This is a genomic window from uncultured Barnesiella sp. (genome assembly GCF_946496565.1).
Taxonomy (GTDB): Bacteria; Bacteroidota; Bacteroidia; order Bacteroidales; family Barnesiellaceae; genus Barnesiella; species Barnesiella merdigallinarum.
The window spans coordinates 57,672-107,144 of record NZ_CAMMHD010000013.1 but is presented as its reverse complement, the minus strand read 5'-3'; the positions used below and the strand labels follow the sequence as shown (position 1 = coordinate 107,144).

The window sequence follows — 49,473 nt, the reverse complement described above, 5'->3', positions numbered from 1 at the left end:
GGGACAGTCTGCCGATTGACTCATAATGACGGAATTAAACGACTGTCCCTAAGTAGATTATTTTATCAATATTTCCCAATGATAAATAGATAATCATAATCTATTTGAGTTTGGTGTAAGTTATAACCTCGAGAGTATAGCAATAGCTTGCCGCTGCATCCCCACCCGTACCGATAAAGCGGGGGTGCGACCCCGTGTGGAGTGCGCACCCCGCTGTTGACTCGAACGAGGGCCCCCGGTAGAATGGGGGGCGTAAACAGGTAGGATAAGTGTAACATCCTCGAGTTCGAGTCGAGGTCCCCTCTGGACTCTTTTTTATGAATAGACGTTGCGTGAGTTGTCGCTCAGTCCCCTTTTTTATAGCCCGTGTGCCGTGCCGGTTGCTGCCGGAGGCGGGTGGCGGGCTTGTTTTCTCAGTCGTTTGTTGATATAGAGGCGTGAGGTGGATGATTTCTATCTACCCCCGGCCGATTTTTATTTACCGGAATAGCGAAGGGGGGCAAAAGCGCAAACGGGGTGGCGCTTTATGCCGGGCCGAATCCTGTCGTCGTGACACAAAGATGATAAAAAGATGACCGATGGAAAAGTCGGTGAAAGGGAAGTGTATGAAATGGCGGCGGGGGTGTATGAAATGGGCCGTCGCCTGGCATTTGATACAAGGGGTGCGGGGTGGTGCGGATTAGCGTTTGCGCCAGAGGATGTAGCTGGTGTTGGCGGGCATGCGGTACGACTTGCGGCCGAAGGTGTGGCGCTGCCCTTGGGCATCGGTGCTCCAGCCGTAGGAGAGGCTGCCTACCAGGTAGATGGCGTGGGTGACGCCGAGGTCCTCGAGGGCTTGGGCGAAGTCGTGGAACGACTCGTTCGAGAGGGTCTCGACGACCATGATTTCGCCGTTGCGGTCGCACAGCGAGCGGCGTATCGATTTGTTTTTGGGCTCGTTGTCGACCAGTTTGCCGTTGTCGACGAGCGGATATTGGCGGAAGAAGTAGCCGCCGGTCTCGGTAGCCCGTTCGAAGAGCGGGGAGTTTTCGGCCACGCCTACGGTGATGGTGTCGTGTATGATGGCACAGTAGCCGATTTTGGCTTTGCCCCAGGCCAAGGGTTCGCCCTTGAGCACGAAGGCGCCCACGATTTTACGGTTGTCGCGACGGATGTCGGCGGCCTGGGCTACGAAGATAATCGACGAATCCCGTTCGTCCAGTGCTCCTACCTGCAGCGAGGGGATGGCCCCGTGGGGGATATGGATGCGCAGCGGGATGTCGTTGATGGTGGTGTCGATTGTCTGGGTATAGGGCGTGGCAAGGGTGTCGGGGCAGGAGCCCAGCCGGTCGACCACCCGGGGCTCGGGCACCGTGGTCGTGGAGGGTTGCTGCTCGAAGTAGGAGATGTTCTCTTCGTCGGTCTCGGGTGCCTCATTCCCGGGCGAGAGCAGCAGAAGCAGCGCAATGACCACCCCGATGAGGATAACGATGGCAATCACCCAGCGCAACCATCGGCTGTCGTTTTGGGGACCGTTGGGGGCCGTGGCTCCCGAGTCACCGATAATCCGTATTTCGTCGTCTCTGATATTGTCTTTGAAGTCTGTCATCTTTTATTCCCTTTCCGATTCAACGAGTTCTTTCAACTGTTTGAGCGCCTCGCGCGAGGGCGTCACCGTATATTTGTTCGAGCTGTTGTCCGACAAGATTAACTGCTGTTTGGGCAGGTTGATGTAGTAGATATACCTGCGGTTGATAATCAGTTGCTTTCCTATTCTGATGAAGGCTTTGCCCGACGAACTGCCCAGTTGTTCGGCAATGAGTTTCTCGATTTGTCCCAACTGATAGGTCACTAATCGGGCCTCCCCGTCGGCCAGAATCAAGGTAGAGTAGTTCCCGTCCGACGAGATATAGATGATGCGGTCTTGTGCGATGCGCACCAGATCGGTCGAAGTCGATATGATGAGGTAATCGGACATCTCTCTTTCGTCGGGAACAAATGTAAAGAAGAAATCTTTTCGGGACAAACGAATCGGTCGCGAATGTATCAACCGCGGGGTGGAGTGTATGAAATGACCCCTCGGGCGGACGAAATGGCCCGGAGCGGTCGCGCTCCCCCCCGATGTCGGGCTACTCGGTGGGGAGTAGCTCTACATCGACGTAGATGGGCAGATGGTCCGATGCCTGGGTGACGTCGCCCGAGTGGAATCGGGTGGCGATTTGCGAGTCGGTCACCCGGCAGGGCACGCCGTTGTTCAGTTGCAATACGTAGTCGATGCACATCTTCGGCTCGCGCGACGAGTAAGTATTGCCTTCGACCGAGAGCACCGTCCAGTGCTGCTTGAGGGTCTGCAGGGTCTGCGAATCGGGTTGTGCGTTCAGGTCGCCCAACAGGAATACCGGCTTGTTGCTCTCGCCGTATCGTTCGGTAAAGATTCGGTTGATGTATTCGGCTTCACGCACCTGGGTCTCGGCCTGCAGGTCGAGGTGGGTCGAGGCTACGATGCAGTCGTCGAGCTCGACCACCGCCACGGTGCGAGGTTCGCCGCCCGGCGGCAAGGCGATGGTGTAGTGGTGGCCGATGCGATTGCGGCACACCACCCCGATACCGTACGAGCCACCCCGGTAGGGCATGGCGGGGGCATAGGCATAGTGCCACCTCATGAGGCGGGCCAGACGGTCTATCTGGAAGATGCCGCCCGTGCGGGTGGTGCAGCTGTCGAGCTCTTGCAAGGCCACGGCGTCGGCATCGAGCTCCAGCATCATCCGGGCTATCGAGGCGTAGCTGCCCGAGGTGTATTTGGTGAAGGCCCCCACGTTGTAGCTGACGAGCCGTATTGTGTTCGGGGCTTTGGGGTAGAGTGCGGTGGCTTGGGGGCTGCCGGGGTTCGCTTTGTGCACTTCTTGGGCCTGGCCCTGCAGCGGGAGAACGAGCAGCAGAGCCAGCAGGAAGGCCATCCGTATATCGGTTGTTTTCATGGTTGTACGGGTAGGGGGTTAATAGTTCGACATGTCGGTGACGGCCGTGGGGCAGAGTATGGCGGCGTGGGCGGCGTGCTGGGCAATGGCGGCCTGTTGCTCGGTAACTCCGTCGGGGCGATAGGCGATGCCAATCGACGATTCGCCGAAGAAGGTCTCGAACCAGGCACAGGCAGCCGTGTAGCGGCCATACTTCAGATTCAGGTGGTAGCCGTCGCGGCAGAGGGTGTCGCCCAGGCTGCTGCTGCGGGCATTCTGTATGGCGGTGCCGGTGGGGATAACGATGGTTATGTGCTGACGCTTGGCCACCTGGTCGTAGGAGAATACCACGTCGTCGTACATGGCCTGCTGGTCTTTACCGTAGCGGAAAAATCCCGGGTGGGTCGAGTTCTTGGCGTAGGCCCAGGTCTGCTGCAGGGCATATTGTACGTGGGGGTTGGTCGCATGGGCACGAACGTAGTCCATGAGTTCGGCCAGGTCGGGGAAGTAGGTGCTGTATTGCCCGGCCAGGGAGCTCACCTGCTGGAATACGATGTAGTCCCACTCCTCGTCTTTTAGGGCTTCGAGTAGGGTTGTGCCACGTTCTTCGGAGTATTGACCGTCGACATTTTTGCGGTAGCGATAGGCGGGGCGGTCGTGGCGGGCGTTGTCGAGGTGGCGCTCGATGGAGCATCCGCCTATGTAGGTGTTGGCCACGATGATGTGTTTCCCGGCCGAGCGGGCTACCTCGTCGAGGTACTCGATGCCGTCATCGGCAAAGCTGTTGCCGATGGCCAGTATCTTTACGGTGTCGTTTTGAGCCTGAAGTGCTGCCGACAGGAGCAGGCACAAGGCGAGCAGAAGGGTGTGTTTGGTTTTCATAAGTGATGAATGTGTTTTATTGGATTTCGGGGAGCCAAATTACACAATTTTTTTGTCACGACGATACAAATGGACCCAATTTTTGAACCGAAAAAAGCGCGGCGTACCGGAGTGAGAGTCGTTGTCTTGCGGGTGCGGGCGAGTGCGATTACGCATTATCCCAGCGTAATCGAATAGCGGCCGTGACGCAGGTCTTTGATAATCTCGAAGACCAGTTGCAGAATCTGGGGAATGGCTCTCCTGATTTCGGGCGAGAGGTGCATGCCCAGGCTGTGGCAGTTGCGCACGCTCACGGCCAGCAGTTCGATTTGCGGAGCCTCACCCAGGAGCAGCATGGCGTCGATCATCTCTTTCAGCCCTATTTCGTGGGCGCTCAGCAGGGGCGGGTAGTCGCGGGAATATCGGGGAGAGAGTCTTCGTATGGTCCCGACCGGACGGTTGTCGAGGGCTGCATCTACGAGAATGATGCGAGGATAGCTTTGCAACGTCTCCAGCAGGGCCAGTCCCCCGGTCCCCCCGTCGAGGACATCGACGCCGTGAGGCATCTCCATTTGGCTGAGGGTATGTACGATGTGTATGCCTATCCCCTCGTCGTTGAGCACGAGGTTTCCTATCCCCAGCACGAGGATAGGTTCGCTGTCGGGGGCCGTTTGGCGGGGCCTATTTTCGTTTCGTTTCATGGCTTATCTCTTCTTTTTGTCGGTGTATCTGTTGTTGCTGGTTTTGCTCGGTTTCATACTCCTCGGCCAAATCTTCCCGGATGAACTTCCACCCGCCGATAATCGATGAGGCGATGCCGTTGCGCTCGATGTAGTCGTGGTAGAAGACCAGATAGATGTGTGCTATGGAGAAGAGGATAAAGGCCCACATGGCCAGGTGGTGAATCTGCCGCACGACGAAGAATCCGCCGCATAGTTGGAGTATCCACAAGAAGAAGGGCTCCATCACGTTGTTGGTCGATACGCAGAACATGGCCAGACCGGTGACAGTCTGGATGATAAACAGCACGAATACCCCGAAGTAGGTAAAGGCGGCCAGGCTGTTGTGTCCGATGTCGTAGAGGGGTTTGGGCGAGAGTAGCAGCACGTCGACCTTGGTCGTGTCGCGTATGCCCCGCCACTGCTTTCGGGTGAGGGGCAGGTAGTTGTTCCAGCGTGCAAACGAGTTGCCGGCAAAGGCCCAGTAGAGGCGTACGAGAAAGTTGAGGATAAAGACAAAGGCGGCTACGAAATGGATAAACCGTACCCAGCCAAACCAGTAGTTGGCCTCGGGGGGCGTGGCGTGCTGGATGGCCGGTGGATTGCCTATGAGGTAACCGGTCACACACAGTACGACAATGGCGACTGCATTGGCCCAGTGGAAGATACGCACGGGTAACTCCCAGACGTATATCTCGCGTAAGGATTTTTGACGGCTTATCATAACAGTTTCTTTTTTTTGAGGTTATCGTTATATCAGTTCACAGCGGTGTATGTGTTCGCCCCGCTCGTCGTAGAGATGTACGGCGCAGGCCATACAAGGGTCGAACGAGTGTATGGTGCGTATGATTTCGAGCGGAGTTTGCGGGTCGGCGACCGGGGTGCCGATGAGCGAAGCCTCGAAGGCCGACCGTTGGCCGCGAGTATCGCGGGGCGAAGCGTTCCAGGTGGTGGGCACAATCATCTGGTAGTTCGACACTTTGCCATCCTTGATGTTTACATAGTGGGCCAGCGAACCGCGGGGAGCCTCGGTGAGGCCTACGCCCTGTGCCGTCTCGGGCCAGGTGCGGGGTTCCCACTTGACCCCGTTGAACATGCGGTAGTCGCCGTTCTTGATATTTTGCAGCAGGGCAGTGTAGAAGTCGGTTTGCCAGTCGGCCAGCAGACTGGCTTCGATGGCTCGGGCCAGGGTGCGACCTGCGGTGGAGTACATGGCTTCGTAGCCGACTCCCAGCTGGTCGAGACATCGGGTGGTGATGGCTCGGTAGGTTTCGTCGCCGCAGGCGTGTGCCACGATATTGCGGGCCAGGGGACCTGTCTCCATGGGCATGCCTTTGTAGCGGGGGGTTTTTATCCAGCTGTAAGGCTGGTCGCGATCGAGGTACTGGTAGGGGGGTGTGGCTCCGGTGTAGTCGAGATGCGTTTCGCCTACCGAGGGGTGCAGGCCCACCTCCTTGCCCTGCGAATAGGAGTACCACGAGTTGTTCACAAACTCGAGCAGACCGTCCATGGCCCAAGGGTCGAACTCGACAACCCGCGACAGGTCACGGTCGACGACGATACCTCGGGGGCTCTTGTAGGTCGACAATTCGCCGTAGTGCCCCATGGGGTAGTCGCCGTAGGCGATGTAGTTGTGCAGGCCTCCACCGATGCGGGTCCACTCGGGATAGTAGGAGAGGATGGCCAGCACGTCGGGCAGGTATACCTGTTGCACGAAGGTCTGAGTGCGTTCGATAATCTGGGCTACGTAGTTGAGCCGCTCCATGTTGAGGGCGTTGGGGTCGTTGATGTTGATGGCACAGGCCATACCTCCCACCAGGAAGTTGGGGTGCGGGTTCTTTCCGCCGAAGATAGTCTGTATCTTCACCATCTCCTTTTGCACGTCGAGAGCCTCGAGATAGTGAGCCAGAGCCACGAGGTTGACCTCGGGCGGCAGTTTGTAGGCGGGGTGTCCCCAGTAGCCGTTGGAGAAGATGCTGAAGCGGCTGGTCTCGATGAACCGCTCGATGCGTTCCTGTATCTCGACAAAGTAACCTATCGAGTTCTTGGGCCAGGGCGAGAGGCTTTGGGCCACCTCGGCCGCTTTGCGGGGATCGGCTTTCAAGGCCGACATCACATCGACCCAGTCGAGAGCCTGTAACTGGTAGAAGTGGGTCACATGGTCCTGTATGGTTACGGCCGACTGCATGAGGTTGCGCACCTGCTCGGCATTGGGGGGTACGACGATGCCGAGGGCATTCTCGACCGCCCGTACCGAACAGAGCGAGTGTATCGAGGTGCATACGCCGCACACGCGCCCTACATAGGCCCACACGTCGCGGGGGTCGCGGTCTTTGACAATAATCTCGATGCCGCGTATCATGGTGCCCGAGCTGAAGGCGTCGGTGATGACGCCCCCTTCGATGTCGGCCTCGATGCGCAGGTGGCCTTCGATTCGGGTGATGGGATCTACAACAATTCGTTTGGTCATGGTTCGGTGTTTTTAGCGGTTAGTCTTTCTCCTGTTCCAGGTGGTACGCCTTCCGTTCGAGAGTTCTCTCCTGTTGCTCGATTTGCCGTTCGTCGGCGGCAAAAGCCTCGCGGTTAGGTTCGTCGTTGTCCATCTGGTTTTTAATGAGTTTACGTTTCTGTATATTGGTTACAACGGCATGAGCCGCCACACCGGCCGCAGCTACGGCGGTGAGCCCCAGTCCTATCTGGTCGGCTGTGGCTTCGATGCCGAATCCGTTGACATCGGGCAGGTGGTGATACAGGGGTTCGGCATCCCAGAATCCGGGTTCGGCACAACCGATGCAGCCGTGTCCCGACTGGATGGGATAGCTTACCCCCTCGTTCCATTTGATGACGGCACACGAGTTGAAGGTGTTGGGGCCCTTGCACCCCATCTTGTAGAGGCAATACCCCTTCTTGGCATTCTCGTCGTCGAAGGCTTCGACAAAGAGTCCGGCATCGAAGGCCGGCCGGCGGTAACAGGTGTCGTGTATGCGGCGTCCGTAGAAGGTGACGGGTCGCCCCATGGCATCGAGTTCGGGTAGTCGGTCGAAGGTGAGGATGTAGGTGATGACCCCGGCCATGACATCGGCGATGGGCGGACAGCCCTGCACGTTGATGACCGGTTTGCCCGATATGATTTTATGCACGGGTTTCGTATCGGTGGGATTGGGATAGGCACCCTGCACGCAGCCCGACGAGGCACAGTTGCCCCAGGCGATGATGGCGCTCGCTCCTTGGGCGGCCTCGTCGAAAATCTCTTTGGCCGAACGGCCGGCAATGGTGCAGTAGCCGGGATTGCCCAAGGGGATGGAACCTTCGACAATCATAATGTATTTGCCCCAGTTGGCTTTCATGGAGCGGTCGCGCACGGCTTCGGCCTGGAAGCCGCTGGCCGCCATGAGGGTGTCGGAGTAGTCGAGCGAAATCATCTCGAGCAGAATTTGCCCCACGAGCGGATGCGACGAGCGCAGAAACGACTCGCTGCAGCAGGTGCACTCTTGAAAGTGAAACCAGAGTACCGGTTTGCGGGGCTTGGACTGCAGGGCATCGACCACCTGGGCCAGACCGCTTTGCTGCAGTCCCAGCATGGCTCCCATGATGCCGCAGAATTTGAGAAACTGGCGGCGGGTATAACCCTTCGCCTTCAGCTCTTGGTAGAATGTTTTTTCTTTTCCCATGACAGATAGGTGTTTGGTCGTTTCAACAAATGCGCGGCAGTTGCTCACCGCTCAGCATATCGAGAACCCGGGTTTGCCCCAGGGCAAGTTGCAGTAGTACTTCGGGCCGACGGTCGTCGGTCACGTGGCCGATGAGGCGGGCCTCCTTCCCGTGCGGGTCGTTGTGGATGAGGCGCAGGGCCTGTTCGCTATACTCGTCGGGCAGGAATACGAGCAGAATGCCTTCGTTGGCCACATAAAGGGGATCGAGCCCCAGCAGGTCGCAGGCCGCCCGTACCGACGGGGCAATGGGCAGAGCCTCTTCGTCGAGGGTGATGGTTACGCCGGCCCCCTCGGCTATCTCGTTGAGGGTGCTCGACAGGCCTCCCCGGGTGGGGTCGCGCAGCATGTGCACGTCGGGGACTCCGGCCAGCAGGTTCGACACGATGTGGGTGAGGGCGGCCGTGTCGCTCTCGATGGTCGTCTCGAATCCCAGATTTTCGCGCGTGGAGAGAATCGACACCCCGTGATTGCCTATCGGGCCGGTCACGATTATGGCATCGCCTTTCTTCACTCGGTGAAGGCCTATTTCGATATTGCCGGGTACGACGCCTATGCCCGAGGTGTTGATGTAGAGTCCGTCGCATTTGCCATGCTCCACCACTTTGGTGTCGCCGGTGACAATCGACACTCCGGCTCGTAAGGCAGCCTGGTGCATGGCTTCCACGACTTTCCGCAGAGTGTCGAGGGGCAATCCCTCTTCCAGGATGAAGGCGGCCGAGAGGTAGAGCGGCGTCGCTCCACAGCAGAGCAGGTCGTTTACCGTGCCGTTTACGGCCAGGTAGCCAATGTTACCTCCGGGGAAAAAGAGGGGCGACACCACAAACGAGTCGGTGGTGAACGCTATGCGAGGTGAGGCGATGGTGAGGGTGGCTCCGTCGTGAGCCTGCTCGAGCCAGCGGTTGGCAAAGGCCGGATAGAAGAGGGTCTCGATGAGCCGGCCGGTCATGCGTCCGCCCCCGCCGTGAGCCAGGGTAATGCAGTCGTTGGGCTGCGTGGGTAGAGGGCAATCGGGTATATTCATATTCTTCTTTTTTTTAAGCGGTTCGGTAGCGGTAAAATGCGGCGCAGGCACCTTCGCTCGATACCATCGAGGGGCCCAGCGGGGAGTCGGGGGTGCAGCCTCGACCGAAGAGCGGACATTCGCAGGGCGAAATCTGTCCCTTCATGATTTCTCCGGCCCGGCAGGGCGAGGTGTCGGCAGAGTTTTGTATCGCACAGTGAAAACGGTTTCGTGCCTCATATTGTTCATAGGCTGGGCGCAGTTTCAACCCGCTGCCGGCAATGGTTCCCAACCCTCGCCAACGGGCATCGCAAGGGGTAAAATAGCGGGTTGTCTCGCGGCGGGCACGCACGTTGCCCTGAGGGGCGACAGCCCGAGGGTAGGCGTTGACGACCCGGGTCTCTCTCCGGGCCCGGAGTTGTACGGCCCGGTAGATGCCGTAGAGCAGATCGGCCGGTTCGAAGCCGGTAACGACGATGGGACGTCCCGTCTGCCGGGCCAGTTGCTGGTACTCTTCGAGGCCGGTAATCGAGCAGACGTGTCCGGCCGCGAGCAGGGCGTCGATACGGCATTCGGGATCGCGGGCCAGCTGTTCGATTGCAGCGGGCAGGGTGAAGAGCGAAGTGAGCAGCGAGAGGTTATCACGTCTGTCGGCGATGGTTTCACTCAGCAGCAGGGTGTAGAGCGGGGTAGTGGTCTCGAAGCCGACAGCCAGAAATACCACTTGTCGGTGCCGGTTCTCGCGGGCAATCTTCAGAGCGTCGAGCGGTGAGTAGACGATGCGGATGTCGTGCCCTTCGGTACGCAGATGTTGCAGGCTGATGCCCTCGGTATCGGGCACACGCATCATGTCGCCGAAGGTGCAGAGTATCGTGTCGGGCATGCGGGCTATGGCCAGCGCCTGAGCTACGGTCTCGGCCGGGGTGACACATACGGGGCAGCCCGGGCCGTGAATCATCCGTACGGTATCGGGCAACAACTCTTCGATGCGGTAGCGCGACAGGGCATAGGTCTGTCCGCCGCACACCTCCATGATGCGGATCGGCTGTACGGCCTCCTGCCGGATGGCCCGAAGCAGGGCAGTGAGGTTGCGGGGATCCCGGAAGGGGCTGTCATACCACATGGCTCTCGGGGTTCAGGTGACGGGCCAGTGTTTCGAAGTCGGCCAAGGTGGCTTCGGCCTCCTCCCGGTCGAGCCGGGCAATGGCCATACCGGCGTGGGCCAGGATGTAGTCGCCTGTCGAGACGTCGGTATATTGAATGCAAATCTCTTTGTACACGCCGCCGAAATCGACGGTTGCCATACGCAGGGTGGGTGAGTTGTCGATGGCGACAATCTTCCCGGGAATAGCCAGACACATGTTCGTTCGTTTTTTCGAGTATGCCCCATGAACAACTTACCGGCCTCGATTGTTTAAGGAGGAGTCTGAAAAAAACATTTGCAGATGAATCAGTATCACATACATGTCAGGGGGCTTGTACAGGGTGTGGGATTCCGCCCCTGCGTCTATCGCCTGGCTACCGAAATGGGTTTACACGGCTATGTAGATAACAGCAACGACGGTGTACTCGTTGTATTGCAGGCGACCGAGGAGCAGAAAGATTGTTTCGTGAGGGCGTTGCCCGAAGCGGCTCCGGCAGTCGCTACCATCGAGCGAATCGATGTCGAGACTCTTCCGGCTACTACGACGTACGATTGCTTCGAGATTGCTCCCAGTCGCAGCGACGGCAACGAGATTACCCGCATTAGCCCCGATATAGCCATCTGTCCCGAGTGTTTGCAAGACCGTCGTCGACAGCCCCACCGTATCGATTACCCCTTTATCAACTGTACTCACTGCGGACCCCGCTTTACTATCATCAAGGCTCTGCCCTACGACCGTGGGGTGACCACCATGAGCGACTTCGAACTGTGCGACACCTGTCGCCGCGAATATGCCGATGTGAACGACCGCCGGTTTCACGCCCAGCCTATTGCCTGCAATCGTTGTGGTCCCGTGTATACGCTGCGCGACTCGAGCGGAGAGCTGGAGCGCGACTACCGTCGTCTGGTAGAGCGTGTGGCATCGACCCTGTCGGGCGGTGGACTGGTTGCCCTGAAGAGCATGGGCGGGTACAACTTGTTGTGCGATGCCGACAATGCGCAGGCGGTGGCCCGCCTGCGCAAGTTGAAGGGGAGGTACGCCAAACCGTTGGCCGTGATGTATCGCGACGAGGCTACCGCCACCGACGACCTGGCCCTCACCGACGAGGAGCGTCGGGCCCTGACTTCGTGGCGCCGTCCCATCGTCGTGTCGCACGAACGGGCTCACCATGCCTCCTGGCTCAACGAGGGGTATCGCTCATTGGGAGCACTTTTGCCCTATATGGCCATTCATTACGACCTGTTCGAGGCGGCCCCCCGGTTGCGGCGTATGGTTGTTACCAGTGCCAACCTGAGCGGAAATCCTATTGTCATTGCCGATGGTGAGGCTCATGACCAGTTCGACTCGCAAGTAGAACTGGTGGTGTCGTACAATCGCGAGATTTACAACCGGATAGACGATTCGGTGGTGTGCGAGTATGACGGCTTGTGCCGTCCCGTGCGTCGGGCCCGGGGGTATACGCCCGAACCGTTGCACAACCTGCAACCCACCGAAGGCATTCTGGCCGTGGGGGCCGAGCAGGTTTCGAGTTTTGCCGTGGGCAAACACGACGATATTCTGCTGGGGCAGTACATTGGCGAGTTGTCTTGTCGCGAGAATCTTGCCTTTTTCGAAGAGTCGTTTTCGCATTTTGCCACGCTGTTTCGTTTCACACCCCACTGTGTGGTGTGCGACCTGCATCCCGACTATGCGGCTACGATGTGGGGCGAACGGTATGCCGCCGAGCAGCATATACCCCTCTATCGGGTACAACACCACCACGCTCATGCCGTGGCCGTGATGGTCGAGTATGACCTCGAGGGCGAGGTGTTGGCCTTGTGTCTCGACGGCACGGGTTATGGCGACGACTGTACGATTTGGGGCGGGGAGCTGTTGCGCTGCTCGCGTACCCGATACCGCCGTCTTTCGCATCAGCCCTATTTGCCTATGCCGGGAGGCGATGTGGCTGCCCGTGAACCGTGGCGCATGGCCGTGTCGCTGCTCTATTCGCTCTACGGCGAGGCGATGCCTTTGCCTCCCGATTTCGTGGAACGGGTAGGAGCCGACCGTATCAAACTGATAAGTCGCCTGATAGCCCGCCGTATCAACACCCCGCTGAGTTCGGGTGCGGGCCGGCTCTTCGATGCCGTGGCTTCGCTTCTGGGGGTAGCCGATTACAACCGCTATCAGGCCGAGGCTCCGCAGAAGCTGGAGCAGTTGGCCGACGAGTCGGTGACGAAGGTCTATCCCTTCGACCATAATAATCCTCTCGATATCTCGTGGCTGGTGGTGGCTATGGTGAACGACCTGCGTAACGGCGTATCCCGGGGTGAGATAGCCATGGCCTTTCACAACACCTACGCCGCCATGTGGTGTGCCGAGGTGGCCCGGCAGGCTGCCCGGCAGAAACTGTCGCGGGTGGTTCTCTCGGGAGGTGTTTTACAAAACAGGCTCTTGACCAATCGGCTGATGGCCCTGTTGCGTCAAGTAGGGTTGCAGCCCTATTTGCCGGCTCTCGTGCCATGCAACGATGCCGGTATTGCCGTGGGGCAGATGGCTGTCGCTGCGGCGTGGCTGGAGCGGAGTGCGATTTTGAAAACCGATTGAAGAGGGTGACGTTATGCACGAATTGTCGTTGGCTTGCAGTGTGGTCGAGTTGATCGGTAGCGAGTTGTGCCGGCATGGCGGCGGTACGCTACGAACCGTCGAGGTGACGGTGGGCGAGCTGTCGGGGGTCGATAGTGAGGCTTTTGCCTATGCCCTGCAGATGGTACTCGATCGCAGTGACTATGCCGGTGCCCGGGTGGCACTCACCCGGGTGTCGCCCCGTTCGCGATGCCGGGCTTGCGGTGCTGTTTTCGCTCCCGCATCGCTCTATGCGCCTTGTCCGCAATGCGGTGGCTACGATACCCGGTTGGAGGCCGGGCAAGAGTTTCGCCTCACGTCGTTGACGGTCGAGTCTGATGAAGATAAACCTTAAAAACAAAACAATAAAACTATGTGTACCACTTGTGGTTGTGGCCATCGGGAGATGAGCCACGAAGAGATGCACCGTCGGGGGTTGCCTCATGGGCACGACACGGCGGTCGATATTGCCGTAGAGCAGGATATATTGAGTGACAACAATCGGGTGGCCCGGCAAAATCGGGCTCGCTGGAGTTCGATGGGGTGTGTGGCCATCAATCTGGTCAGTTCGCCGGGATCGGGCAAGACCGCATTGCTGGAACAGACCCTCGTCCGTCTGGACGAGCGGGGATTCCGGCGAGTGGCAGTTATCGAGGGCGACCAACATACCGACAACGATGCCGGCCGTATCCGTCGACTGGGTGTTCCCGCCGTCCAAATCAATACCCACAACGGTTGTCACCTCGATGCCCGCATGGTGGCCGAGGCGTTCGACGAGCTGCAAGTCTCCGACTCGCTGCTCTTTATCGAGAATGTAGGTAATCTGGTCTGCCCCGCCATGTTCGATTTGGGTGAGCATCTGCGGGTTGTCTTGCTGAGTGTAACCGAGGGCGACGACAAGCCGCTGAAGTATCCCTATATGTTTGCTGGGGCCGACATCTGTGTAATCAACAAGATCGATTTGTTGCCCTATGTCGATAGTCGTATAGACCGGCTGAAAGAGAATGCCTTGAAAATCAACGCAGATATTCGGTTTTTTGAAACATCGGCCACTCGAGGAACGGGGCTCGACGCGTGGTGCGACTACCTTGGCTCGTGTCTCGAGAGAAAGGAGGCAATATGAATTTCTTCGACGAGATGGCCGGCGTGTGGGACCGCACCAGTCGCCCCGATGCCGCAAAAATAGCGTCGTTGCTGTCGCTCTTGAGGCTTTCGCAGGGCGAGACGGTGCTCGATGTAGGTACGGGTACAGGTGTGATGATACCCTATATTCGTGAACGGGTAGGCTCCTATGTGCCGATTGTGGCCGTAGACAGTTCGGCCAAGATGTTGCATGAGGCTTCGTTGCGCTATGCCGGCGAAGGTGTACATTTTATTCAGGCCGATGTGGAGCGTGACCGGTTGGCCGGTCGCTTCGATGCCATTCTGCTCTATTCGGTTTTTCCACATTTTCGTTATCCGGTCGACACGATAGCCCGGTTGGTAACCGACAATCTGCGTTGCGGCGGGCGTCTGCTCATTGCTCATGCGCAAGGGCGTCGACATCTCAACCAGATACACGAGCGACTCGTCTCGCAGGTCTTTTCGCGCAAGCTACTCCCCGTAGCCGAGCAGGTCGAGCAGTTTACCCGGGTGGGACTCACGGTCACCTCGTTCGATGAGACCGACGAGAGCTATCATATCCTGTTGCAACGGGTGGGAGTAGGAGATGAGTTGAGTGTCTCGGTGGCCGAGGCTATTTATGAGTAGGTCCGTTAGGTTTGCTGGCTCGCAATATCTCCCGCTTGCCGTGGGGTGGGCCCGGCAGTCGCTCGACGGTGAAGCCGATGGACTGCAACCGTCGCCTGATTTCGCCCTTGGCGCAGTAGGTGGTGAGTATGCCGCCGGGAGCCAGATGGTCGTAGAGGGTGCGGAATATCGACTCGCTCCACATCTCGGGCTGTTTCTCGGGGGCGAAGGCGTCGAAGTAGACCACGTCGTAGAGCCCATCGACCGGGGTGCGGGTGAGGTCGGCGTGACGTTTGAGCAGGGTGAAGTTCGGAGCAATTTCGACCGGGTGGTCCCACTCGCAGCGGTGCAGCCGGGCAAAGGCCGGGCTCTGTTGCGGGGCGATGCGGGCGGGATAGTCGAGTCGGTCGGCAACCTCGGGGTCGAGCGGATAGAGCTCAAATGCGGTGTAGCGGATGTGCAATCCTCGCTCCTGGGCCTCGAGCAGGGTGAGCCAGGCATTCAGGCCGGTGCCGAATCCCACCTCGAGCAGGTCGATATTGCGTTTGTCCCGGGCCCGCAGAGCCATGTCGATGTAGACGTGGCGCGCCTCGGTCAGGGCCCCTTTGGTCGAGTGGTAGTGCTCGTCCAGCCCGGGCAGGTAGAGGGTAGGCACCCCGTCGTCGGTCGTTTGTATGACTATCGTGTCGCTCATCGGTCGGTTGTGTACAGATGTGGAACAAAAGTAAGACAATCTTTCCGATAAAGCGAGCCGGAGAAAAAAAATTAGGTAGTGTAAAAATTTAAAACAAATGTAATATCCTGTCTATCTTCGACCAGCTATCTTTGTAGCGGACAATCATACAGCGAGTTTTCGCCCTCGCTTTGTCTCGAAGGGTATCGACCGATGCTCTCTTGAACATAGACAGTGTTAAATATCTATACAATACGACGATGAAAAATTCCTTTTTTAGCCGATTCACCCCCAAAGAACCCAAGTTTTTCCCTTTGTTGAAACAGTTGTCCGAGGTGCTGGTTGCCTCGTCGGCCGTACTGGTGGAGAGTATGGACCACGACAGATCCGACGAGCGCGATGCCTACTACAAACGTATCAAAGACCTGGAGCGTGAGGGCGACCGCCTGGCGCATCGTATCTTCGACGAACTGGGTACCACCTTCATTACCCCCTTCGACCGGGAGGACATACAGGCGTTGGCTTCGCACATGGACGATGTAATCGACGGCATAAACAGTTGCGCCAAACGTATCTCGATTTACAATCCGCATGCCATTGGGGCAACCGGCAAGGAGTTGAGCCTGCTGGTACAGCAGGAGGCCGATTGCATCTGCAAGGCGATGGACGAGCTCGAGCGTTTCCGCAAGAACCCCACCCGGTTGCGCGAGTACTGCTCCCGGTTGCACGACATCGAGAACCAGGCCGACGATGTGTATGAACTCTTCATCAAACGGTTGTTCGAGGAGGAGAAAGATTGCATCGAACTGATCAAGGTGAAAGAGATCATGCAGATACTCGAGAAGACCACCGACTCGGCCGAGCATGTGGGCAAGGTGTTGCGGACGTTGATTGTGAAATATGCCTAACGACCGGGTGCCATGGAGTTGCTGATTATTATCATAGTTCTGGCGCTGTTGTTCGACTTTATCAACGGCTTTCACGATGCCGCCAACTCGATAGCGACCATCGTATCGACCAAGGTGCTCACCCCCTTTCAGGCGGTGTTGTGGGCGGCCTTCTTCAACTTTATTGCCTTCTTCATAGCCAAGTACATCATCGGCGGATTCGGTATTGCCAACACCGTGTCCAAGACGGTAGTCGAGGAGTTTATCACCCTGCCTATCATTCTGTCGGGTGTCATTGCCGCCATCATCTGGAACCTCTTCACCTGGTGGAAAGGCATCCCCTCCTCGTCGTCGCATACCCTTATCGGCGGCTTTGCCGGGGCGGCCATCATGGCCAGCGGCTTCGGGGCCATACAGCTCAACATCATTCTCAAGATAGCTGCCTTCATCTTTCTGGCTCCTTTTATCGGTATGGTGGTAGCTTTCGGCTTCACGATACTGGTGTTGCATATTTGCCGCCGGGCCAATCCGCACAAGGCCGAGGTGTGGTTCAAGCGGTTGCAGCTGGTCTCGTCGGCCATGTTCAGCATAGGCCACGGCCTGAACGACTCGCAGAAGGTGATGGGTATTATCGCCGCCGCCCTCATTGCGGCTCACTCGCTGGGGCTGGGTGCGGGTATCGACAGCATAGCCGACCTGCCCAACTGGGTAGCCTTCTCGTGCTTCACGGCCATCTCGCTGGGTACCATGTCGGGCGGTTGGAAGATTGTCAAGACCATGGGTACCAAGATTACCAAGGTGACCCCGCTCGAAGGGGTGGTAGCCGAAACGGCCGGAGCCTTTACCCTCTACCTGACCGAGTTCCTGAAGATTCCGGTGAGCACGACCCATACCATCACGGGTGCCATCATCGGCGTGGGTGCCACCAAGCGGCTCTCGGCCGTGCGTTGGGGTGTGACCAAGGACCTGTGGGTGGCCTGGATTCTCACCATCCCGGTGAGCGCCCTGCTGGCCGCCGGCATCTATTGGGTGGTCTCTCTCTTTGTGTAGTGGCAAATATTGCAGATATTCGAATATAAATTTACAATTTGAATAGAAAGTTGGAAAATAATTTGCATTTTGTTTTTAAAGCGCTATATTTGTCGTGAATTATAATTGAGCATTATGTTGTTTCTATCGTTGCATCATCACCATCATTTGCATATTCCTCGCAGAGGGGTACGGTGAGTCGTGCATGTAGAAATGGCATGGAGAATATTTATATAGGCTTACCGTAGTTGCGGTAAGCCTTTTTTCTTTTAAAAAAGAGTTGAAGCATGTTGCGAATTGCCATTCAGTCGAAGGGGCGCCTCTATGAAGAGTCGATGGCCCTGTTGGAAGAGGCCGGCATCAAGTTGCCGGGCGGAAAGCGAACCCTGTTGGTCTCGGCGCGGAACTTCCCGGTCGAGGTGTTGTTTTTGCGAGACGACGATATACCCGAGTCGGTCGCCTCGGGGGTAGCCGATGTAGGTATCGTGGGTTTGAACGAGGTGTTGGAGAAACGCTGTCCCGTAGGGGTGCTCAAGAAGTTGGGCTTTGGACGATGCCGCCTTTCGCTGGCTATCCCGCAGGACGTGGACTACCCGGGCCTCGGTTGGTTTTCGGGGCGCAAGATAGCCACCTCGTATCCCGGTATCCTCTCCGATTTTCTGCACCGCAACGGCATCGAGGCCGATATTCACGTGATAGCCGGGTCGGTCGAGATTGCCCCCGGCATTCGCCTGGCCGATGCTATTTTCGATATAGTGAGCTCGGGTAGTACGCTAGTGAGCAACCGGCTGAAGGAGGTAGAGCAGGTGGTCGAGTCGGAGGCGGTGCTTATCGGTACCGATTCGCTGTCGGACGAAAAACAGGAGATTCTCGACGAGCTCCTCTTCCGTTTCGAGTCGGTGCAGGCGGCCGATGGCAAGAAGTATATCCTGATGAATGTGCCGCAAACGCGGCTGGCCGACGTGCTTGCCGTGTTGCCGGGCATCAAGAGCCCCACGGTCATGCCTTTGGCCGATCCGGCTTGGTGCTCGGTGCATACGGTACTCGACGAGAAGCGCTTTTGGGAGATAATCAACCGTTTGAAGGGCGCCGGTGCCGAAGGTATCGTGGTGCTCGATATTGAAAAGATGATTTTGTAGTATGGCAGTAAGGATTTATGACAATCCGCCCCGCGAGCAGTGGGCGGAGATTGTGGCCCGGCCGAAGATTGACCTGGCCGACTTGTCGCGTACCGTGGCCGAGGTGTTGGAGGCGGTGCGGGTCGAAGGCGACGAAGCGTTGCGGCGTTACGAGCGCCGGTTCGACGGGGTGGAGTTAGCCGGTTTTCAGGTAACTCCCGACGAAATCGAGGCGGCGTCGGCCGCCGTGTCGCCCGAGCTGAAGGCGGCCATCGGGCAGGCTATCGACAACATTACGAAGTTTCACGCCTCGCAGGCCGTGGCCGTGCACAAGGTCGAGACTACACCCGGGGTATGGTGCTGGCAGAAGGCCGAAGGCATCGAACGGGTGGGCATCTATGTGCCGGGGGGTACGGCGCCCCTCTTCTCGACGGTGCTGATGCTGGCCATTCCCGCCCGGTTGGCCGGTTGCCGCGAGGTGGTGATGTGTACGCCGCCGGGACGCGATGGACGCGTTGCCCCGGCTATCCTCTATGCCGCTCGTGCTACGGGGGTAGACCGCATTTTCAAACTGGGGGGTGTGCAGGCCATCGGGGCCCTGGCTTTCGGTACGGCCAGCGTGCCTGCGGTGAGCAAGATTTTCGGGCCGGGCAACCGCTATGTGATGGCGGCCAAGCAACAGGTGCAGATGCAAGGCGTGGCTATCGACATGCCGGCCGGGCCGTCGGAGGTGATGGTGGTGGCCGATTCCGGGGCCGACCTCCGTTTCGTGGCGGCCGATTTTCTGTCGCAGGCCGAGCACGGGGCCGACAGCCAGTCGGTACTGGTGACGTCGTGTCGCGACCTGGCCGACCGTTTGCCGGACGAAATCGAGCGCCAGGCTTCCCGGCTTCCCCGGTACGAATGGATAGCCAAGTCGCTTGCCCACAGCTCGATTGTGCTGCTCGACGACGACCGGGAGCAGCTCGACCTGGTCAATGCCTATGCCCCCGAGCACCTGATTGTGCACCGGGCCGATGCCGAGGCGTGGGCCGCGGGTGTGGTCAATGCCGGCTCGGTATTTCTGGGCTATTACTCTCCCGAGAGTGCGGGCGATTACGCCTCGGGTACCAACCACACGCTGCCCACGAGCGGATATGCCCGGGCTTACAGCGGGGTCAATCTCGACAGCTTCACCCGCAAGATAACCTTTCAACACATCTCGCCCGAGGGGCTGAAGAATCTCGGCCCCGTCATCGAGACCATGGCTGCCGCCGAAGAGCTGGAGGCTCACTGTCGGGCGGTGACCATACGTTTGCAAAACCTGAATAAAGCGAATGACCATGACAACCTCGAGTAAATCCATAGAGCAGTGGGTGCGCCCCAACATCCGTCGGTTGCAGCCCTACTCGTCGGCCCGAAACGAATTTTCGGGCGAGGCTTCGGTGTGGCTCGATGCCAACGAAAGCCCCTTCAACACTCCCTACAACCGTTATCCCGACCCCTTGCAGTGGGCCGTGAAGCAGCGCCTGGCCCGGCAACGCGGCGTAACGCCTCAGCAGATTTTCCTCGGGGTGGGGAGCGACGAGGCCATCGACCTGCTCTACCGCATCTTCTGCACGCCGGGCAGGCACAATGCCTTGTCGATAACTCCCACCTACGGCATGTATCGGGTGTGTGCCGACATTAACGACGTGGCCTATCGCGAAGTGCCCTTGAATGCCGACTTTTCGCTCCCGGTCGAGGCTATTCTGGCTGCGGCCGATGCCGACAGCCGGCTGTTCTTCGTCTGTTCGCCCAACAACCCCACGGGCAATGCCTTCCCCGAAGAGGAGATTGAAAGGCTCCTGACCGGTTTCGAGGGTATCGTGGTGGTCGACGAGGCGTATATCGACTTCTCGTCGCGCCCTTCGTGGCTCGGCCGGTTGGCCGAGTTTCCCAATCTGGTGGTGCTGCAAACCCTTTCGAAGGCGTGGGGCAGTGCCGGGGTGCGGTTGGGCATGGCCTTTGCCGCGCCGGAGATTATCGACTATTTCAATCGGGTGAAGTATCCCTACAACATCAGCGCGCCGGTGCAGCGCTATGCCCTCGAGATGCTCGACCGGGCCGACGAGGTGAGCCGCTGGGTGGCCGATACGCTGGCGGTGCGCGACCGTTTTGTCGGGCAGTTGGCTGCGTTGCCTCTGGTGCAGCGGGTCTATCCCAGCGATGCCAATTTCGTGCTGGTGCGGGTCGACGAGGCCACGGCCGTGTACCGTTGGCTGCTCGACGAGGGCATTGTGGTGCGCAACCGCTCGTCGGTGCGGCTGTGCAACGATTGTCTGCGCATCACCATCGGCACGGCCGACGAAATGAATCTGTTGTTTCAGGCGCTAAGCCGTTATCCTAAAAGAATGAGTCTATGAAACGAGTGCTTTTTATCAATCGCGACGGCACGCTGGTAGTCGAGCCGCCCGTCGACTTTCAAATCGATTCGCTGGAGAAGCTGGAGTTCTGTCCCCGGGTGTTCCAGAGCCTGGCCTATGTGGCGGCCCGTCTTGATTTCGAGTGGGTGATGGTGACCAATCAGGACGGTATGGGTACCCCTTCGTTCCCGGCCGAGACCTTCTGGCCGGCGCAGCAGAAAATCGTGCAGGCCCTGGCCAACGAGGGTATCTGTTTCGACCGGATCTGTATCGACACCTCGCTGCCCGAGGAGAACCGCCCCACCCGCAAACCGGGCACGGCCATGCTCACCCGCTACACCACGGGCGAATATGACCTGGCCCACTCCTACGTCATTGGCGACCGTCTGACCGATGTGCAACTGGCGGCCAACCTGGGTTGCCGGGCCATCTATTACGCTCCGTCCGAACGGGGCGTGGCCGAGGTCGAGGCAGCCGGTCTGGCCGGGGTGTGCGAGGCGGTGACCGACGACTGGTGGCAGGTGGCTCAAGTGGTGTGTGCCGCTACCCGACGGGTGACGCTCGAACGCCGTACGGCCGAGACCGAGGTGCGGGTCGAGCTCAACCTCGACGGGACGGGCCGCACCGATATTCACACCGGCCTCGGATTCTTCGACCACATGCTCGACCAGTTGGGTCGCCATGCCGGGGTCGACCTCACGGTACACACCCGGGGCGATTTGCAGGTCGACGAGCACCACACCATCGAAGATACGGCCATCGTGCTGGGCGACGCCTTTGCCCGGGCGTTGGGCGACAAGCGGGGGATTGCCCGCTATGGTTTTTCGCTGCCCATGGACGACGCCTTGTGCCGCGTGGCCCTCGACCTGGGCGGGCGTCCGTGGCTGGTGTGGAAGGCCGATTTCCATCGCGAGAAGATAGGCGACATGCCCACCGAGATGTTCCTCCACTTTTTCAAATCGTTCAGCGATGCCGCCCGCATGAATCTGCACATCGAGGCCGAGGGGGTGAACGAGCACCACAAGATCGAAGGCATCTTCAAGGCCTTTGCCCGGGCATTGAAGATGGCCATCCGGCGTGACCCCACCGACGACCGGCTGCCCTCGACCAAGGGCATGCTGTGATGGAGCCTTTGCGTTGCCGGGCGGAAGTGAGGGAAAATATCTTTTTTAACAGGTAAGATTGAGACAGTCAATGTGGTTTATTTGTTACTTTTGCATTATCTTCGCAGCGTGAAGTAAAATCGAAAAAATAGAACAAATCTTTAAAACAACTTATAAAGTCCTATGAGAAAGAATTGGATTTGGGCTTTGTCCCTTTTGTTGATTGGCGGTATGGCTTCGTGTAAGTCGAGCCAAAGCGCCTATCGGGCTGCCTATGAAAAGGCCCAGGAGAAGAAAATCGAAGAGGCTGCACCCGCACCGGCCGAGACCGTGGTAACGACTCCCTCGACAACCACTACGACTACTCCCTCTTATTCTGCACCCGTACGTGAGCAGAGTGAGCGCATCAGCGCTGTCGACGGCAACGATGCTTTGCTCAAAGAGTACAACGTAATCGTGGGCAGTTTCCGTCAACGGCTCAACGCACAGAGCCTTTGCGAGCGTCTGCGCGCAGATGGTTATCCCGCTGTGTTGGCACAGAATGCCGCCGGTTGGTATCGTGTGGTAGCTTGCTCGTTCGACAATCGTCCGGCAGCCGTTCAGGCTCGTGAGGCTTTGCAGGCCCGCTATCCGCAGTTTACCGATGCCTGGTTCCTGATTAACAAGTAAAAAACGTATTGAATCGACTGTTGCAGGGGTGCTGCCCGTTGGGGCGGCTCCCCTGTTTTGTTTTCGGGTCACTCTGCCGTTCTGTCACCCCGCACAACGATGCGGGGTCCAGTGAGGGGAAGGCGTTGTAAACTGTTGCGGGTACTCCTGCTCGGGTATTTCTGGATACCGCGTCGTGGCGCGGAATGACGTGTGTTACCGAAATACCAGATATTTGCGGGCGAAGAAGTTCCACAGGTAGACCATGGCGGCGGCTACGATTTTGGAGAACATGTAGTGGGTGCCGATGCAGTCGGTAAAGAGCCAGATGAGGGTGTCGTTGAGAGCCAGCCCCACCACGCCGATGGCGGCGAAGAAGAGAAACTCGACCAGTCGGTTCTTGAATTTCGAGCCGTTGAATACCCACAGGCAACTGATGATGTAGTTGACCAGCAGACCCGCAATGAACGAGAGGGTGGCCGAGAGCAGGTAGTGCAGCCTGGCATACTCGGTGAGGATATAGAGCAGCCCGAAGTCGACGACAAAGGCAAACCCGCCGACAAAGAAGTAGCGCACGAACTGAACGAGCAGCTTGTCGGTAGAGCCGTAGAAGAGCTTGTGGAACAGGTCGGTTACTTTCATTTGCTTTCGTGATATTCTTCTTCGGTGTTGACCGACCACACGGCACTCTTGTCGGGGTTATCGGCGGCAATGTGGTCGACGGCTACCATGGCGGTCATCATCGAGTGGTCCATGTTGTTGTAGCGGTGCTGTCCGTTACGGCCGATGCACCACAGGTTTTCGATGCCGTCGAGGAACGCCTTCACCCGGTCCAGTTCGTAGTAGCTGCCGAAGTAGGAGGGGTAGGCCTTTTTCACCTTGATACGTACCGAGTCGAGCACGTCGGCCGGGTCGATGATGCCAATTTTGGCCAGTTCGCCCACCGCCATGTCGATAAACTCCTTGTCGCTCATCTGCCAGAAGGCATCGCCTTCGGTACAGAAGTATTCGAGCCCTATCCACACGGTGTTCTCGTAGTCCTTGACCAGGTAGGGCGACCAGTTGTTGAAGACCTGCAGGCGGCCAATGCGCACGTCGCGCTCCTGTATGTAAATCCAGGTGTCGGGTATGCGGTTGGTAAAGGTCTTGATTTTGGTCTGGTTGTCGATGGCGAGTTTTTTCATCAGCAGCCCCACGGTGATGAAGTCGCGGTAGGGCAGCCCCTCGGCGATACGTTTCACCTCGTCGGGTACCTCGATGCCGCGAATCGAGCGGACAAGGTCTTTGAGGGGAAGCGACGAGAGCAGGTAGTCGCAGGGCACGTCGCGACGGCCCCGGGCATCCTCGACGGTCACGTGGGTCACGCGGTTGTCGGCGATATGAATCTCTTTCACCGGGGTTTCGGTAATCACCTCACCCCCGTGCCGGCGCACCTCGTCGGCCACGGTCTCCCACAGTTGGCCCGGTCCCAGTTTGGGGTAGACAAACTGCTCGATGAGCGAGGTCTCCACCTCTTTGATATTCTCTTTCTTGGAGAAACTCTTCTTGAGCATGTCCTTGAGAATGGCAAATACCGACAGCCCCTTTACCCGCTGGGCACCCCAGTCGGCCCCAAGTTTCGAGGGGTGAACGCCCCACACCTTTTCGGTGTAGTCTTCGAAAAACATGCGGTAGAGCGGTTTGCCGAAACGGTTGATATAGAAATTCTCGAGCGAGGTCTCGGGCTTTTTGAAGAATACCGACCACAGGTATCCGCAGCCCGCTTCGATGGTACGCACCAGCCCCATGTTGGTGAAGGTTTGCAGCTTGAGCGAGATGGGATAGTCGAAAAACTTGTGCAGGTAGAAGATGCGCGAGATGCGGTTGCGCACCAGCATCACGCGGTCGGTCGTCTCGGGGTCGGGACCGCCGGGGGCGAAAGGTTTGTCGGTGGTGTGCAGCAGCCGGTCGTCGAGCGAGGGCGAGCCCTGCAGGGGCATAATCTCGTTCCACCAGTCGGTCACCCGCTGGCTCTTGGAGAAGAAGCGATGCCCCCCGATGTCCATGCGGTTGCCGTGGTAGCGCACGGTGCGCGAGATACCCCCGATTTCGTTCGACTCCTCGAATACGACGGGGTGAATATCGGTATGTTTCAGCAGTTCGTATGCGCCGGTAAGTCCCGCAGGACCGGCTCCGGCAATGACTGCCTGTTTGGATTTCTTGTCGGTTGCACTCATGATTTAGGGGTTGGTTTGTGACAGTTTCTTACGGGCCGCCTCTCGGTCGAACTTCAACAGATAGGTGTCGGGGTTGGGTATGTGAGAGGCGACGAAAAAGAGGTCGTCGTTCTTCTGAATAGCCGGGTAGAGGTAACGGTAGGTCGAGCTGTATCCCAGTTGGTCGAGGATGACATACTCCACCCCGTCGTCGAGCATCTTTTGTATCACGGCCCGGTCGTCCTGCGAGAAGGCGTAGCCGGTAACCCGTGTTCCCGAGAACATGTAGAGCAGTTCGCCCTTGCGCGAGGCTACCACCGTCTCGGGCGATACATGCTCCTTCAGCACGGCTCCCATTCTGAAAAAGTTCTGATAGGCCGGCGGGAAAGGCATCCGGTTCATGGCATGCAACTCCTTGATGTTGCCCACGCTCGTGAGCAGCAGCAGGGCGAGAATCCAGGGCGAGAAGGCCAGTTTCGAGCCCATGCGGCGCAAAGCCCAGACGACAACCTCGTAGAGCCCCACGAGCAGACCCATGTTCAGGAAGGGGATGAGGGCGGTGAGGTAACGGTTTTCGCTGGGGGTGCTGAAGATGGAGATGAGGCCGAAGGTGAAGATCGTGTAGCCGATGAGTACCCAGCGGTATTTACCGAACGACCAGAAGCCGCGCACGATGAGGGCCACGAGCACGATGGCGGCGACCCACAGCAGGAATCCGGCCGAGACCTCGGGCGTGTAGTCGACCTTGAAGTAGGGAATCACCGAGTTGGGCAATGCCTTGGATACCAGCATGGCCAGCGTGTCGAAGAAGCGGCCGACGATACCTCCCAGGTCGAGCGAACCGTCTTCGGGTCGCCACGGGTTCACCTGAGCGATAGACTCGAAATAGCGGCTCTGTCCCAGGCCCAGCGCCTTGTTGCGCAACACCCACGGCAGGCAGCCCACAACGAATCCCGCCACCGTACCCGCTGCCTCCTTCCACTTTTTGGAGCAGAGGAAGAAGAGCACCACGGCGGCAAACAGGGCAACTCCCTGGGTACGTATGTGGTAGCAGAGCAGTACCATCACCAGCATGCCGTAGAAGGCCCAATCTTTATAAAAAGGTTTCTCTTCCTTCATCAGCGTCAGCAGATAGATGGCCGCCGCCGAGACAAAGAAGCACGACATCTCGCTCATCATCATGGTCGAGAAGTGGAGCACCCGGTCGCTCAGGATAGCGGCACAGGCCCCCACCAGGGCCAGGCTGTCGGGCAACTTGCGTTTGATCATTAGGAAGAAGAGCAGCAGCGCACCCCCCAGCAGGAACAACCCGTTGAGCACCTTTTGGGCCACGACACTGTCGGTGAAGAAGCGCAGCGGCATCATCAGCAGCGGGTATCCCGGCGGAAATGCGTTGGTGGGGTGGGGCGTAGGAGCCGAGATGTCGGTATACCCTTGACCCGTGGCCAGAGCCGTCGCATAGGTGTAGTAGCGGCAGTTGTCGCCGTTGACGTCGATTTTGGCATTGAAGATGTAGAAGTAGGCAAAGGCCCACACCAAAGCCACCACTCCTATATATATGGCGCGATTTTTAGGCATTTTCATAATTGTCGTAAATAATATTAAAAACAAAAATAAGCTATTTTTCTTACTGTATGAAATTTTTCGATGGAATTATGGGAATGCCTGTTGTAATAGATTGATAAATAGGAGTTTAAATTGTTTTAAATCAATTGTTGTCGTCGTTGTCATTCGGGATAACCGAATCCTTCGGGTCGTTTGTATTCTCTTTGTTCATCCAGATACGGATGGCCGACATGCGCGGCAACAGACGTTTTACCGGCAGACGGGAGTGGAACGAGGGTCACCCCCTGTTCCGCTGTGGCATTCGATATGGCTTCGATGGCACCGATGTATTCGACGCCCGGGATGGCATCGACGGTCAATCTCACTCGGTCGCCTATCTTCATGTTGGCCGTCTGGGTCTCCTTGTAGTTGACCGATAGGTGGGCCGTTCCGTCTGCCACAAGCACGATGCAAAACGAGCCGCACAACATGGGCGTAACCTTGCACTCCTTACGCCTGTCGGCCTTTATCCCGAATACCACCACCTCGTTGCAGGGCACCACGGTCTCATATCCTCCGTTTTTTACCTCTCCAAAAAATGTGTTGTGAACGCTGTCCATCTTGCCGAATGTCTTGTTTAGGGAATACAAAAATACACAATAATTTTGTATATCCCCTTCCCTTGGTATCATACGAGCCTGTCGGAGTCGGGGGGATCATAATATCACACCCTTGTATAAATATCTTTATCTCGGAACTCTAAAAGAATTTTACTAAAAAACTTAGGATACTTGCGGCGAAGTTTTACCAGAGATTCTCGTTCTGTTAATCCTAAAGCCATATTATCATAAAATTCTTGTTTCATCTGAGATGTAAAAAATTTTTCTACAATTAAAAGTTTACCTTCTTTTGACAACAGTTGTTCATTAGATACAATATTTTCTTCTCTATTGAAAGGAGCATTCGATGAACTCTGGAGCAATTGAAGTGCAAGTTTCGTATCCCGTTGATCGATTTCCCTCTTTGCTAATGCAAGAGTTTCTATTATGAAGTCCGAAACTAATTTGCTGGATTTAAAAGTGTTTAGTAAAAATTGGAGTCCATCTATATCAAAAATTTTACTATTGTATCCATCATTATAATACAGTAGTGGTAACAACTTTGGTAAATTCTCATCTTCACAAATAACCTGCGCAACTATAGGATATGCCGTCAATTTTTCATTTTCATCCAAGGATCGATTTATGATTACCAATACAAGACGTCTATCCAGTCTAAGTACAGCTAAATCTCCTATGGTTAGTTTTTTAAAACTGGCCATAGATTGCAGTTGTTTGATCGGCAAATCAGCAATGTGAATTGAGAGATAAAATACATTCATTATTTTCCAAGGCTATGTAGTTTTTCCTCTGATGCTCCCAAGAAATAGTCTTCAATAAAATCCCATCGTTGCTTATCTGTCATATCTGTGAGAAAGAAATAAGTAAAAATCCGTTCAGATAAGTGATGCTTATCATAAATATCAGACAGCATCTGATTACGGTAATTATCATTTTTTACCAGTCTATTTAAATATGCAGGATTATTGATACGAACAAATACCTGAGGATCTGCTCCTCCCACTTTTTGAAACGATGCAATATTCAGACAATTCAAGATTTCAGCCAAAAAGACTGTAACAGCATTTCCTTTACAATAAACTTGATTATGAGTATTAGTTACAATTTGATCATATGCAACTAACAGTTGACTCTTAACTGCTTCATATCCTTGTCGAAGAAGTGTTATTTGATTGTCATCTTCTTCTGCTTTTACCTTAACCTGGCAATAGGCTATTCTTTCACTATCTCCCACAGCCGGAGCAAAAGCAAGAATAAACGACCGTAAAAATTCTTCTTTTTGAATAGGCGAATAATCAACGAGTTCGTTCCTGATTTCTCTGTATTTTACATGCCGAGCTGCTCCTGCCACAGGATTGGCCAATCGGTCAAGAATACGAAACGACTGCGCAAAAAATCTTTCTAAAAGAAGTTTTGCTGACGTCTTAGTTAAATTATTATTCAAAGAAATATCCACACGTACGATAGGCGTTACATGATAATTCTTAAATATTTGTTGTAGCATGAGTTTTCGCTTAAACAGAGGAAAACTTATATTACTTTGCTTGTCTGTCCAAAACTTTTCTGCATGCAAAATAAATCGCCCAGTACCGGCACCCAAAGGAGTGAGATACTGAATGTAATCGTCATAAAAACGCTGCGATTCTTCCTTAGGTAACTCTATGTACGTATCGACAAATAAATTCTTTGCTCTCACAATAATAGCACGAAATTGCAAAGACCGCATTAAATCGTGAGAGATCAATAACAAACAACTTTTAAATCGCTGGTCAAGTTGATCCCCGGCATTGGGAAAGATATACTCAAAATCGGCCGGTGAAATCATCATATTTCGTTTTTCACCTCGCAATCGATACAACTCCATTAGCTTTTTTAGAACCGCTTTTATTTGATACGGTTTAATAGTTGAAAGTCCATGTAACTGTCTTGTATATCGAAAATCCTGCTCATTAAAATCAATTTTAGCAATACCTGTCAATTTTTCATCTCGAGCCAGACGACCTATTTCTTGTACATAATCAGGAAGACATCCGGAAGGGGCATGATGATAAACTTCAGTAATATTTGGAACATCAATCCCCATACCAAAAGCCTTCGAAGCACAAATTATAGGACAAGTTCCATCCCGAAAAAATGCCGAATTTGTCTGTTTTTCTACTGGAGTAAGTTGAGAATGGAATTGTGTGATTTTATTTCGATATGGCTGCAACTCAGGCATGTCTAAAATATCGCCAATATGCTTCACATAGGGGAAATAAAATATACTTTTTCTATTATGTTTTATCGCATCTATAATTCCGTTTACGGTCCTATTTCTCCGTTGTTTTTCATAATCAGGAACCTTCTCTGGATGGCCAATGTTAAAAACAATATTATCTCTTCTTACCACACCAATATATCGAATACACGAATCCATATTGAGAGAATCTATTGTTTCGAAAACCATATCGTTTTTTCTGGAAGGGTCCCAAACAGCAGTTGCAGTCAACGCGAAAATGGGAAATCCATATTTCAAATATGTTTTTGAAGTACGCAAATAGTCTCCTAAAAACCAATAATCTACTCGAAAATCTCGCCCCCATGTGGTTACGGTATGCGCTTCATCTACAACAACAAGACCTATTCTCCGATCTCCTATTATACTATTGAGAGAATGAGAAAGCATTAACTCTGGTGACATGTATAGAATATTTATGTCTCCACTTTGAGTCTTTGTTAGAATTTCGGTTGTCTCATTAGCTGTTTTATTCCCATTAAGAGCTGCCACCTTACTGTATTTGGGTTGCAAATTGCAAACTTGATCTTCCATCAATGCAATCAGTGGAGAAATAACGATGGTTAATAACTGATATTTCTCAGCCAAATATATCGCCGACAACTGGAATAATATGGATTTGCCCGCACCCGTTGGAGATGTCAATAAAACATTATTATATGATTTCCCTCTCAGCGCTTTTTCGGCTTCTGATACAACTGTTTCAATAATCTCCCCTTGAGAAATCAATTTCACGTTTCTATTGACTTCTAAATTTTCATACATCCTCAGATTTCGGAAAGAATCATATCCCCAAATATTTTTTAAAGTGCCAGCCAATTCTCCTCTCACCTGTTTTGTCTCTATCGGAGTACATTGCCAATATATTTCTATTGATTTTCCACTTTGTTTTATTGCAGATAAAAGTATTCCACAATTTTCATTAAGTATCTCGTTCTTAGGAAGTACATAAGCATTATACTCCAGAGGCTCGTCAAAATATATAGCCTCCATGAATTGCTGAAGAGAGCCATTGTCGAGAGACAAAATTGGCAAAGTCGAATCTTTAGGTTGATCCTTTACATTCGCAATAGATTCAGGTTCCATAAAATTGATTTTGCGAATACAGGTCGATTGGGAAAAGTCAGGTTCTATATAACAAACCTGTTGCTTATGTCCACTATGTACGCAATATGAATAATAATTACAATAAATCTCATTATCCTTGACCTCTTGGAACGAGTCTGACTCAAAATCTGGGATGTCATATGTTGTCGGATTATCATACATCTTCAACAAATTATTTCTCAATAGGCAAAACTGCTTCCTCAAAATATCGAGACTTGAGAATGATGAAGATAAAGCGATCATCGATTCCATTGTCATCATACAAGGAGACTTAGATGCCATAACATCCATCATAATCTCTGTGGAATTGATCTTTTCAAGGTCTATCAATCCGCCTTCGGTCAGAATGTTTTTATCTAATAACTCATCTTTCAACAACCAAAGAATAGATGAATCAAAACCTTGTAATACAACTATACAAGACTGTTGATAAAGATGTTTTTTTATAATAGAAATAATTTGTTGTTTATTCATCGTGTTTTTCTTATTGGAAATAATAATCTATCAGACTGTAATCACAATGTACGCCACGCCTTTTAATTTCATCATACGTACCTGTTGATTTACTACAAGAGAGTACCGATTTTTGTGACTCTTCTGCTATCTTATTCAACATAGATAACATTGATCGGCTTAATTTCAAAATAAATTCGATAAGATTATCATCAACAGACTGTCTCTCCCAAAGTTGCATTAAATCAAACTCTTTACCTCTGCTGTTTAGCATGTACGCCATTGTGTATGCTGTTAATGGAGCTCGGCAATTCCCCTGACTTTTCACCTCCGGCATATTATATATGAAATTCCACAGAATGAGCAGCCCAATAGTCTTTTTATAATATTTCTCATCCGGTTGTATATTCTTTTCAACCACATATCTGAGAAACAAATCATAATTTGTACCTTCTCCTTTTACAACATCGTAAGGTGTATCCTGATAGCATTTCCATACTTTGGCCAATAGTTCTTTCCTAAAGAAACGCTCTTTTTTATCAAACATTGATTTGAACAATTGCTGCTCTTCTTTAGAATTTTTACGTGCTAACTCTTGATCATATTGTCCTCTCAATCGTTCGTAATACCAATATACCCCATTTTTACTTACTCTTCTACTCAAATCCTCCATAGCCATATTGTATGGATTACTTGTAGAAAAATCGGCATACTTAACCTTGCTTTGTGAATTTGAATATTTAGTAATATTTGCAGCGACTTCTTTTTTCTTTATATCATCTTCGTTTATCACAATAATTTTAACCGGGACATAAACTCCAAGTAATGATATTGGTTCACCAGTATTCTGTCGCTTGGCATTAAATAATGCAGCTGTCGTTTGACCTCCATTTACAATTTGAAAATCACGAATAGCCGAAATTATACCTGTACTAACGCAATCGTTTCTTATATCTTCAGTATCGACTTTTGTACTCTTTCCTTCACTTACGGTTTCAACATGATTTGCCAAGGCTACAATTCCATTATTATACGCCAAAAACATATGCTTCTCTTCCCGCAATGTTTTCTGAATTCCAATATTGGCATTGTTCTTTTCGCTCCCCTTAAATCCCAAAAAGTAACGGACATTATTCAGCAAAAGATTTGTATTATATTCTTGATATAAGCTATGAAGCAGTTTACCGGGAAACATGGTCAAAAAACACTTGTAACCAACCTGCTGTGCTTCCATTTCTATATATGGGAGTTTATAACCATATTCACCAAATTCCTCCCCAAACACGACATCTATATTCTGATGATCTGATTCGGTATTACATAACTGATAGAGCTTTGCAATATCATATACTTCTACCTGTATTGACCTACCTTTAATCCTCTGCTTCTTGATATTAGCATCACTAATAAAAGAATTTGAAAAAATCAATAGCCGAACTGTAACGAGATTATTGGTTGGTTGAGAACTGGGCCTACCAGGACCTCGTTTTACCGGTTTATCATGAAGCAGTTCCGAGAGTTCAAATAGTGCGCTTTCTTGTGTAATTCTTTCATCCACATTACCATTGAGACACTGTAAATAATATCCTTGGAGTCTATTCGGCGCAATTTGGAACTCAGAATTGGTAATACTTTCAACTCCGTCACAAATACGATCGTTATACAACGAATATATCAAGGTAAGTACTTCTCCATTTCCACTTATTGCATAACCATATATCTCTCCTAATACACGCCCGTCCATGCTTTTTACCATATCATAGGCATTAGTATAATCTTCGATACCGAGTTGGTCTTTCAATCTTTCGATTAAACTGTTCGCAAAAGCGCGAGGACGAGAGTTATCATTTTCTGGCAAATAGAATAGAGCCTCTTCATCAAGTCCTTTTGCAAATTCTTTTAAATCCATATACTTTCCCGATTTAATTACTCCTATATAGTCATCTGACAAATATTACAAAGCTAATTATTTTATCATAAATAGCCTATTTTTTGTTAATAAATTCCTTGTCTATATGCCTATCCATTAAAGAGTAGTAGTAAATAGGAAAAACATAAAATAAAATAGACTGTGACCTAGACTGTTTTTCGGGAGGCCGACATAAGAGAAGGGGGAGGGGTAGATACGAAAAAAGGGTCGCTGTTGCGACCCTTTGTCTTGGTTGCGGGAGCCGGACTCGAACCGACGACCTTTGGGTTATGAGCCCAACGAGCTACCACTGCTCCACCCCGCGGTGTTTGTGAGTGCAAAGGTACGGAGAATAATTGAAAAAGCAAATGTTTGGATATATTTTTTTTGTCTGATTCGATGATTTTGAATTAAAATATTGTGTGTCAGATTGTTATTGTTATGTTAAAGTTTTTAGCACTTCGTGCGGTTTGAAAAACGAAGTGCATACTTTGGTTTTTAATAATAAAAATATGTAATTTCGCACACGTTTTGCACGATTGTGCAACTGAAAAAAAAGAGACAGGTTTATGGTTCGTACGCGTGAATTGCTTATCGATGTGGCTCGCCAGTTGTTTGCCCGCAAAGGGGTGGCAGCTACGACGATGAACGATATAGCCGAAGCGTCGGGGAAAGGGCGTCGCACGATCTATACCTATTTCAAAAACAAGAACGAAATCTATTGGGCCGTGGTCGAGGCCGAGTCGGAGCACCTGTATGCTCGGCTCGAGGGGCTTGCCAACCGCGACTTGCCGCCCGAGGAGAAGTTGCTCCACTACATCAACACCCGGCTGGAGGCGGTCAAGGAGGCGGTGGTGCGCAACGGTACGCTGCGGGCCGAGTTCTTCCGCGACATCTGGAAGGTGGAGAAGGCCCGGCGCAGCATCGACATCCGCGAGGAGGCGCTCTTGCGGAGCATCCTCACCGAAGGGGTAGAGCAGGGGGTGTTTCATATCCCCAATGTGACGGCTACCGCCTCGGTGCTGCACTATGCGTTGCGGGGGCTCGATGTGCCCTACATTCGCGACAACTTTGCCGAGTCGGGCATCGAGCGGTCGCGGCTGAAGGATTACATCCTGGATTTCATCTTGTACGGGATAAAACGATAATTTTATTAACCGAGGGCGGCGAGGCGACTTGCGGCCCTGCATATAAACAAGAAAATTATGAAATTACTGGAAGGAAAAGTTGCTGTCATTACTGGTGCAGCACGGGGTATAGGAAAAGCTATCGCCCTGAAATTCGCTTCGGAAGGAGCTGATATTGCATTTACCGACCTCGCCATCGACGAGAACGGAAAAGCTACCGAGCAAGAGATTGCCGCTCTGGGTGTACGTGCCAAAGGGTATGCTTCGAATGCCGCCAACTTCGAGGAGGCTCACAGCGTGGTTGCCGAAATCGTGAAGGACTTCGGCCGTATCGACATCCTGGTAAACAATGCCGGTATCACTCGCGACGGTCTGATGATGCGTATGACCGAGCAACAATGGGATATGGTTATCAACGTAAACCTCAAGTCGGCTTTCAACTTCATCCACGCCGTTACGCCCATCATGATGAAACAGAAGGGCGGAAGCATCATCAACATGGCTTCGGTGGTAGGTGTATCGGGTAACGCCGGACAGTGCAACTACTCGGCATCGAAGGCCGGTATGATTGGTTTGGCCAAGTCGATTGCCAAAGAGCTGGGCTCGCGTGGTGTACGTGCCAACGCTATCGCTCCGGGCTTCATCATCACCGACATGACGGCCGCTCTCTCCGACGAGGTGAAAGCCGAATGGGCCAAACAGATTCCTCTGCGTCGTGGCGGAACGCCCGAAGATGTGGCCAACGTGGCTACGTTCCTCGCATCTGACCTGTCGTCGTATGTAACGGGTCAGGTTATCCACTGCTGCGGTGGTATGAACATGTAATTCAGAAACCTGCATAAAGAACGGGGCTGTATCGCGCAAACGATACGGCCCCGTTTTGTTTCTGTTGGATGCCAGGCCGGGAACCTGTTGGCCGCGGGGGGGGAGGGGCCGGCCCGACGGACAGGGGTTATTTGCCGGCGGCATTGACACCACCGTCGCCTATCGCGTTGTTGATGCGCTGCTCGCCAGCCTCGTATCGGCGGCCCCAGTTGAGGTTCCAGCTCACGCTGACGACAACCATCTGTTTGACCATGTTCGAGGTCATTGTCTGTTGGTATCCGGCGTAGCGGTTCCAGTTCTCGCTTTTCACTTTGTAGTCGTTGACGAAGGGGTCGAACACCATCACCCCGAAATTCCAGTCCTTGTAGTTGTAGGTGAGTTTGAGGGTGTGTACATTCTCCCCGCCATTGAGTGTTTCGCCCCAGAACCGGTTGAAGTTGGTCTGGAGCATACCCTCGAGCGAGAATCCCCAGTGCGACAGCTCGAAGGTGGCGTAGCAATAGAAGTTGTTGTAGACGTGGGTGTAGTTGTTGCCCCGCATCCAGTAGCGGTGCCAGGCGGGTCCGACACTGAGGGTGAGCCAGTTGGGGATGGCCGTTACCCGGGTATCGAGGTAGAAACGCAGCTCTTCGGCATTTCGCTGGTTGTTGTAGCGGGTGAGAATTTTGTCGCCCACCCACACTTTTTCGGGCATGATGGCTCCCGGGGCATGGGTATAGAAGGCTCCCAGTTTGCCATAGAAGATGCCGCGGTTGTACTGGTATTGCAGGTCGTACTTGTAGGTGGCGTAGGGCTTGACGTCGGGGTTGCCGGTCGATTGCTGTATGCCGTCGACATCCTGCACCACGGGGCTGAGCATATCGAGGCTGATGACGCTGCCCATGCGCACGAAGTTGAACCGCAGCGACGAGTGGTCGTCGATGGTGTATCGGGCCGAGATGCGGGGCCGCCAGATGGAGTAGAGGTGCGACTCCCGGTCGCGTGGTACATAGGAGTAGAGGCTGTAACCGACGCCGGCCGAGAAGTCGAAATGTTTTCCCAGCCGCATCCAGTATTCACCGAAGATGTAGCTGTTGCCCTGGTTCATGTGGTCGTCGACGCCCTGCGCCACGTAGTCGTTGGTAATCCACGACTGCGTGTGGCGGATACCGGCCGTCACGCGGCTGTTTTTCCACCTCTTTTCATAGTCGACTTCGCCCAGTATCGAGTAGGTGCGGCTCTTGATGAGGTTGTCGATGTCGACCAGCGACGAGCCGGTGGTAAAGCCGTTGTCGGTATAGATGAGTTCATCCTCGGTATAGATGCGGTGGCTGTTGGGTCGCTCGTAGCTGGCCACGACGTTGGCCATGAGCAGCTGGTCTTTGTCGAAGTTGTATTGATAGTAGAGGTTAAGCGAGGGCCTGATACGATGCGTTTTCGAGTCGTCGAGCATGAGGCTGGTCGTGCCGCCGGGCGAATGGTCGGTGAGGATACCTCGGTAAAGGTTCTCTTGGTGACCATAATAGAAGTTGAGCGAGGCGTTGAACATCTGCTTTTGAGGGTCGAGGTAGTTGTAGTTGAGCGAATGGCCGTTGGTCCACTGTTCGAATTTGTTCCCGTCGAGACTCTCCTCGGTGCGGGTATAGCGGGTGCCGTCGGGCAGTTCGTAGTGTTCGGTATTGTCGCGCAGCATCTCTATATTCCAACGGGGCGAGCACCAACCCGAGTAGGAGAACTCAGACTTGCCGCTGTTCACCTTGGCTGCGAGCCAGTATTCGCCGAATCCCCGGTTGACGCTTTGGCTGATGTCGCCCATGAAGCTGCCGCCCGAGGTGGGGTTCTTGACGATGAAATCGATTACGGCACCCACCTCGCCGTAGCGCACGCCGGGATTGTCGATGTACTCGACGCGTACAATCTGCTCGGGCTCGAGGGCCTGAATCTCCTTGTTGTCGGCGGGGCGGCCGTTGATGCGCAGGCTCACCTCACTCTTGTCGGCCAGGGCAATGCTTTGGTCCGAAGGGTTTATGATGACGCCGGGAATCTGCAACTTCTGGAGCAACTGCAAGCCGTTGCGCGATTGCTTTATCTGCTGGGCGTTGGGAAATAACAGGTTGCGGTCGGCCTTCTGCACCCACGACGAAGCCTCGACAGTCACCTCGTCGAGGTCGACCTGCTTGAGCGAACTTTCGATAGAGTCGACATTCAGGCCGGTGGTATCGGCATAGACTACGGCGATGGAATCGTCTGCATGAGTCGAAGTTTCGGGGGTGGCACCGTGTGCGCACAAGGTAGAGAGAGCCACCGCAAGCAGGGTGGCCGGGATCGTCTGTTTCATTCTGTATCGTCTTTTCTCATATAGACGTAAAAACTTCGAGTTTCGTTACAAAAAACGGTTTGGAAACGAAACTTTTTTTAGGAGGAATATGGCAACATGTTGTAAATCTTTATGTTGTAATGATTTTGTTTCGTTCTCTCCGGGCGGGCTTCTCGGAAGCAATTTCTTGCCGGTCCGCCCGGTTTGCACTATCTTTGTGCCGAAAACAAATCGGGATAACTATGGAGGTACTTTACGAAGACAATCATGTGATTATCGTCAACAAGACCTGCTCCGAAATCGTGCAGGGCGACAAGACGGGTGACACGCCGTTGAGCGAGATGCTGAAGGCTTGGCTCAAGGAGAAGTACAACAAGCCGGGTAATGTCTTCGTGGGGGTAACCCATCGCCTCGACCGCCCCGTGAGCGGTGTGGTGGTCTTTGCCAAAACGAGCAAGGCACTGGCCCGGTTGAACGAGATGTTCCGCAACGGCGAGGTGAAAAAGCAGTATTGGGCTATCGTGAAGCATGCCCCCGAGCAGGAGAGCGGCGAACTGGTGCACTACCTGGTGCGCAACGAGAAGAGCAACAAGTCGGTGGCCTATGACCGGGAGCGGCCGGGGGCCAAACGGGCGGTGCTCGACTATCGTGTGTTGGCTCACAGCGACCGCTATACGTTGCTCGAGGTGAATTTAAAAACGGGGCGTCACCACCAGATACGCTGCCAGCTGGCCAAGATGGGGTCGCCTATCAAGGGCGATTTGAAGTATGGGGCCGAACGCTCCAATCCCGACGGCGGCATCTCGCTCCATGCCCGCCATGTCGAGTTTATCCACCCCGTGTCGAAGCAGCTCATCAGCGTAACGGCTCCCGTGCCCGACGACAGGTTGTGGAAGGCTTTCGAGCAGATGGTCGAGGGCGGTAAATAGAGGAGGATAGGAAATACCTGCTGAAGATTGTCTCTGGACCCCGCATTGGAGTGCGGGGTGACACGCACGTCATACCGCGCTGCGACGCGGTATTCAGGAATACGTGCAAAGGAGAATACCCTCAAGAGGCACTTTGCCGGACCCCGCATCGGAGTGCGGGGTGACACGCACGTCATACCGCGCTGCGACGCGGTATCCAAGAATACTGGCTGGGGTAAATATCTGCAAAATACATTCCCTTTTGCTTGTACTCGACTGGACCCCGCATCGGGGTGCGGGGTGACAGAGGGGCGTGGAGCCATCAGTAGCTGAACGAAATCTTTACCTTTTTGCCTTTTATCTTTTCGTCGCGAAGGCGGCGCAGCGTTTCGTGTGCCTTGGTGCGCACCACGGCGGCGTAGCTGTAATGGTCCTTTACCTCGATGAGACCGATTTCGTCGGCCGCCAGTCCGCCCTTCTGGGTAAGGAATCCCACGATGTCGCCCTTGCTTATCTTCTCCCTCTTGCCGGCGGCAAAGTGCAGGGTGGCCATCGGTGGTGTTTGCAGCCAGTTGGCTTTGGGGTCCAGTCTGAAGTCGGTTGCCTGGGCGGCATACTCGGGCAGTTGCTCGGTGGGGCCCACAATCAGGAAGGCCTCGCCCTCGGCGTGCATGCGGGCGGTGCGGCCGTTGCGGTGGGTGAAGCTCTCGAGGTCGACAGGCAGGTGATAATGGATGATATATTTCACCTCGGGGATGTCGAGGCCGCGGGCGGCCAGGTCGGTCGAGATGCAGATGTAGCTGCTGTGGTTGCGGAATTTACAGAGGGCCCGTTCGCGGTCGGCCTGCTCCATGCCGCCGTGAAACGATTCGGCAATGATACCCCGGTCGGTGAGGAATTGCTGCACCCGCTCCACGCTCTCGCGCTGGTTGCAGAAGACGAGCGTAAGCCCCGGCTTCAGGTTGCGCAGCAGGAGCAGCAGCGTGTCGAGTTTGTCCTTCACGGGCGAGTCGATGCGGTAGAGTGTCAGCCGCTCGTTCGTGCTCTCCTCGCTCCGTTTCGAGCCCAGAAAGTCGAGCTTCACCGGGCGGCGCAGGGCGGTGAATGCCGGCAGCGATTCGCTGTCGGTGGCCGAGGTGAGAATCTTTTTCTTCACCCCCTCGAGTGGGGCGATAATCTCTTTCATCTCGTCGTGGAAACCCAGGGCAAGGCATTTGTCAAACTCGTCGAGTACCAGCGTGTCGAGGGTGTCGAGCGACAGGCGTCCGCGGCGCAGGTGGTCGGCAATGCGGCCCGGAGTACCCACCACGAGGGCCGGAGCCACCTCGAGCGACTTGCTCTCCTCGCGCACCGAGTGGCCTCCGTAGCAACATACGATTTTGATGCCTGCGGCAATCTTGCGCAGCACGCTCTCGATTTGCAGCGCCAGTTCGCGCGAAGGCACCAGCACCAGCGCCTGTACACCGGCAGCCCGCGGGTCGATACGCAGCAGCACCGGCAGCAGGAAGGCCAGTGTCTTGCCCGACCCGGTGGGCGATAGCAGGATGATGTCGTTGGGGCGTTGCGCCGTCTCGAGCATTTGTTTCTGCATGCCGTTCAGCGAATCGATGTTCAGGTTGCGGCACGCCTTTTCGATGAGTGACTGTGATTCTTTCATGGCTGCAAAGATACGACATATCGCCACACCGTGCAAACCGCCTGACGTTTGCCTCTTACTGCATGGAGTAAAAATGGTTTGCCGCATCGGCGGTTGGTTTGTCGATACTTAAATAATATTAAATCGGTATGAAATATGCTTGAAAATTATGTTGTATAACAGAAAGTGCCTATATTTGCACTGTGTTTTTCATAGTATTAGATTAAGATTAAGGTTAACAAAGATTGGTTGTCGTGAGACAATCAATTTTTTTTGTACCTGTTCGAACCCTTTTCTCGATATGTAATCAGTTTATATACAATTGTTTATGTCTTAAATTTGTGTAGCTGGGTCTCGTGATGTGTAGCCCGGTAGATTGTCTATCGCCGGTAGTTTTGTGGGTATTCCTGGATACCGCGTCGTGGCGCGGTATGACGAGGGTGTCACCCCGCACTGTGATGCGGGGTCCAGAGATGTGTAGCTGGGTAAAATCCTTTTTGCTGGTAGTTTTGCGGGTATTATTCATCGGGCATCAAATTCGATGCAGGCGCGGTATTGGCTGTCGGGTAGAACCGGGGTAAGGGCAAAGTATCCGCCGGCGAAGCGGCCGTCGACAATCCGGGCGGGGTGTTGGTGGAGGCGCTCCAGGTGGTCGCGATAGAGGGTGCCGGGCCGGGGGAAATAGTCGATGCGGTAGTGCCCCTCGCAGCCCGGAGCCACGAAGCGGTCGGCGATGCGGCGGGCCACCACGCCCATATTCATGCGCAGGTTTATTTCGACGAAGGGGTGCAGTCGGGTTGTGCCGTCGGGGGCGAGGTAGGTCATCATGTCGACCCCGAGGTAGCCGGTATAGACCGGGGCAACGCGTTCGGTGAAGAAGCTGGCAAGGGCCTCGCGCACGGCCGTGACGATGTGGGGGCCGACGGCCGCACAGAGCTCTTCGTGCAGGCGGTGATCGGTGGTGAGCCGGTTCTCCTTGTAGGCTCCGTGGTTGTCGGTAAGGAACGACGAGTATCCGGCAAAGGTCACGCGGGTGCCGTCGCTGTAAAACTCCATGGCCCAGTCACGCTCTTTCTCGTAAAAGGGTTCGCCCATCAGTACTCCCTGCTTTTGCAACACGCCGTTGCTCCATTGTGCCAGCGAGGTATCGTAGCCGTAGAGGTTCCAGTAGAGGCCGCGTCCGCTGCCCGACCAGGGCGCCTTGAGTACCTTGCGGTCGCTCTGCTCGGTAAAGGCCTGCACCTCGTCGGGTGTATGCAGCTCGACCGGCAGCGGGGGCATGGGGTAGTCGATGTGCGAGGCGAGGTATCGGCCCGCCTCGGTAGCCAGGCGGCGATGGGCCAGGCGGCGCAAGTGGTTGCACTGTTCGGGCGAGGGGAGCAGCCGATTGTCCACGCCGGCCTGATGCAGGCGGTGAGCCAGGGCGAGGTTCCACCCCCACACCTCGATGCGGTCGAAGGGCAGTTCGCCGATTTGCTTGAACGCGACGGTCGAGACCGCGAGCCCCAGCGGCTCGAGGCTGCGGCGGAAGTCGTCGGGCGCCGGCTCGGCAGAGCATATCGTCGTCTCCTCCCCCTCGCGGGCATACCACAGCGGCAGCAGGGCCAGCTCGCGCGCGATGCGTTGGGCGGCAGGGGGCGGCGTGTAGTTGATGCCGCCGAAGGCCAGGGCCAGGTCGTTCTCGGGGTTGAAGATATAGAGGTTCACAGTGGGCGATATTTTCGAGCGACAAAGGTAGTAAATGTATGCACCCGGTGCAAGCGGGTAGAGTATGGAGTGCAGGAGCTTATGGAGCGAGTTGCAGGGCAGAGAACAAATTGCCAGAATAAGATGCAAAATCTATTATATTTTTTAGAATGTAATCCTATTTTATTTTCTAATTTAAAAAATATCGTCAATAATATTTTCAAATTGTAAATTTTTACTACCTTTGAGTTTTGTAGTCCTGCCGATATTAGAAATATATAGAATAGCTATGAAAAAACTTCATCTACATATTATGCCATACGGCCTGCTGGATAGCGGGTGGGAGATTTTGCAACGAATCAAATTCATCCAATAATTTTTTAATCGTGTAAGTGTATGAAAAGCGTTATTGTAAACCTGATCTTGACTACTGCGCTCTGGGCCGTTTGCCCGGTGGGAGCGCAGCAATGGGCCAACGAACGGGTGCACGATCGGGTAGCCCCGACCGAAGAGGCACCGCACATTTCGTTTGCCGGGAAACAATCGATGAAGAAACAGCTGTTCCGTTCGACCTCGGCCAGTGTGACGGCCGACTTCAGTTGCCAGAGTACAGGTAGCGCCGTGACGGTGTGGGAGGAAGACTTTGACGACGGAGCAGAGGGCTGGACTCTGACCGATGCCGAAGACATTGTCTGGGAGTTGAAAAGCACGACCGGCGACAAGGCCTTCTCGGCCATCGACCCCGACGACACGCAGTCGCTCTTTATCAAGGGCCCGGATCAAATATTTAAACGAGGCATTGCCACGGCTACCAGTCCGCAACTCGATGTGCCGGCCAACGCCATGCTGAAGGGTTATGTGGGCTTCAGCCAGAATATGGATAACTATTGCCGCTTGCATATCTCGGTATCGACCGATGCCTTTGCCACCTCGGAACTGCTGTGGAACAGTGGCGACGAGAACGGCGAGAAACCCTGGCGCTGGCACGAGTTTGCCGTATCGCTCGAGAAGTATGCCGGCCAACAGGTGCAGATACGCTTCACCTACACCGCAGGCTCTGACGACGATATGAACGTGGGCGGCTATGTGGGCGACTTCACCATCGACGGGTTGCAGATAACGGGTGTAGAAGCCGTTGACCAGGTAGAGGTGGCTACCGGCGAGGAGATTGCCTTTGCCGACATGTCGACCGGCGACCCCACGGCCTGGCAGTGGTCGTTCCCCGGTGGCACGCCGGAGACCTCGACCGAGCAGAATCCCCGGGTATACTATACCCGCGACGGCGTGTATGACGTGACCTTGACGGTGAGCAATGCCGACGGCAGCGATACCAAGACCCGCACCGCCTTTGTCAAGGTGACCGGTGTGGCTCCTGTAGCTCACATTCTGCCGCCTGCCACCTTCCGGTACAGCGAGACGCGTCTGCCCATGGTGGCCCCGCTGGTGGGTGTGCAGTATCACGACAACTCGACGGGGTATCCCACTTCGTGGCAGTGGACCTTCGGCGGTGTGAGCCCCGAGTCGTATGCCCAGGTAACCTCGAACGAAGAGAATCCCGTGGTGGCCTATAACTTCCTGCACCAGCAATCGGTGAATCTGCAGGTGGCCAACGAGCACGGTGAGTCGGAAGATGCCACCGATGTATCGGTCGAGTACAGCGGACTCATTACCAACTTCGAGCCGGGCGACCAGCCGACCACCTTCGACATGGAAGACTGGGGTACCTTCCCCGGTACCAATACCATAGGCATTACGGCCTACGCCGAGAAGTTCTCCAAACCCTCGCGTCCCATTTTGGTATTTGGGGCCTATGTCTATTTTGTTACCGCTTCGGCTACGAGCCTCACCGACCAGATTGCCGACGTGGGCGTGCACCTCTATACCAGCGAAAACGGTCTGCCGGGCAAGAAACTCGACTCCACCTGGTGGCGTGTGTTCGAGCTCGATACCCCTTCGGGCAGTACGATGGTAGGCACTGCCTTTGAGTTCAACCCCAAGGTCATCGACGACGAGTTCTTTATCGTGGTCGATGGTATCCCCGAGAAGAACGACAGTGTAGACGTGTCGTTTGCCATGGCCGATTTCCGCGACCACGGCAACACGGCCTATATGTATAAAGATGACCAGTGGGTCGATGTGAGCACCTATTTCCCCGCCGGAGCCAACCACACCTCTTATCTGATTATGCCCTCGATCGTGCACTCGGTGATGTCGCCCATCCCGACCGACCGCGGTCCGCTGGTGGTAGGCAAAGAGGCCGGTACGAGTAAGTATCCCTTCTTCTCGATTTACGGCTATGAGACCCCTATCGAGAGCAGTGCCGACTGGTGCCGCGTGGTAGGTCAGCCCAACGGGCTTACCCTCGACACGCTGCTTGTCTCGTACGACCGTCTGCCCGACGGCATCGACGAGCGGGTGGCTACCCTTACCATCAACGACAGCATCTCGACCTACGAGATACAGGTGACCCAGAATGTAACCGGAGTCAGTGCCGTCGAGTCGGTTGTCGCTGCGCCGATGACCCTCTCGCCCTCGGTATTCGACCGCGAGGTAACCGTGCAACTGCCCGAGGGGACACGCCGGTTGACGGTGTGCGACGAGCAGGGGCGCGAACTCTATCGTCGCGACCTGAGCGGCGAGGAGCGGCAGGTGACCGTCGACGCTTCGGACTGGGCCCCGGGAACTTACTTCTTCCGGGTGTTGGGCAATCGCGAGGTGATTGTCGTCAAAGGTGTGAAACGATAACGACCGGGCAAGTGTGAAAGATGACGAGAGGTGTGTCGTGGGGAGAGAGACCCGTGTCGCGCCTCTCTTCTATTGTGGTATCGCCCCGTACGGCGATGCGGGGACCAGTAGGATAAACGCTATTTGTCTAAAAAAAACGAGAAAAAGTTGTAACAAATACGATATATTTGCGTCTCATCTATATACGAACAAACATACGAGTCTATGAAACGATTTTTGTGGCTGGTGCTTTTGCCCCTCTGTTTCGGGAGTTGGGCTGCCGAGAGAGAATGGAATGCCGATAGCGTGCAGGTGTATTACGAGAGCCAGGTGCAGCCGGTGATACAGAAAAGTTGGAAGAACTACAATCTGATCGAGAAGACCTACCGGCAGTTTTTCGACCGTTGCAAGTCGTTGCCCGACTCGGTAATCGACCAGAGTTCGTGGTGTTTCACCGAGGCCTATTACAACCTGGCCTGCTGCCTCTCGCTCAAGAGGCGCAAGCGGGCGGCTATCGATGCCTTCGAGCAGGCTATCCGGCATGGTTACTACGACTATGCCCATGCCCGGCAGGATACCGACCTGGACAATATCCGGGGCGACAAGCGTTTTCAGCGGCTCCTGGCCCAGTTGCGCGAGGTGGGCGATTTCAACTACATACTCCGCAAGTCGCCCGGCTATGACAACACCGCCTCTACCGACTCGCTGCCGGCCTTTACCTATATGGCGCCCAACGACAGCAACCTGGTGCGGGTGCGCCGCTACTTCAACCTCGACAGCATTGCGGGTGCGGGCGACGAAATCTCGAAAATCAAGAACTTGCTGTTGTGGGTACACAACACCATCCGTCACGACGGGTCGTCATACAATCCCAAGGTGAAGAATGCCATTGCCATCTACGAAATCTGCAAGCGCGAAGACCGGGGTGTCAACTGCCGCATGATGGCGCAGATGCTCAATGAGTGCTATCTGGCCATGGGCTTCAAGTCGCGCTATGTCACCTGCCTGCCCAAGAGCTATATCAACGACTGCCACGTCATCAACGCCGTCTACTCCTGCACCCTCGACAAGTGGGTGTGGGTAGACCCCACCTGGGGCGCCTATGTGATGGACGAGGAGGGCAATCTGCTCGGCCTCTCGGAGGTGCGCGACCGGTTGAAAACGGGCCAGTTCGTCACGGTGAACGAGGATGCCAACTGGAATCATCAAGTGGCTTGCACGACCGATTACTACCTGAACTACTACATGAGCAAGAACCTCTATTATCTGCAATGTTCCGATATTAGCGGTTTCGACAACGAGACCCGTATCGAGGGAAAAGTGATGCCGCGCTACGTCACCCTCTCGCCCGAGGGCGAACCCTATGACAACTCGCTCAGCACCTCGAACGAGGCTTGGTTCTGGGTATCGCCTTATAAATGATGTGGGGGCCAGCTTTTTGGAGTATGGAGAGGGCGCACGAACCGTGCGCCCTTTCTTTTTCGATGAGGAGAGTATCTCTTGCCGGTATTCCTGCCCGGGTATTTTCTGGATTCCGCGTCGGGGCGCGGAATGACGTGTGTGTCACCCCGCACCTCGATGCGGGGTCCAGAAGAGAGCCGTTTGGTATTTTTGTGGGATGACTCTTAGAATCTCTTCAACTCGGTGTAGAGCCGCTGGATAGGCAGCCCCATTACGTTGTAGTAGCTGCCGTGCAACCCGGTCACACCGATGTAGCCAATCCACTCCTGCACGCCGTAGGCGCCAGCCTTGTCGAGCGGGCGGTAGCGGTCGACGTAGTAGTCTATTTCGTCGTCGGAGAGGGGGGCGAAATCGACCTCGGTCGATACGGCAAAGGAGATTTGCTTCTGCATCGAGGTGAGCGTAACCCCGGTGATGACGGTGTGCGTCTTACCCGAGAGGGCCCGCAGCATGGCTTTGGCATCGGCCAGGTCGTGCGGCTTGCCATAGACCCGGCCGTCGAGCCAGACGATGGTATCGGCCGTGATGAGCAGCGTGTTTTCTTTCATCTGGCTGCGATAGGCGGCCGCCTTCTCCTGCGAGATGTAGAGCGGAATCTCTTCACCCGAGAGGGTAGCGGGGTACGACTCGTCCACCTCGGGCAGAGCCGTTACGCGGTATTCGATGTCGAGCCCGGCCAGGAGCTCGCGGCGACGTGGCGAGTTGCTCGCCAGCAGTATTTCGTATTTCTGGAGATTCGATAACATAGTCAATCGTTTTTTTTCTGAGGTTTACCAGCCGAATGCCTTTTCGTCGGCCATCCATTTGCCTTGGGCGCGCAGCACCTGTTCGATGATGTCGCGGCCGCAACCCATCCCGCCGCAGAGGGGCGAAACGTAGCGGGCAATCTGTTTGATTTCGGGAGCCGCATCGGCCGGGCAGGCGGGCAGACCGGCCACACGCATCACCTCGTAGTCGGGAATATCGTCGCCCATGTACATCACTTCACTCGCTTGCAGGCCGCACTCGGCGAGCCACTGTTCGAATATCTTGATTTTCACGGCCACGCCCATGTAGACGTGCGAGAGGCCCAGCCCCTCGAAGCGTTTGCGCACCGCCTCAGTGCGTCCGCCGGTGATGATGGCCACGGGGTATCCCAGTTTGGCCGCCAGTTGCAAGGCATATCCGTCTTTGATGTTGATGACCCGCATGGGTTCGCCCGAGGGGTGCAGGGGTATGGAGTCGGACGACAGCACGCCGTCCACGTCGAAGGCAAAGGCTTTTATTTTTGTCAGGTCGAAATCGGTTCGGCTCATGGTTGTTTGGTTTTATCGGGGTTATGGATTTCGTGAATGCTGCGGCTCATCAGACTGTAAATCTCGCGCATCGTGGGGTCGGAGAGCAGCGCCTCCTGTTTGGCGATGATGTTGCGGTCGTATCGGATGGCCGGGCCCGTCTGGGCATCGAAGGGCGATATGTCGGCCACCTTGTCGGCCGTTTCTCGGATGAGGGGCAGCATCGCCTCGAAAGGCAGTCCGTGTTCCTGCAGGATGCGGTCGCACAGCACATAGAGGTGGTTGGTGAAGTTGCAGGCAAAGACGGCAGCCAGGTGCAGATACTTGCGTTGCTCCGAGTCGGCCCGGTAGACGCGGCCCGAGAGCCGGGCGGCCAGGTGGTACAGCAGGTCGGCATCGGCTTCGCTGTTGGCCTCGATGAAGAGGGGAATGTTGTCGAATGCCACCTCGCGCTCCTTGCTGAAGGTCTGCATGGGGTAGAAGACTCCGTAGCGGGTCGAGTAGGGGCGGAATATTTCGCAGTCCACACTGCCGGCCGTGTGTACCCACAGCCCGTTGTTGGCCGGCATACGGGCAAGCAGGTCGGGCAGTACCGAGTCCTTCACGGCGAAAATATAGAGGTCGCCGTCGGCAGGCAGACTGTTGAGGTCGGTCGTGTAGCGGCAGTGGGGCAACTGTTCGCCCAACCGCCGGGCCGACTCTTCGGTGCGGCTATATACCCACGCCGGGGCGAGACCCTTCTCCCGCAACACCAGTGCCAGCCTCGTAGCCAGGTTGCCGGCACCGATCAGGATTATCTTCATCGCTGCCTCGTTCATTCCCATTTGCCTATATGCACCTTTTCCCACATCATCTTCTCTTCGTCGAAGGGTTTGCGCTCCTCGTCCTTGTGACCGATGGAGAGGATGCAGAGCACACCCATCGTTTCGGGTATGCCCAGTATGCTGCGCACGATGTCTTCGGCCGGTTCGTCGTCGGCCCCGAATCGGTTGCGCACCTGAATCCAGCAGCTGCCCAGCCCCAGGTCGGCCGCTTGCAGTTGCATGAGTATGGCGGCAATCGAGGCATCCTCGACCCAGGTATCGGTAAGGGTCATGTCGGCCGTCACGACGATAGCCAGGGCAGCCCCTTCGACAGGCTTGGCTCCGGCCGTCTTGCAGGCAGCCAGGCGGGCCAGCACCTCTTTGTCTTCGACGGCGATAAACTCCCAAGGGGTACAGCGTTTCGACGAGGGGGCGAGCAGCCCGGCCTCGAGAATCAGCTTCACCGAGTCGGGCGACAGCGGTTGGTCGGTATACTTGCGGATGCTACGGCGGTGCATCAACAGATCGTGCAGATTATTCATAAGGGTAATGTTTTTACGGTTTGTATTTCATGAATTGGAGGAGGTGACGTTCGGCCCCGGCTGTGTGGCGTACAGACGAGCGGGGACACGAGCCTGCATCTCTTCCAGTAGCAAAGATACAAAACCTAATGCTTACGCGGGGAATTTGCGAAAACTTTTTTCGCTACTTTTCGGCGGGCCGCATACTGAACGACGCTTTTTTGCGTTTATTAAATGTGCCTCTCGACAAACGGGGCACGTTGTGTATAGAATCCCGATGAAATACAAGATATTACTCCTTTTTGTCGCGATAGGTGCGGTGCTCGAGCTGGCGGCGCAAGGGCGTGTGAAACTCACGGGCCGGGTCTACGACAGCGACAACCAGCCTATCGAACTGGCTACGGTGCGTGTGGCGGGTACCACCATGGGCACGATGACCGACCTCAAGGGCGAGTATCAGCTCTCCATACCGGCGGGCGACTCGATTGTGGTCATCTACTCCTGCTTGGGTTACCGCGAGGAGCAGCGGCAGCTGCTCAACCTCACGAAAGACGTCTCGCTGTCGGTGCGGCTGAACAAAAACTCGAAGATGCTGAGCGAGGTGGTGGTGGCGACTCACCGCCGGCAGACCAGTACGCTGCAGACTATCGACACGAAGGACCTCAAGCTGATGCCCGATGCCTCGGGCGGCAGTATCGAGGCGATGCTCACCACCTTTGCCGGGGTCAACTCGAGCAACGAGTTGAGTTCGCAATACTCGGTGCGGGGCGGTAACTTCGACGAGAATATCGTCTACATCAACGGTATCGAGGTGTATCGTCCGCTCACGGTGCGGTCGGGACAGCAGGAAGGGTTGAGTATCATCAACCCCGATATGGTGGGGGCCGTAGGCTTTTCGTCGGGCGGTTTCTCGGCCGAGTATGGCGACAAGATGTCGTCGGTGCTCGATATTATCTACAAGCACCCCGAGGCTTTCGAGGGGTCGGTGTCGGCCAGCTTTCTGGGGGCCACCGCCTCGATTGGGCAGAGTACCAAGAAGTTCTCGCAACTGCACGGCATCCGCTACAAGACCAACTCCACCCTGTTGAGCTCGCTCGATACCAAGGGCGAGTATGAACCGTCGTTCTTCGATTATCAAACCTATCTCACCTATAAGTTCGCCCCCAAGTGGGAGGCTTCGTTTCTGGGCAACATTGCCATCAACGACTACAAGTTCACTCCCCACGAGCGCAATACCTCGTTCGGTACGGCTACCAATGCCAAGCAGTTCAAGGTCTATTTCGACGGCGGGGAGCGCGACAAGTTCGAGACCTATTTCGGGGCTCTGTCGCTGAACTTCTTCCCCGACAAGTATACCCAGTGGGCCTTGATGACCTCGGCCTTTGTCACCAACGAGCTGGTGACCTACGACATTTCGGGGCAATACTGGCTCGACGAGCTGGCCGATACGGGCGACGGCGAGGGCAGCGAGAATACCGGCGCGCTGGGCGTGGGTACCTATCACGAGCATGCCCGCAACCGCCTCAAGGCCTCGGTGATTGCCACCTCGATCAAAGGGGC

The 49,473-nt window shown here is 54.9% G+C and carries 43 protein-coding genes and 1 tRNA gene (1 of these 44 cut by a window edge); 17 read left to right on the top strand and 27 right to left on the bottom strand.

Features of this window, described 5'->3' with window-relative positions:
- Positions 1 to 679: 679 nt before the first annotated feature.
- The 11 genes from Q1K76_RS08460 to Q1K76_RS08410 all read right to left on the bottom strand — a co-directional run bounded on the left by Q1K76_RS08460 (position 680) and on the right by Q1K76_RS08410 (position 10,590).
- On the bottom strand, positions 680 to 1,588 hold the full coding sequence (locus tag Q1K76_RS08460; RefSeq protein ID WP_300132558.1) for a hypothetical protein: 909 nt from the start codon (positions 1,586 to 1,588) through the stop codon (positions 680 to 682).
- Positions 1,589 to 1,591: 3 nt separating this feature from the next.
- Entirely contained in the window at positions 1,592 to 1,957 is a 366-nt protein-coding gene (locus Q1K76_RS08455) for a LytTR family DNA-binding domain-containing protein (protein WP_087408413.1), read from the bottom strand.
- Positions 1,958 to 2,108: 151 nt separating this feature from the next.
- Positions 2,109 to 2,957 carry an endonuclease/exonuclease/phosphatase family protein gene (locus tag Q1K76_RS08450; protein WP_300132555.1) on the bottom strand — a complete coding sequence of 283 codons (849 nt, stop codon included), beginning with the start codon at positions 2,955 to 2,957 and terminating at the stop codon, positions 2,109 to 2,111.
- A gap of 18 nt (positions 2,958 to 2,975) precedes the next feature.
- The gene (locus Q1K76_RS08445; protein WP_300132552.1) at positions 2,976 to 3,818 is read right to left on the bottom strand and encodes a DUF4886 domain-containing protein; all 843 of its coding nucleotides are present in this window, start codon (positions 3,816 to 3,818) and stop codon (positions 2,976 to 2,978) included.
- A 155-nt stretch (positions 3,819 to 3,973) separates the two neighbouring features.
- Positions 3,974 to 4,498 (bottom strand): hydrogenase maturation protease, encoded by a 525-nt coding sequence (locus Q1K76_RS08440; RefSeq protein ID WP_300132549.1) that lies wholly within the window; start codon positions 4,496 to 4,498, stop codon positions 3,974 to 3,976.
- Entirely contained in the window at positions 4,479 to 5,240 is a 762-nt protein-coding gene (gene cybH / locus Q1K76_RS08435; protein ID WP_300132546.1) for a Ni/Fe-hydrogenase, b-type cytochrome subunit, read from the bottom strand. Before cybH ends, Q1K76_RS08440 begins: the two co-directional genes overlap by 20 nt.
- Before the next feature lie 27 nt (positions 5,241 to 5,267).
- Positions 5,268 to 6,986: a nickel-dependent hydrogenase large subunit gene (locus tag Q1K76_RS08430; RefSeq protein WP_087408418.1), complete on the bottom strand. Its 1,719-nt coding sequence runs from the start codon at positions 6,984 to 6,986 to the stop codon at positions 5,268 to 5,270.
- Between the two features lie 19 nt (positions 6,987 to 7,005).
- A complete protein-coding gene (locus tag Q1K76_RS08425; RefSeq protein ID WP_300132542.1) occupies positions 7,006 to 8,187 on the bottom strand; it encodes a hydrogenase small subunit in 1,182 nt (393 codons plus the stop codon).
- Between the two features lie 22 nt (positions 8,188 to 8,209).
- Positions 8,210 to 9,250 (bottom strand): hydrogenase expression/formation protein HypE, encoded by a 1,041-nt coding sequence (gene hypE, locus Q1K76_RS08420; protein WP_300132539.1) that lies wholly within the window; start codon positions 9,248 to 9,250, stop codon positions 8,210 to 8,212.
- 13 nt (positions 9,251 to 9,263) lie between these two features.
- Entirely contained in the window at positions 9,264 to 10,352 is a 1,089-nt protein-coding gene (hypD, locus tag Q1K76_RS08415) for a hydrogenase formation protein HypD (RefSeq protein WP_300132536.1), read from the bottom strand.
- A complete protein-coding gene (locus Q1K76_RS08410) occupies positions 10,342 to 10,590 on the bottom strand; it encodes a HypC/HybG/HupF family hydrogenase formation chaperone (RefSeq protein WP_087408422.1) in 249 nt (82 codons plus the stop codon). The genes hypD and Q1K76_RS08410 overlap by 11 nt, the downstream gene beginning before the upstream one ends.
- A gap of 84 nt (positions 10,591 to 10,674) precedes the next feature.
- On the opposite strand from Q1K76_RS08410, the gene hypF reads away from it, so the two are divergent.
- From hypF to Q1K76_RS08390, 4 genes are read left to right on the top strand one after another with little or no spacing between them, the layout of a single operon-like run.
- Entirely contained in the window at positions 10,675 to 12,960 is a 2,286-nt protein-coding gene (gene hypF / locus Q1K76_RS08405) for a carbamoyltransferase HypF (protein ID WP_300132533.1), read from the top strand.
- Between the two features lie 13 nt (positions 12,961 to 12,973).
- Positions 12,974 to 13,333, top strand: coding sequence for a hydrogenase maturation nickel metallochaperone HypA (locus tag Q1K76_RS08400; protein ID WP_300132530.1), 360 nt, complete (start codon positions 12,974 to 12,976; stop codon positions 13,331 to 13,333).
- A gap of 18 nt (positions 13,334 to 13,351) precedes the next feature.
- Positions 13,352 to 14,101 carry a hydrogenase nickel incorporation protein HypB gene (gene hypB / locus Q1K76_RS08395; protein WP_087408425.1) on the top strand — a complete coding sequence of 250 codons (750 nt, stop codon included), beginning with the start codon at positions 13,352 to 13,354 and terminating at the stop codon, positions 14,099 to 14,101.
- Entirely contained in the window at positions 14,098 to 14,727 is a 630-nt protein-coding gene (locus tag Q1K76_RS08390) for a trans-aconitate 2-methyltransferase (RefSeq protein WP_087408426.1), read from the top strand. The genes hypB and Q1K76_RS08390 overlap by 4 nt, the downstream gene beginning before the upstream one ends.
- Here Q1K76_RS08390 and mnmD read toward each other — a convergent pair.
- Positions 14,714 to 15,400: a tRNA (5-methylaminomethyl-2-thiouridine)(34)-methyltransferase MnmD gene (gene mnmD, locus Q1K76_RS08385; RefSeq protein WP_300132527.1), complete on the bottom strand. Its 687-nt coding sequence runs from the start codon at positions 15,398 to 15,400 to the stop codon at positions 14,714 to 14,716. The two genes, Q1K76_RS08390 and mnmD, sit on opposite strands and share 14 nt — an antisense overlap.
- A 239-nt stretch (positions 15,401 to 15,639) precedes the next feature.
- On the opposite strand from mnmD, the gene Q1K76_RS08380 reads away from it, so the two are divergent.
- The 7 genes from Q1K76_RS08380 (at position 15,640) to Q1K76_RS08350 (ending at position 22,569) form a co-directional block, all read left to right on the top strand.
- Complete coding sequence (locus tag Q1K76_RS08380) at positions 15,640 to 16,287, top strand: DUF47 family protein (RefSeq protein ID WP_298662720.1); 648 nt, start codon at positions 15,640 to 15,642, stop codon at positions 16,285 to 16,287.
- A gap of 12 nt (positions 16,288 to 16,299) precedes the next feature.
- On the top strand, positions 16,300 to 17,316 hold the full coding sequence (locus Q1K76_RS08375; protein ID WP_300132523.1) for an inorganic phosphate transporter: 1,017 nt from the start codon (positions 16,300 to 16,302) through the stop codon (positions 17,314 to 17,316).
- Positions 17,317 to 17,582: 266 nt separating this feature from the next.
- Positions 17,583 to 18,434 carry an ATP phosphoribosyltransferase gene (gene hisG, locus Q1K76_RS08370; protein WP_087408429.1) on the top strand — a complete coding sequence of 284 codons (852 nt, stop codon included), beginning with the start codon at positions 17,583 to 17,585 and terminating at the stop codon, positions 18,432 to 18,434.
- A 1-nt stretch (position 18,435) separates the two neighbouring features.
- On the top strand, positions 18,436 to 19,752 hold the full coding sequence (hisD, locus tag Q1K76_RS08365; protein ID WP_300132520.1) for a histidinol dehydrogenase: 1,317 nt from the start codon (positions 18,436 to 18,438) through the stop codon (positions 19,750 to 19,752).
- Positions 19,736 to 20,797 (top strand): histidinol-phosphate transaminase, encoded by a 1,062-nt coding sequence (gene hisC / locus Q1K76_RS08360; protein ID WP_300132517.1) that lies wholly within the window; start codon positions 19,736 to 19,738, stop codon positions 20,795 to 20,797. The genes hisD and hisC overlap by 17 nt, the downstream gene beginning before the upstream one ends.
- Positions 20,794 to 21,921 (top strand): bifunctional histidinol-phosphatase/imidazoleglycerol-phosphate dehydratase HisB, encoded by a 1,128-nt coding sequence (gene hisB, locus Q1K76_RS08355; protein ID WP_300132515.1) that lies wholly within the window; start codon positions 20,794 to 20,796, stop codon positions 21,919 to 21,921. Before hisC ends, hisB begins: the two co-directional genes overlap by 4 nt.
- A gap of 162 nt (positions 21,922 to 22,083) precedes the next feature.
- Positions 22,084 to 22,569, top strand: coding sequence for an SPOR domain-containing protein (locus tag Q1K76_RS08350; RefSeq protein WP_087408432.1), 486 nt, complete (start codon positions 22,084 to 22,086; stop codon positions 22,567 to 22,569).
- A 195-nt stretch (positions 22,570 to 22,764) separates the two neighbouring features.
- Here Q1K76_RS08350 and Q1K76_RS08345 read toward each other — a convergent pair whose 3' ends face one another.
- The 8 genes from Q1K76_RS08345 to Q1K76_RS08310 all read right to left on the bottom strand — a co-directional run bounded on the left by Q1K76_RS08345 (position 22,765) and on the right by Q1K76_RS08310 (position 32,977).
- Positions 22,765 to 23,190, bottom strand: a complete 426-nt coding sequence (locus Q1K76_RS08345; RefSeq protein ID WP_298662691.1) for a GtrA family protein — start codon at positions 23,188 to 23,190, stop codon at positions 22,765 to 22,767.
- Positions 23,187 to 24,764, bottom strand: coding sequence for an NAD(P)/FAD-dependent oxidoreductase (locus Q1K76_RS08340; protein ID WP_300132512.1), 1,578 nt, complete (start codon positions 24,762 to 24,764; stop codon positions 23,187 to 23,189). The genes Q1K76_RS08345 and Q1K76_RS08340 overlap by 4 nt, the downstream gene beginning before the upstream one ends.
- 3 nt (positions 24,765 to 24,767) lie before the next feature.
- Positions 24,768 to 26,327 (bottom strand): phospholipid carrier-dependent glycosyltransferase, encoded by a 1,560-nt coding sequence (locus Q1K76_RS08335; RefSeq protein WP_300132509.1) that lies wholly within the window; start codon positions 26,325 to 26,327, stop codon positions 24,768 to 24,770.
- 143 nt (positions 26,328 to 26,470) lie between these two features.
- Positions 26,471 to 26,908 (bottom strand): hypothetical protein, encoded by a 438-nt coding sequence (locus Q1K76_RS08330; protein ID WP_300132506.1) that lies wholly within the window; start codon positions 26,906 to 26,908, stop codon positions 26,471 to 26,473.
- A gap of 104 nt (positions 26,909 to 27,012) precedes the next feature.
- The gene (locus tag Q1K76_RS08325) at positions 27,013 to 27,609 is read right to left on the bottom strand and encodes a hypothetical protein (RefSeq protein WP_300132504.1); all 597 of its coding nucleotides are present in this window, start codon (positions 27,607 to 27,609) and stop codon (positions 27,013 to 27,015) included.
- Positions 27,610 to 27,668: 59 nt separating this feature from the next.
- Positions 27,669 to 30,764 (bottom strand): DEAD/DEAH box helicase, encoded by a 3,096-nt coding sequence (locus tag Q1K76_RS08320; protein WP_300132502.1) that lies wholly within the window; start codon positions 30,762 to 30,764, stop codon positions 27,669 to 27,671.
- Positions 30,765 to 30,774: 10 nt separating this feature from the next.
- Positions 30,775 to 32,652, bottom strand: a complete 1,878-nt coding sequence (locus Q1K76_RS08315; RefSeq protein ID WP_300132499.1) for an AIPR family protein — start codon at positions 32,650 to 32,652, stop codon at positions 30,775 to 30,777.
- Positions 32,653 to 32,902: 250 nt separating this feature from the next.
- A tRNA-Met gene (locus Q1K76_RS08310) sits at positions 32,903 to 32,977 on the bottom strand.
- Between the two features lie 244 nt (positions 32,978 to 33,221).
- Here Q1K76_RS08310 and Q1K76_RS08305 point away from each other — a divergent pair.
- Positions 33,222 to 33,800: a TetR family transcriptional regulator gene (locus tag Q1K76_RS08305; RefSeq protein ID WP_087408438.1), complete on the top strand. Its 579-nt coding sequence runs from the start codon at positions 33,222 to 33,224 to the stop codon at positions 33,798 to 33,800.
- A gap of 57 nt (positions 33,801 to 33,857) precedes the next feature.
- Positions 33,858 to 34,604 carry a 3-oxoacyl-[acyl-carrier-protein] reductase gene (gene fabG / locus Q1K76_RS08300; RefSeq protein WP_087408439.1) on the top strand — a complete coding sequence of 249 codons (747 nt, stop codon included), beginning with the start codon at positions 33,858 to 33,860 and terminating at the stop codon, positions 34,602 to 34,604.
- Positions 34,605 to 34,731: 127 nt separating this feature from the next.
- Here fabG and Q1K76_RS08295 read toward each other — a convergent pair whose 3' ends face one another.
- Positions 34,732 to 36,921: a TonB-dependent siderophore receptor gene (locus tag Q1K76_RS08295; RefSeq protein WP_300132495.1), complete on the bottom strand. Its 2,190-nt coding sequence runs from the start codon at positions 36,919 to 36,921 to the stop codon at positions 34,732 to 34,734.
- A 221-nt stretch (positions 36,922 to 37,142) separates the two neighbouring features.
- Here Q1K76_RS08295 and Q1K76_RS08290 point away from each other — a divergent pair, with 221 nt between their 5' ends.
- The gene (locus Q1K76_RS08290) at positions 37,143 to 37,829 is read left to right on the top strand and encodes an RluA family pseudouridine synthase (protein WP_300132492.1); all 687 of its coding nucleotides are present in this window, start codon (positions 37,143 to 37,145) and stop codon (positions 37,827 to 37,829) included.
- A 301-nt stretch (positions 37,830 to 38,130) separates the two neighbouring features.
- Here Q1K76_RS08290 and Q1K76_RS08285 read toward each other — a convergent pair whose 3' ends face one another.
- Together Q1K76_RS08285 and Q1K76_RS08280 are read right to left on the bottom strand one after the other, a co-directional pair.
- Positions 38,131 to 39,465: a DEAD/DEAH box helicase gene (locus Q1K76_RS08285; protein ID WP_300132489.1), complete on the bottom strand. Its 1,335-nt coding sequence runs from the start codon at positions 39,463 to 39,465 to the stop codon at positions 38,131 to 38,133.
- A 501-nt stretch (positions 39,466 to 39,966) separates the two neighbouring features.
- Positions 39,967 to 41,151, bottom strand: a complete 1,185-nt coding sequence (locus tag Q1K76_RS08280) for a hypothetical protein (protein WP_300132487.1) — start codon at positions 41,149 to 41,151, stop codon at positions 39,967 to 39,969.
- A 375-nt stretch (positions 41,152 to 41,526) separates the two neighbouring features.
- Between Q1K76_RS08280 and Q1K76_RS08275 the strand changes: the two genes are divergently transcribed.
- Both Q1K76_RS08275 and Q1K76_RS08270 read left to right on the top strand, forming a co-directional pair.
- A complete protein-coding gene (locus Q1K76_RS08275; protein WP_300132484.1) occupies positions 41,527 to 43,875 on the top strand; it encodes a PKD domain-containing protein in 2,349 nt (782 codons plus the stop codon).
- Between the two features lie 204 nt (positions 43,876 to 44,079).
- A complete protein-coding gene (locus Q1K76_RS08270) occupies positions 44,080 to 45,276 on the top strand; it encodes a transglutaminase-like domain-containing protein (protein ID WP_300132481.1) in 1,197 nt (398 codons plus the stop codon).
- 203 nt (positions 45,277 to 45,479) lie between these two features.
- On the opposite strand, the gene Q1K76_RS08265 is transcribed toward Q1K76_RS08270, so the two are convergent.
- Genes Q1K76_RS08265 through Q1K76_RS08250 form a run of 4 tightly spaced genes read right to left on the bottom strand, consistent with a single transcriptional unit; the run spans position 45,480 to position 47,934 of the window.
- Complete coding sequence (locus Q1K76_RS08265; protein WP_300132478.1) at positions 45,480 to 46,061, bottom strand: Maf-like protein; 582 nt, start codon at positions 46,059 to 46,061, stop codon at positions 45,480 to 45,482.
- A gap of 24 nt (positions 46,062 to 46,085) precedes the next feature.
- Positions 46,086 to 46,610 (bottom strand): HAD family hydrolase, encoded by a 525-nt coding sequence (locus Q1K76_RS08260; RefSeq protein ID WP_300132475.1) that lies wholly within the window; start codon positions 46,608 to 46,610, stop codon positions 46,086 to 46,088.
- The gene (locus Q1K76_RS08255) at positions 46,607 to 47,392 is read right to left on the bottom strand and encodes a Rossmann-like and DUF2520 domain-containing protein (protein WP_300132472.1); all 786 of its coding nucleotides are present in this window, start codon (positions 47,390 to 47,392) and stop codon (positions 46,607 to 46,609) included. The genes Q1K76_RS08260 and Q1K76_RS08255 overlap by 4 nt, the downstream gene beginning before the upstream one ends.
- Before the next feature lie 11 nt (positions 47,393 to 47,403).
- The gene (locus Q1K76_RS08250) at positions 47,404 to 47,934 is read right to left on the bottom strand and encodes a nitroreductase family protein (protein WP_087408449.1); all 531 of its coding nucleotides are present in this window, start codon (positions 47,932 to 47,934) and stop codon (positions 47,404 to 47,406) included.
- 256 nt (positions 47,935 to 48,190) lie between these two features.
- Between Q1K76_RS08250 and Q1K76_RS08245 the strand changes: the two genes are divergently transcribed.
- On the top strand, positions 48,191 to 49,473 hold the 5' portion of the coding sequence (locus tag Q1K76_RS08245; protein ID WP_087408450.1) for a TonB-dependent receptor. 1,132 nt of this gene lie beyond the right edge of the window; the window shows 1,283 of its 2,415 coding nt (coding positions 1-1,283); it begins with the start codon at positions 48,191 to 48,193; its stop codon lies beyond the right edge, outside the window.

Bases quoted from the DNA above. Each gene is read 5' to 3' on its own strand.
- Q1K76_RS08440 (WP_300132549.1), bottom strand. From the start codon at position 4,498: ATGAAACGAAACGAAAATAGGCCCCGCCAAACGGCCCCCGACAGCGAA.
- Q1K76_RS08430 (WP_087408418.1), bottom strand. From the start codon at position 6,986: ATGACCAAACGAATTGTTGTAGATCCCATCACCCGAATCGAAGGCCAC.
- cybH (WP_300132546.1), bottom strand. From the start codon at position 5,240: ATGATAAGCCGTCAAAAATCCTTACGCGAGATATACGTCTGGGAGTTA.
- Q1K76_RS08425 (WP_300132542.1), bottom strand. From the start codon at position 8,187: ATGGGAAAAGAAAAAACATTCTACCAAGAGCTGAAGGCGAAGGGTTAT.
- Q1K76_RS08400 (WP_300132530.1), top strand. From the start codon at position 12,974: ATGCACGAATTGTCGTTGGCTTGCAGTGTGGTCGAGTTGATCGGTAGC.
- Q1K76_RS08340 (WP_300132512.1), bottom strand. From the start codon at position 24,764: ATGAGTGCAACCGACAAGAAATCCAAACAGGCAGTCATTGCCGGAGCC.
- Q1K76_RS08350 (WP_087408432.1), top strand. From the start codon at position 22,084: ATGAGAAAGAATTGGATTTGGGCTTTGTCCCTTTTGTTGATTGGCGGT.
- Q1K76_RS08325 (WP_300132504.1), bottom strand. From the start codon at position 27,609: ATGGCCAGTTTTAAAAAACTAACCATAGGAGATTTAGCTGTACTTAGA.
- Q1K76_RS08275 (WP_300132484.1), top strand. From the start codon at position 41,527: ATGAAAAGCGTTATTGTAAACCTGATCTTGACTACTGCGCTCTGGGCC.
- Q1K76_RS08270 (WP_300132481.1), top strand. From the start codon at position 44,080: ATGAAACGATTTTTGTGGCTGGTGCTTTTGCCCCTCTGTTTCGGGAGT.
- Q1K76_RS08410 (WP_087408422.1), bottom strand. From the start codon at position 10,590: ATGTGTCTGGCTATTCCCGGGAAGATTGTCGCCATCGACAACTCACCC.
- Q1K76_RS08445 (WP_300132552.1), bottom strand. From the start codon at position 3,818: ATGAAAACCAAACACACCCTTCTGCTCGCCTTGTGCCTGCTCCTGTCG.
- Q1K76_RS08375 (WP_300132523.1), top strand. From the start codon at position 16,300: ATGGAGTTGCTGATTATTATCATAGTTCTGGCGCTGTTGTTCGACTTT.
- Q1K76_RS08335 (WP_300132509.1), bottom strand. From the start codon at position 26,327: ATGAAAATGCCTAAAAATCGCGCCATATATATAGGAGTGGTGGCTTTG.
- Q1K76_RS08455 (WP_087408413.1), bottom strand. From the start codon at position 1,957: ATGTCCGATTACCTCATCATATCGACTTCGACCGATCTGGTGCGCATC.
- Q1K76_RS08255 (WP_300132472.1), bottom strand. From the start codon at position 47,392: ATGAAGATAATCCTGATCGGTGCCGGCAACCTGGCTACGAGGCTGGCA.
- Q1K76_RS08320 (WP_300132502.1), bottom strand. From the start codon at position 30,764: ATGAATAAACAACAAATTATTTCTATTATAAAAAAACATCTTTATCAA.
- Q1K76_RS08345 (WP_298662691.1), bottom strand. From the start codon at position 23,190: ATGAAAGTAACCGACCTGTTCCACAAGCTCTTCTACGGCTCTACCGAC.
- Q1K76_RS08315 (WP_300132499.1), bottom strand. From the start codon at position 32,652: ATGGATTTAAAAGAATTTGCAAAAGGACTTGATGAAGAGGCTCTATTC.
- hypF (WP_300132533.1), top strand. From the start codon at position 10,675: ATGAATCAGTATCACATACATGTCAGGGGGCTTGTACAGGGTGTGGGA.
- hypB (WP_087408425.1), top strand. From the start codon at position 13,352: ATGTGTACCACTTGTGGTTGTGGCCATCGGGAGATGAGCCACGAAGAG.
- Q1K76_RS08450 (WP_300132555.1), bottom strand. From the start codon at position 2,957: ATGAAAACAACCGATATACGGATGGCCTTCCTGCTGGCTCTGCTGCTC.
- Q1K76_RS08265 (WP_300132478.1), bottom strand. From the start codon at position 46,061: ATGTTATCGAATCTCCAGAAATACGAAATACTGCTGGCGAGCAACTCG.
- mnmD (WP_300132527.1), bottom strand. From the start codon at position 15,400: ATGAGCGACACGATAGTCATACAAACGACCGACGACGGGGTGCCTACC.
- Q1K76_RS08260 (WP_300132475.1), bottom strand. From the start codon at position 46,610: ATGAGCCGAACCGATTTCGACCTGACAAAAATAAAAGCCTTTGCCTTC.
- hypE (WP_300132539.1), bottom strand. From the start codon at position 9,250: ATGAATATACCCGATTGCCCTCTACCCACGCAGCCCAACGACTGCATT.
- hisG (WP_087408429.1), top strand. From the start codon at position 17,583: ATGTTGCGAATTGCCATTCAGTCGAAGGGGCGCCTCTATGAAGAGTCG.
- Q1K76_RS08285 (WP_300132489.1), bottom strand. From the start codon at position 39,465: ATGAAAGAATCACAGTCACTCATCGAAAAGGCGTGCCGCAACCTGAAC.
- Q1K76_RS08380 (WP_298662720.1), top strand. From the start codon at position 15,640: ATGAAAAATTCCTTTTTTAGCCGATTCACCCCCAAAGAACCCAAGTTT.
- Q1K76_RS08390 (WP_087408426.1), top strand. From the start codon at position 14,098: ATGAATTTCTTCGACGAGATGGCCGGCGTGTGGGACCGCACCAGTCGC.
- fabG (WP_087408439.1), top strand. From the start codon at position 33,858: ATGAAATTACTGGAAGGAAAAGTTGCTGTCATTACTGGTGCAGCACGG.
- Q1K76_RS08460 (WP_300132558.1), bottom strand. From the start codon at position 1,588: ATGACAGACTTCAAAGACAATATCAGAGACGACGAAATACGGATTATC.
- hisD (WP_300132520.1), top strand. From the start codon at position 18,436: ATGGCAGTAAGGATTTATGACAATCCGCCCCGCGAGCAGTGGGCGGAG.
- Q1K76_RS08250 (WP_087408449.1), bottom strand. From the start codon at position 47,934: ATGAATAATCTGCACGATCTGTTGATGCACCGCCGTAGCATCCGCAAG.
- hisB (WP_300132515.1), top strand. From the start codon at position 20,794: ATGAAACGAGTGCTTTTTATCAATCGCGACGGCACGCTGGTAGTCGAG.
- hypD (WP_300132536.1), bottom strand. From the start codon at position 10,352: ATGTGGTATGACAGCCCCTTCCGGGATCCCCGCAACCTCACTGCCCTG.
- Q1K76_RS08290 (WP_300132492.1), top strand. From the start codon at position 37,143: ATGGAGGTACTTTACGAAGACAATCATGTGATTATCGTCAACAAGACC.
- Q1K76_RS08305 (WP_087408438.1), top strand. From the start codon at position 33,222: ATGGTTCGTACGCGTGAATTGCTTATCGATGTGGCTCGCCAGTTGTTT.
- Q1K76_RS08295 (WP_300132495.1), bottom strand. From the start codon at position 36,921: ATGAAACAGACGATCCCGGCCACCCTGCTTGCGGTGGCTCTCTCTACC.
- hisC (WP_300132517.1), top strand. From the start codon at position 19,736: ATGACAACCTCGAGTAAATCCATAGAGCAGTGGGTGCGCCCCAACATC.
- Q1K76_RS08330 (WP_300132506.1), bottom strand. From the start codon at position 26,908: ATGGACAGCGTTCACAACACATTTTTTGGAGAGGTAAAAAACGGAGGA.